This is a genomic window from Aeromicrobium tamlense (assembly GCF_013408555.1).
GTDB lineage: Bacteria > Actinomycetota > Actinomycetes > Propionibacteriales > Nocardioidaceae > Aeromicrobium > Aeromicrobium tamlense.
Map to the genome: position 1 here is coordinate 3,092,507 of NZ_JACBZN010000001.1, position 54,701 is coordinate 3,147,207.

Annotated in this window: 60 protein-coding genes and 1 tRNA gene (2 of these 61 running past the window's edge); 31 read left to right on the forward strand and 30 right to left on the reverse strand. The window is 71.5% G+C overall.

The genetic code is table 11. The features are described from left to right. On the forward strand, positions 1-652 hold the 3' portion of the coding sequence (locus BJ975_RS15095; protein ID WP_179427398.1) for a glycosyltransferase family 2 protein. It extends 80 nt beyond the left edge of the window; only the last 652 of its 732 coding nucleotides appear in the window; the start codon falls outside the window, past its left edge; its stop codon occupies positions 650-652. On the opposite strand, the gene BJ975_RS15100 is transcribed toward BJ975_RS15095, so the two are convergent. The 7 genes from BJ975_RS15100 to idi are packed head-to-tail and all read right to left on the reverse strand — an operon-like array spanning position 645 to position 6,302. Further along, positions 645-1,520: a prenyltransferase gene (locus BJ975_RS15100; RefSeq protein WP_179427400.1), complete on the reverse strand. Its 876-nt coding sequence runs from the start codon at positions 1,518-1,520 to the stop codon at positions 645-647. The two genes, BJ975_RS15095 and BJ975_RS15100, sit on opposite strands and share 8 nt — an antisense overlap. Beyond that, positions 1,517-1,840, reverse strand: a complete 324-nt coding sequence (locus tag BJ975_RS15105; RefSeq protein WP_179427402.1) for a lycopene cyclase domain-containing protein — start codon at positions 1,838-1,840, stop codon at positions 1,517-1,519. The genes BJ975_RS15100 and BJ975_RS15105 overlap by 4 nt, the downstream gene beginning before the upstream one ends. Further along, a complete protein-coding gene (locus tag BJ975_RS15110; protein ID WP_179427404.1) occupies positions 1,837-2,163 on the reverse strand; it encodes a lycopene cyclase domain-containing protein in 327 nt (108 codons plus the stop codon). Before BJ975_RS15110 ends, BJ975_RS15105 begins: the two co-directional genes overlap by 4 nt. Next, positions 2,160-3,755 (reverse strand): phytoene desaturase family protein, encoded by a 1,596-nt coding sequence (crtI, locus tag BJ975_RS15115; protein WP_179427406.1) that lies wholly within the window; start codon positions 3,753-3,755, stop codon positions 2,160-2,162. Before crtI ends, BJ975_RS15110 begins: the two co-directional genes overlap by 4 nt. Beyond that, positions 3,755-4,657, reverse strand: coding sequence for a phytoene/squalene synthase family protein (locus BJ975_RS15120; protein ID WP_179427408.1), 903 nt, complete (start codon positions 4,655-4,657; stop codon positions 3,755-3,757). The genes crtI and BJ975_RS15120 overlap by 1 nt, the downstream gene beginning before the upstream one ends. Further along, positions 4,654-5,706 carry a polyprenyl synthetase family protein gene (locus tag BJ975_RS15125; RefSeq protein WP_179427410.1) on the reverse strand — a complete coding sequence of 351 codons (1,053 nt, stop codon included), beginning with the start codon at positions 5,704-5,706 and terminating at the stop codon, positions 4,654-4,656. Before BJ975_RS15125 ends, BJ975_RS15120 begins: the two co-directional genes overlap by 4 nt. After that, positions 5,703-6,302 (reverse strand): isopentenyl-diphosphate Delta-isomerase, encoded by a 600-nt coding sequence (idi, locus tag BJ975_RS15130; protein ID WP_317628282.1) that lies wholly within the window; start codon positions 6,300-6,302, stop codon positions 5,703-5,705. Before idi ends, BJ975_RS15125 begins: the two co-directional genes overlap by 4 nt. Before the next feature lie 141 nt (positions 6,303-6,443). Here idi and BJ975_RS15135 point away from each other — a divergent pair, with 141 nt between their 5' ends. Beyond that, positions 6,444-6,971: a MarR family winged helix-turn-helix transcriptional regulator gene (locus tag BJ975_RS15135; RefSeq protein WP_179427412.1), complete on the forward strand. Its 528-nt coding sequence runs from the start codon at positions 6,444-6,446 to the stop codon at positions 6,969-6,971. Positions 6,972-7,110: 139 nt separating this feature from the next. On the opposite strand, the gene BJ975_RS15140 is transcribed toward BJ975_RS15135, so the two are convergent. The 4 genes from BJ975_RS15140 to BJ975_RS15155 all read right to left on the reverse strand — a co-directional run bounded on the left by BJ975_RS15140 (position 7,111) and on the right by BJ975_RS15155 (position 10,214). Then, positions 7,111-8,031: an LLM class F420-dependent oxidoreductase gene (locus BJ975_RS15140; RefSeq protein ID WP_179427414.1), complete on the reverse strand. Its 921-nt coding sequence runs from the start codon at positions 8,029-8,031 to the stop codon at positions 7,111-7,113. Next, a complete protein-coding gene (locus BJ975_RS15145) occupies positions 8,031-8,663 on the reverse strand; it encodes a hypothetical protein (RefSeq protein WP_179427416.1) in 633 nt (210 codons plus the stop codon). Before BJ975_RS15145 ends, BJ975_RS15140 begins: the two co-directional genes overlap by 1 nt. 62 nt (positions 8,664-8,725) lie before the next feature. Next, entirely contained in the window at positions 8,726-9,583 is an 858-nt protein-coding gene (locus tag BJ975_RS15150; RefSeq protein ID WP_179427418.1) for an oxygenase MpaB family protein, read from the reverse strand. Positions 9,584-9,731: 148 nt separating this feature from the next. Beyond that, entirely contained in the window at positions 9,732-10,214 is a 483-nt protein-coding gene (locus BJ975_RS15155; protein WP_179427420.1) for a universal stress protein, read from the reverse strand. 113 nt (positions 10,215-10,327) lie between these two features. Here BJ975_RS15155 and BJ975_RS15160 point away from each other — a divergent pair, with 113 nt between their 5' ends. Together BJ975_RS15160 and BJ975_RS15165 are read left to right on the forward strand one after the other, a co-directional pair. Beyond that, complete coding sequence (locus BJ975_RS15160; RefSeq protein WP_179427422.1) at positions 10,328-11,479, forward strand: GAF domain-containing sensor histidine kinase; 1,152 nt, start codon at positions 10,328-10,330, stop codon at positions 11,477-11,479. Between the two features lie 9 nt (positions 11,480-11,488). Further along, the gene (locus BJ975_RS15165) at positions 11,489-12,112 is read left to right on the forward strand and encodes a response regulator transcription factor (RefSeq protein WP_317628250.1); all 624 of its coding nucleotides are present in this window, start codon (positions 11,489-11,491) and stop codon (positions 12,110-12,112) included. Positions 12,113-12,139: 27 nt separating this feature from the next. Here BJ975_RS15165 and BJ975_RS16870 read toward each other — a convergent pair whose 3' ends face one another. The 3 genes from BJ975_RS16870 to BJ975_RS15180 all read right to left on the reverse strand — a co-directional run bounded on the left by BJ975_RS16870 (position 12,140) and on the right by BJ975_RS15180 (position 17,549). Further along, positions 12,140-14,818 carry an ABC transporter ATP-binding protein/permease gene (locus tag BJ975_RS16870; RefSeq protein WP_179427424.1) on the reverse strand — a complete coding sequence of 893 codons (2,679 nt, stop codon included), beginning with the start codon at positions 14,816-14,818 and terminating at the stop codon, positions 12,140-12,142. Further along, positions 14,818-15,900 carry an ABC transporter permease gene (locus tag BJ975_RS15175; RefSeq protein WP_269304390.1) on the reverse strand — a complete coding sequence of 361 codons (1,083 nt, stop codon included), beginning with the start codon at positions 15,898-15,900 and terminating at the stop codon, positions 14,818-14,820. Before BJ975_RS15175 ends, BJ975_RS16870 begins: the two co-directional genes overlap by 1 nt. A gap of 74 nt (positions 15,901-15,974) precedes the next feature. Further along, on the reverse strand, positions 15,975-17,549 hold the full coding sequence (locus tag BJ975_RS15180; RefSeq protein WP_179427426.1) for an ABC transporter substrate-binding protein: 1,575 nt from the start codon (positions 17,547-17,549) through the stop codon (positions 15,975-15,977). Between the two features lie 165 nt (positions 17,550-17,714). On the opposite strand from BJ975_RS15180, the gene glyA reads away from it, so the two are divergent. From glyA to BJ975_RS15195, 3 genes are read left to right on the forward strand one after another with little or no spacing between them, the layout of a single operon-like run. Further along, on the forward strand, positions 17,715-18,992 hold the full coding sequence (glyA, locus tag BJ975_RS15185) for a serine hydroxymethyltransferase (protein ID WP_179427428.1): 1,278 nt from the start codon (positions 17,715-17,717) through the stop codon (positions 18,990-18,992). Then, the gene (locus BJ975_RS15190) at positions 18,989-19,726 is read left to right on the forward strand and encodes an SURF1 family protein (RefSeq protein WP_179427430.1); all 738 of its coding nucleotides are present in this window, start codon (positions 18,989-18,991) and stop codon (positions 19,724-19,726) included. The genes glyA and BJ975_RS15190 overlap by 4 nt, the downstream gene beginning before the upstream one ends. A gap of 9 nt (positions 19,727-19,735) precedes the next feature. Further along, entirely contained in the window at positions 19,736-20,077 is a 342-nt protein-coding gene (locus BJ975_RS15195) for a DUF3817 domain-containing protein (protein ID WP_179427432.1), read from the forward strand. Position 20,078: 1 nt separating this feature from the next. Here the strand turns inward: BJ975_RS15195 and BJ975_RS15200 are convergent, their stop codons facing one another. Then, positions 20,079-20,282: a helix-turn-helix transcriptional regulator gene (locus tag BJ975_RS15200; protein ID WP_179427434.1), complete on the reverse strand. Its 204-nt coding sequence runs from the start codon at positions 20,280-20,282 to the stop codon at positions 20,079-20,081. Next, entirely contained in the window at positions 20,282-20,743 is a 462-nt protein-coding gene (locus BJ975_RS15205; RefSeq protein ID WP_179427436.1) for a hypothetical protein, read from the reverse strand. Before BJ975_RS15205 ends, BJ975_RS15200 begins: the two co-directional genes overlap by 1 nt. A 225-nt stretch (positions 20,744-20,968) precedes the next feature. Between BJ975_RS15205 and BJ975_RS15210 the strand changes: the two genes are divergently transcribed. Then, entirely contained in the window at positions 20,969-21,946 is a 978-nt protein-coding gene (locus BJ975_RS15210) for a type IV toxin-antitoxin system AbiEi family antitoxin domain-containing protein (protein WP_179427438.1), read from the forward strand. 84 nt (positions 21,947-22,030) lie between these two features. Here the strand turns inward: BJ975_RS15210 and BJ975_RS15215 are convergent, their stop codons facing one another. Further along, the gene (locus BJ975_RS15215) at positions 22,031-22,804 is read right to left on the reverse strand and encodes an enoyl-CoA hydratase/isomerase family protein (protein WP_179427440.1); all 774 of its coding nucleotides are present in this window, start codon (positions 22,802-22,804) and stop codon (positions 22,031-22,033) included. Positions 22,805-22,977: 173 nt separating this feature from the next. On the opposite strand from BJ975_RS15215, the gene BJ975_RS15220 reads away from it, so the two are divergent. Then, positions 22,978-23,508, forward strand: coding sequence for a peptidylprolyl isomerase (locus tag BJ975_RS15220; protein WP_269304375.1), 531 nt, complete (start codon positions 22,978-22,980; stop codon positions 23,506-23,508). Next, entirely contained in the window at positions 23,505-24,377 is an 873-nt protein-coding gene (locus BJ975_RS17180; protein WP_218845966.1) for a rhomboid family intramembrane serine protease, read from the forward strand. The genes BJ975_RS15220 and BJ975_RS17180 overlap by 4 nt, the downstream gene beginning before the upstream one ends. A gap of 66 nt (positions 24,378-24,443) precedes the next feature. Here the strand turns inward: BJ975_RS17180 and BJ975_RS17030 are convergent, their stop codons facing one another. Then, positions 24,444-24,692 (reverse strand): cell division protein CrgA, encoded by a 249-nt coding sequence (locus BJ975_RS17030; RefSeq protein ID WP_269304371.1) that lies wholly within the window; start codon positions 24,690-24,692, stop codon positions 24,444-24,446. A 64-nt stretch (positions 24,693-24,756) separates the two neighbouring features. Here BJ975_RS17030 and BJ975_RS17300 point away from each other — a divergent pair, with 64 nt between their 5' ends. Then, positions 24,757-25,500 carry a DUF881 domain-containing protein gene (locus BJ975_RS17300; RefSeq protein WP_396336565.1) on the forward strand — a complete coding sequence of 248 codons (744 nt, stop codon included), beginning with the start codon at positions 24,757-24,759 and terminating at the stop codon, positions 25,498-25,500. A gap of 6 nt (positions 25,501-25,506) precedes the next feature. Here BJ975_RS17300 and pknB read toward each other — a convergent pair whose 3' ends face one another. The 6 genes from pknB to BJ975_RS15265 are packed head-to-tail and all read right to left on the reverse strand — an operon-like array spanning position 25,507 to position 32,638. Further along, the gene (gene pknB, locus BJ975_RS15240) at positions 25,507-27,249 is read right to left on the reverse strand and encodes a Stk1 family PASTA domain-containing Ser/Thr kinase (protein ID WP_179427446.1); all 1,743 of its coding nucleotides are present in this window, start codon (positions 27,247-27,249) and stop codon (positions 25,507-25,509) included. Positions 27,250-27,280: 31 nt separating this feature from the next. Then, the gene (locus tag BJ975_RS15245) at positions 27,281-28,747 is read right to left on the reverse strand and encodes a peptidoglycan D,D-transpeptidase FtsI family protein (protein WP_179427448.1); all 1,467 of its coding nucleotides are present in this window, start codon (positions 28,745-28,747) and stop codon (positions 27,281-27,283) included. Further along, the gene (locus BJ975_RS15250; protein WP_179427450.1) at positions 28,744-30,129 is read right to left on the reverse strand and encodes an FtsW/RodA/SpoVE family cell cycle protein; all 1,386 of its coding nucleotides are present in this window, start codon (positions 30,127-30,129) and stop codon (positions 28,744-28,746) included. Before BJ975_RS15250 ends, BJ975_RS15245 begins: the two co-directional genes overlap by 4 nt. Further along, positions 30,126-31,445, reverse strand: coding sequence for a PP2C family protein-serine/threonine phosphatase (locus tag BJ975_RS15255; protein WP_179427452.1), 1,320 nt, complete (start codon positions 31,443-31,445; stop codon positions 30,126-30,128). The genes BJ975_RS15250 and BJ975_RS15255 overlap by 4 nt, the downstream gene beginning before the upstream one ends. Next, positions 31,446-31,931 (reverse strand): FHA domain-containing protein FhaB/FipA, encoded by a 486-nt coding sequence (locus BJ975_RS15260; RefSeq protein ID WP_179427454.1) that lies wholly within the window; start codon positions 31,929-31,931, stop codon positions 31,446-31,448. Continuing rightward, on the reverse strand, positions 31,928-32,638 hold the full coding sequence (locus BJ975_RS15265) for an FhaA domain-containing protein (protein ID WP_179427456.1): 711 nt from the start codon (positions 32,636-32,638) through the stop codon (positions 31,928-31,930). The genes BJ975_RS15260 and BJ975_RS15265 overlap by 4 nt, the downstream gene beginning before the upstream one ends. A gap of 195 nt (positions 32,639-32,833) precedes the next feature. On the opposite strand from BJ975_RS15265, the gene BJ975_RS15270 reads away from it, so the two are divergent. Next, positions 32,834-32,916: transfer RNA gene (locus BJ975_RS15270), tRNA-Leu, on the forward strand. Between the two features lie 156 nt (positions 32,917-33,072). Here the strand turns inward: BJ975_RS15270 and BJ975_RS15275 are convergent. Further along, complete coding sequence (locus tag BJ975_RS15275; RefSeq protein WP_179427458.1) at positions 33,073-33,375, reverse strand: DUF4235 domain-containing protein; 303 nt, start codon at positions 33,373-33,375, stop codon at positions 33,073-33,075. Continuing rightward, positions 33,375-33,665 (reverse strand): WhiB family transcriptional regulator, encoded by a 291-nt coding sequence (locus BJ975_RS15280; RefSeq protein WP_179424212.1) that lies wholly within the window; start codon positions 33,663-33,665, stop codon positions 33,375-33,377. Before BJ975_RS15280 ends, BJ975_RS15275 begins: the two co-directional genes overlap by 1 nt. 127 nt (positions 33,666-33,792) lie before the next feature. Between BJ975_RS15280 and BJ975_RS15285 the strand changes: the two genes are divergently transcribed. From BJ975_RS15285 to BJ975_RS15300, 4 genes are read left to right on the forward strand one after another with little or no spacing between them, the layout of a single operon-like run. Then, complete coding sequence (locus BJ975_RS15285) at positions 33,793-34,674, forward strand: MerR family transcriptional regulator (RefSeq protein WP_179427460.1); 882 nt, start codon at positions 33,793-33,795, stop codon at positions 34,672-34,674. 5 nt (positions 34,675-34,679) lie between these two features. After that, complete coding sequence (locus BJ975_RS15290) at positions 34,680-35,486, forward strand: crotonase/enoyl-CoA hydratase family protein (protein ID WP_179427462.1); 807 nt, start codon at positions 34,680-34,682, stop codon at positions 35,484-35,486. Positions 35,487-35,536: 50 nt separating this feature from the next. After that, on the forward strand, positions 35,537-36,304 hold the full coding sequence (locus BJ975_RS15295) for a class I SAM-dependent methyltransferase (RefSeq protein ID WP_179427464.1): 768 nt from the start codon (positions 35,537-35,539) through the stop codon (positions 36,302-36,304). 1 nt (position 36,305) lies between these two features. Then, positions 36,306-36,905, forward strand: a complete 600-nt coding sequence (locus BJ975_RS15300; protein WP_317628247.1) for an IMPACT family protein — start codon at positions 36,306-36,308, stop codon at positions 36,903-36,905. An 82-nt stretch (positions 36,906-36,987) separates the two neighbouring features. Here BJ975_RS15300 and BJ975_RS15305 read toward each other — a convergent pair whose 3' ends face one another. Then, complete coding sequence (locus BJ975_RS15305) at positions 36,988-37,509, reverse strand: TetR/AcrR family transcriptional regulator (RefSeq protein ID WP_179427466.1); 522 nt, start codon at positions 37,507-37,509, stop codon at positions 36,988-36,990. 128 nt (positions 37,510-37,637) lie between these two features. On the opposite strand from BJ975_RS15305, the gene BJ975_RS15310 reads away from it, so the two are divergent. From BJ975_RS15310 to BJ975_RS15325, 4 genes are all read left to right on the forward strand, one after another. Then, complete coding sequence (locus BJ975_RS15310) at positions 37,638-39,143, forward strand: MFS transporter (protein ID WP_179427468.1); 1,506 nt, start codon at positions 37,638-37,640, stop codon at positions 39,141-39,143. A gap of 19 nt (positions 39,144-39,162) precedes the next feature. Then, positions 39,163-39,969: a hypothetical protein gene (locus tag BJ975_RS15315; RefSeq protein WP_179427470.1), complete on the forward strand. Its 807-nt coding sequence runs from the start codon at positions 39,163-39,165 to the stop codon at positions 39,967-39,969. A gap of 16 nt (positions 39,970-39,985) precedes the next feature. Beyond that, positions 39,986-40,471, forward strand: a complete 486-nt coding sequence (locus BJ975_RS15320; protein WP_179427472.1) for an NUDIX domain-containing protein — start codon at positions 39,986-39,988, stop codon at positions 40,469-40,471. A gap of 83 nt (positions 40,472-40,554) precedes the next feature. Then, positions 40,555-41,466 (forward strand): EamA family transporter, encoded by a 912-nt coding sequence (locus BJ975_RS15325; protein ID WP_179427474.1) that lies wholly within the window; start codon positions 40,555-40,557, stop codon positions 41,464-41,466. Here the strand turns inward: BJ975_RS15325 and BJ975_RS15330 are convergent. After that, positions 41,396-41,950 (reverse strand): TetR/AcrR family transcriptional regulator, encoded by a 555-nt coding sequence (locus BJ975_RS15330; protein ID WP_317628246.1) that lies wholly within the window; start codon positions 41,948-41,950, stop codon positions 41,396-41,398. The genes BJ975_RS15325 and BJ975_RS15330 overlap by 71 nt on opposite strands. Before the next feature lie 52 nt (positions 41,951-42,002). On the opposite strand from BJ975_RS15330, the gene BJ975_RS15335 reads away from it, so the two are divergent. From BJ975_RS15335 to BJ975_RS15345, 3 genes are read left to right on the forward strand one after another with little or no spacing between them, the layout of a single operon-like run. Then, on the forward strand, positions 42,003-43,535 hold the full coding sequence (locus tag BJ975_RS15335) for a carboxyl transferase domain-containing protein (RefSeq protein ID WP_179428376.1): 1,533 nt from the start codon (positions 42,003-42,005) through the stop codon (positions 43,533-43,535). 5 nt (positions 43,536-43,540) lie between these two features. Beyond that, positions 43,541-45,331 (forward strand): ATP-binding protein, encoded by a 1,791-nt coding sequence (locus BJ975_RS15340; RefSeq protein WP_179427478.1) that lies wholly within the window; start codon positions 43,541-43,543, stop codon positions 45,329-45,331. Next, complete coding sequence (locus BJ975_RS15345) at positions 45,331-46,254, forward strand: hydroxymethylglutaryl-CoA lyase (protein ID WP_179427480.1); 924 nt, start codon at positions 45,331-45,333, stop codon at positions 46,252-46,254. Before BJ975_RS15340 ends, BJ975_RS15345 begins: the two co-directional genes overlap by 1 nt. An 87-nt stretch (positions 46,255-46,341) precedes the next feature. Here BJ975_RS15345 and BJ975_RS15350 read toward each other — a convergent pair whose 3' ends face one another. Further along, entirely contained in the window at positions 46,342-47,019 is a 678-nt protein-coding gene (locus BJ975_RS15350; RefSeq protein ID WP_179427482.1) for an EcsC family protein, read from the reverse strand. Between the two features lie 78 nt (positions 47,020-47,097). Between BJ975_RS15350 and BJ975_RS15355 the strand changes: the two genes are divergently transcribed. The 4 genes from BJ975_RS15355 to BJ975_RS15370 all read left to right on the forward strand — a co-directional run bounded on the left by BJ975_RS15355 (position 47,098) and on the right by BJ975_RS15370 (position 50,256). Then, entirely contained in the window at positions 47,098-48,063 is a 966-nt protein-coding gene (locus BJ975_RS15355; RefSeq protein ID WP_179427484.1) for a phosphotransferase, read from the forward strand. After that, on the forward strand, positions 48,060-48,716 hold the full coding sequence (gene aat / locus BJ975_RS15360) for a leucyl/phenylalanyl-tRNA--protein transferase (RefSeq protein WP_179427486.1): 657 nt from the start codon (positions 48,060-48,062) through the stop codon (positions 48,714-48,716). Before BJ975_RS15355 ends, aat begins: the two co-directional genes overlap by 4 nt. A 97-nt stretch (positions 48,717-48,813) precedes the next feature. Continuing rightward, a complete protein-coding gene (locus BJ975_RS15365) occupies positions 48,814-49,101 on the forward strand; it encodes an HU family DNA-binding protein (RefSeq protein WP_179427488.1) in 288 nt (95 codons plus the stop codon). Positions 49,102-49,179: 78 nt separating this feature from the next. After that, positions 49,180-50,256 (forward strand): CPBP family intramembrane glutamic endopeptidase, encoded by a 1,077-nt coding sequence (locus BJ975_RS15370; RefSeq protein ID WP_179427489.1) that lies wholly within the window; start codon positions 49,180-49,182, stop codon positions 50,254-50,256. 4 nt (positions 50,257-50,260) lie between these two features. Here BJ975_RS15370 and BJ975_RS15375 read toward each other — a convergent pair whose 3' ends face one another. Beyond that, positions 50,261-50,578, reverse strand: a complete 318-nt coding sequence (locus tag BJ975_RS15375) for a rhodanese-like domain-containing protein (protein WP_179427491.1) — start codon at positions 50,576-50,578, stop codon at positions 50,261-50,263. A 138-nt stretch (positions 50,579-50,716) separates the two neighbouring features. Between BJ975_RS15375 and BJ975_RS15380 the strand changes: the two genes are divergently transcribed. The 4 genes from BJ975_RS15380 to BJ975_RS15395 form a co-directional block, all read left to right on the forward strand. Next, positions 50,717-51,109: an ATP-binding protein gene (locus BJ975_RS15380; protein WP_179427493.1), complete on the forward strand. Its 393-nt coding sequence runs from the start codon at positions 50,717-50,719 to the stop codon at positions 51,107-51,109. Positions 51,110-51,147: 38 nt separating this feature from the next. After that, the gene (locus BJ975_RS15385) at positions 51,148-51,987 is read left to right on the forward strand and encodes a DUF5926 family protein (protein ID WP_179427495.1); all 840 of its coding nucleotides are present in this window, start codon (positions 51,148-51,150) and stop codon (positions 51,985-51,987) included. Positions 51,988-52,061: 74 nt separating this feature from the next. After that, the gene (locus BJ975_RS15390; protein ID WP_179427497.1) at positions 52,062-52,775 is read left to right on the forward strand and encodes an HAD family hydrolase; all 714 of its coding nucleotides are present in this window, start codon (positions 52,062-52,064) and stop codon (positions 52,773-52,775) included. Then, positions 52,772-54,701, forward strand: the 5' portion of a protein-coding gene (locus BJ975_RS15395; RefSeq protein WP_179427499.1) for a glycoside hydrolase family 65 protein. It continues 575 nt past the right edge of the window; 1,930 of the gene's 2,505 nt are visible here — the first part of the coding sequence; the start codon lies at positions 52,772-52,774; the stop codon falls past the right edge of the window. The genes BJ975_RS15390 and BJ975_RS15395 overlap by 4 nt, the downstream gene beginning before the upstream one ends.

Sequence of the window (54,701 nt, forward strand, 5' to 3'; positions counted from 1 at the left end):
GGCCCAGACCGTCACACCGCTCGAGGTCGTCGTGGTCGACAACGCGAGCGCCGACGACTCGGCTGCCGTCGCCGAGGCCGCGGGAGCCCGCGTGGTCCCCGAGCCGCGCCTGGGGATCCCGCCCGCCGCGGCCACCGGCTACGACGCCGCCCGCGGCGAGGTGATCGCGCGGCTCGACGCCGACTCGCGGCCCGGCCCGGACTGGGTCGCGCAGGTCACTCGCGCGATGGCCGATCCCCGCGTCGACGCGGTCACCGGCGCCGGCTACTTCCACGACCTCCCGCCCGTCCTGCGGCAGATCGCCACGGTGGTCTACCTCGGCGCCTATTACGTGCTGACCTACCTCGCGCTCGCTCACCACCCGTTGTGGGGATCGAGCATGGCCGTCCGCCGCACCACGTGGGAGCGGGTGCGCGACCGGGTGCACCGGTTCGACGACGTCCACGACGACATGGACCTCGCCTTCGTGCTGGGACCGGAGTCCGTCATCCGCTACGACCGTTCGCTGCGGCTGGCGGTGTCGGGCCGCTCGGTGCGCGGCCGCGCCCAGCTGGCGCGCCGGATGGACCGCGCCGTCACCACCCTGCGGCTCAACTGGGCCGAGCGACCGCCGTGGGTGCGGTGGCAGGACCGCTTCCGCGCCGTCAGGTGAGGGTGATCCAGATCAGCAGCTGCGTGACGAGGAAGCCGGTCAGGAAGTTCAGCCACAGGAAGCGCCGCCACGCGACGTTGGCCTCCTCGCAGGTGGCGTCGGTGATCGAGCGGTACGGCCAGATGTTCGCCACGTACGGCAGCACCAGCAGCGCGGCCAGCGTGCCGGGCCACGGCAGCAGCAGCAGGCAGACGCCACCGAGCAGGTAGGCGCCGAGCGCGAACCACGTGGTGTTGCGGGCGCCCAGCGCCGTGCCGATCGAGCCGATGCCCGCGGCGCGGTCGGCCATGACGTCCTGCACCGCGCCGAACGCGTGCGAGCCGATGCCCCACGCGAAGAACCCGAGGAGCGCGGCCACGACGGGCACGGTGACCTCGACGTCACTGCCGCGGGCCGCGGCCAGGGCGAGGCCGAAGACCGCAGGGCTCACGAAGTGCGTGCTCGAGGTGATCGAGTCCAGGAACGGCCGCTCCTTGAACCGCAGCACCGGCGCCGAGTACGCGATGACCGCGAAGATGCTGATCGCCAGCACGAGGTTCGAGACCGCCGAGCCCATCGCGGCGAGGACGACCACGAACGGCACGTTCGTGACCACGGACGACCAGATCGTCAGCCGGTGCACGCGCTGGTCGAGCACGATCCCCTCGACCCCGCCTTTGCGCGGGTTGCGCAGGTCCGACTCGTAGTCGAAGACGTCGTTGATTCCGTACATCATCAGGTTGTAGGGGATGAGGAACCAGATGCAGCCGATCCAGAACGCCGCGTCGAGCCCGCCGTCGGCGAGCAGGTACGCCGCGCCGAACGGGAACGCCGTGTTGATCCAGGACAGCGGGCGCGACGAGGCCAGGACCTGCCCGGCGCGACTCACGACCGGTCCTCGGCCGGCTCGCGCGCAGGCGCCAGGAGCAGCAGCAGCGAGGAGACGAGGATCGTGGCGGCGATCGGCCACGCGAAGTCCTCGATCGGGGCCAGCCCGACGTGGATCCCGGTGAGCGACTCCTCGTCGAAGCGGAACAGGTCGGCGGCGATCATGATGCTGTCGAAGACCGCGGTCAGCACGACCAGCGCGAGCGCCGTGAGCCCGGTGGCGGCCCACCAGCGCCGGTCGGGTCGGCGCCTCACCACGGCGACGGCCAGCACCGGCACGGTGACGGCGGTGAACACGGCGGCCAGTCCGAGGTACGTCATCGCGCGGCTCCCTCGCGGTCGAGGACTCGCGTGAACAGGCCGTGCAGCACGCCCGTGACGTAGCAGAGGAACGCGATGAAGAAGAGCTCCTCGAGCGGCAGCTCGCGCGCGACCTCGATGCCCGTCATCGCCGGCGACTCGCCGCGGCCGTAGACCTCGAGCTGGATGGCCACGAGGTCCCACACCAGGAAGAACACGAACCCGATGGCCAGGACGACCAGCGCTCGGCGCGGCCACCGGAACAGGAACAGCCGCCAGCGGTGATCGACCAGGCCCATGCAGAAGCCCGCCCCGACGACCGAGGCGAGGTAGAGCCAGCTCACGCGTCCACCGTAGTGCCGGTGGGCTCCCCGATCGGGCCGGCCGACCGGTCGCCACGCAGGCGCTTCAGCACGAGCTCGGCGCTGATGAGGCACATCGGCAGGCCGATGCCCGGGATCGTGCTGGATCCGGCGTACAGGAGGCCGTCCACGTGACGCGACGCGTTGCGGGCGCGGAGGAAGGCGCTCTGTCGCAGCGTGTGCGCGGGCCCGAGCGCGCCGCCCGACCACGCGTTGAGGTCGGCGGCGAAGTCGCCGGGGCCGACGGTCCGGCGCACCTTGATGCGCGAGGCCAGGTCGGGAACGCCAGCCCAAGCGGAGATCTGTGCGATGGCGGCGTCCGCGGTCTTCTCGATCACGGGGTCGCCCGTGCCGTCGATGCCGCCGCGCCCGAGTCCGACGTCGGCCGGGACGGGCACGAGGACGAACACGTTCTCGTCACCCGGGGGCGCGACCGTGGGGTCGGTGGCCGACGGCTTGCAGACGTAGGAGGACGCCGGGTCGGGCACGCGGCCGGGCCGCCCGAGGACGTCGTCGAAGTTCGAGGCCCAGTCCTGCGTGAAGAACATGGTGTGGTGGGCCAACTGCGGCAGCTCGCCCTCCACTCCGAGGTACGCGAGCACGGCTCCGGGGCCGGGGTCGCGGCGGCGCCACCAGGACTCGGGGTAGGTGCGCAGGTGCTCGGGCAGCAGCCGCGTCTCGAGGTGGTGCAGATCGGCCGCGCCGACGACGACGTCGGCGCCGATCCACTCGATGCGCTCCGCGGTGCGGAACGTGACGCCCTCGACGCGCGCCCGCGCACCCGGCACGAAGGGCAGTCGATCGGTCGCCACGGTGTCGATGCCGATGACGGTGGCGCCGGTGTGGATCCGCACCCCGCGCGCCCGCGCGAGGGCGGCGATCGCGTCGATCAGCGTGGAGAAGCCGCCCTGGGGGTAGAGCACCCCGCCGGCAAGGTCCATGCCGCTCATCAGGTGGTACATGCTCGGCGCCCGCGACGGGGACGAGCCGAGGAAGACCGCGGGATAGCCCAGGATCTGGCGCAGCCTGACGTCGTCGAACCGCGAGGCGACGTGGGACTCGAGCGACCGGCCCAGCAGGCCCGCCAGCTGGGGCGCGCGGCGCAGCACGTCGGCGTGCGCGAGGTTCGCCGGCCGGTCGAAGCTCGTGTAGAGGAAGTGGTCCACCGCCATGGCGAGCGCGTCGTCGGCCGAGTCGAGGTACTGCTCGAGACGCTGGCCTGCCCCGGGCTCGATCGCGTCGAACAGGGCCACGTTCCGGGCGCGCGTGGTGAGCACGTCGACCGGATCGGCGTGGCCCTCGAAGAAGACGCGGTACGCCGGGTCGAGCCGGACGAGGTCGAGCTGCTCCGCGGCCGAGGTGCCGAGCAGGCGGAAGAAGTGGTCGAAGACCTCGGGCATGAGGTACCAGGAGGGGCCGGTGTCGAACCGGAACCCGTCCTGCTCCCACGTTCCGGCGCGCCCACCGACCTCGTCGCGCTGCTCCAGCAGGTCGACCGACCAGCCGTCGGCGGCGAGCAGTGCGGCGGTGGCGAGCCCCGAGATCCCGCCGCCGATGACCGTGACGCGCCCCATCAGACGCCCACCGTGACGGCGCGCGCGACGACCCGGGCCTTGGCCGGCCCGGGCACGCGGATGCGCTCGGACCGGATCCGCTCGGGCGAGGCGTGGCGCAGCCGGCGCGAGAGCTCGGCGAACAGTGCGTGCGCGGCGGCCACCGCCCGGCGGCTGCCGGCAGGCAGCTGGGGGATCACGGCCGCGGCGGCCGCGAGGTCGGCGTCGATGTCGTCCAGCAGGCGGTCGCGCATGGCCACGTCGAAGTGCTCCGGGTCGAGGCCGGGCACGTAGCTGCGGCCGAGGTTGTCGCGATCGTCGCCGAGGTCGCGCAGGAAGTTCACCTTCTGGAAGGCGGCGCCGAGCCGTCGCGCGCCCGGGGCCAGCGCCTCGTACGCGCCGTTGACGTCGGGCTGGTCGAGCAGGAAGGCCTTGAGGCACATGAGCCCGACGACCTCGGCCGAGCCGTAGACGTAGGTCGCGAAGCTGGCCTCGTCGTGCTCGGTCCGGAACAGGTCGGTGCGCATCGAGTCGAAGAACGGGTCCACGAGGTCGGTGCCGATCCCGCAGGCGCGGGCGGTACGCGCGAAGGCGTGCACGACGAGGTTCGCGCTGTGCCCCGTGCGCATCGCCTCGTGGACCTCGGCCTGGAGCGAGTCGAGCAATCGCAACTGCTGGTCGTGGTCGCCCTCGGGGCGCGGTGCGTCGACGATCTCGTCGGCCACCCGCACGAGCGCGTAGATGTTGCAGACGCGCGTGCGCACGGGCTCGGCGAGCAGCCGCGACGCCAGCGAGAACGAGGTGGAGTACCGCTTGATGACCAGCGCGGCGGCGTCCTCGGCCACCTCGTCGTACAGCGCGTAGGCCTCGGTGGCGGCGGTGGAGCCGGACTTCCCGTGGTCGTCCGGGTGCAGGACGCTCATGCCGCCCCGACCTGGGCGGCCCGCGTCAGCGCCGTGGGCGTCATCCGCCACGCCTGCTCGACCAGCGGGTCGAGCAGCGAGCACTCGAGGCCGAGCGAGCGCGCGTGCTCGCGGGCGACGGTGAGGTGCCCCTCGGCGAGGTCCTCGATGTGGTGGCGCGAGCCGCACTCCTGGAGCGCCTCGCGCACGGCGGACGCCGCGGCCTCCGTGAGCTCGGGGTCCCCCAGGTGAGGGGCGATGCGGGCCCAGGCGTCGGTCTGCGAGGCATGCACCATGAGTGGCGTGCGCTTGCCCTCGCGTAGGTCGCCGAGCGGGTCCTTGCCGGTCTCGGCGGGGTCGCCGAAGATCGCCATCACGTCGTCGTGCAGCTGGAACGCGATGCCGAGGCACCGACCGATCTCGCCCAGCGCGCGGACCGCGGCGTCGTCGGCGCCGGCCAGCACGGCTCCGGCCTGCAGCGGCAGCACGAACGAGTAGACCGCGGTCTTGTGCTCCGTGACCGCGATGGCCTCCTCGGCGCCCGGCATCTCGGGGCTGAGGGCGAGCCGCACGTCGGCCAGCTCGCCCGCTGCCGACGCGTGCAGCGTGGCGTCGAGGAGGTCGAGCAGGCGGTGCGTGGCGGCAGCGTCCGCGCCGCACGTGGCCACGGCGCGGATCGCGGCGGCGAGCGCGAGGTCGCCGGCGAGGATCGCACCGGCGCGGGAGTAGGTGTCGCGGTCGTCGGGCGCGGTGCCCAGCTCGGCCGCGTCGCTGCGGAACAGCCCCGGCACGCTCGAGCGTCCTCGGCGGGTGTCGTCGTTGTCGATCACGTCGTCGTGGATGACGAAGGCCGTGTGCAGCAGTTCGGTGGCGGCGGCCACGGCATCGACCACCGGCTCGGGCTGTTCGCCGTCGAACGCGGCATGGACGGTGGTGACGAGCCACGGCCGGAAGCGCTTGCCGCCCGAGCTGCCGAGGTCGAGGGCGTCGAGCAGCGCCGCGTGGTCGCGGGCGAGGCCGGGCACCCGGGCGGAGTGCAGCAGCGAGTCGAGCTCGGACTGGAGGGTCATGGGCGGGTCTCCGTCTCGTCCGGTGCCAGCACGTGCCACGCGTCGGCCTCCTCCATCGCCGCGGCCTGCTCCACGAGCCACGGGCTGAGCGCCCACGGCGCCACCCGCACGGTCTCGCGCAGGTCGGACACGTCGACCCAGCGGTGCTCCTCGACCTCGTCGGGGTGCGGCTCGACGTCATCGCTGGTGCGGGCCACGAACACGGGGCAGACCTCGTTCTCCACCACGCCGGAGGCGTCGACCGCACGGTACGCGAAGTCGGGCAGGACGGGACGGATCGCCTCGGGCTCGAGCCCCAGCTCGCCGCGCCCGTGCCGGCTCACCGCGTCGACGAGGTCCTCGCCGGGTCGCGGGTGGCCGCAGAAGGAGTTGGTCCAGACGCCGGGCCACGACCGCTTGCCCAGGGCGCGGCGGGTGAGCAGCACGCGGCCCTTTCCGTCCACCAGATAGCAGGAGAACGCGAGGTGCAAGGGGGTGTCGGTTCCGTGCACGCCGTGGCGCGGAGCGGTGCCGATGGGCCGGTGGTCGTCGTCCAGCAGGACGACCAGATCGTCGGGGTCGTCGTGGGGGAGGCGGTCGGGCAGGTCCGCGCGCACGGCAGCGGCCGAGGCAGCGGCATCCACTGCACCGGGCGAGAGATCGAGCACGGGTTCCACGGTTCCTCCTGGGGACACTTGAAACCGTATTGCTAAGCAGTCTAGATATCAACTTGTAGAAATAAGGGATAGAGTCGTGCCGTGCCCCTGACTCCACGTACCCCAGTGGCGCCCGCCTACACCGACGACGAGCGCGGCCTGCTGCGTGCGGTTCGCGAGCTCGTCCGCGCGGATCGCGAGATGCGGAACCGCCTCAGCGACTCGATGCGCGTCAACCCCACCGACCTCCGCTCGCTGCGCCACGTCATCCGGACCGTCGAGCAGGCCGAGGCCGGGGTCGTGCAGGGGGCGCTCCCGGGAGTCACGCCGCGCCGCCTGGCGGACCATCTCGGCATCAGCACCGCCGCGGTCACCACGCTCGTCGATCGACTGGTCGCCTCGGGGCACCTCGAGCGGACGCCGCACCCCACCGACCGCCGCTCGGTGCTGCTCGTGCCCACCGAGCAGGCCCGCCGCGAGATGTCGGCGCACCTGGCCGACATGCACGACCGGATGAAAGCGATCGCGGCGAAGGTGCCGCACGACGCGCGGCCGGCGATCATCGACTTCCTGCAGGCCCTGACGTGGGAGATGGAGCGCGGGACGCTGGAGGTCGGACCGCCGTCCTGAGGATGAGTTGTCCCCACGTGGGGACAATGCTGTGGGTAAATCACACCGGTGTCATTCGCCCTGCGCAAAGGCCAGAACGACGAGGCACCCGGCCGCCGCAGCGGTCCGGGTGCCTCGTCGTCTCGGAGCTCTCGAGCGATCACACGTGGGGCATGATCTCCTCGGCCACGAGCGCCAGGTGGTCCAGATCGGACAGGTCGAGCACCTGCAGGTAGATCCGCTCGGTGCCGGCCTCGGCGAACGCGCCGATCCGGTCGACGATCTCGGCGGGGGTGCCGGCCAGGCCGTTCTCCCGCAGCTCGTCGACCTCGCGGCCGATCGCCGCGGCGCGGCGAGCGATCTCGGCCTCGTCCGCGCCCGCGCGCACCACGAGCGCGTTGGACCAGGCCAGCGTCGACGGGTCGCGCTCGGCCTTCTCACAGGCCTCGCGGACCCGCGAGAACAGCGTGCGGGTCTCCTCCACCGAGACGAACGGCACGTTGAACTCGTCCGCGAACCGGGCGGCGAGCGCCGGAGTGCGGCGCTTGCCCTTGCCGCCGACGATCACCGGGATCCGCTCCTGCGCCGGCTTGGGGAGGGCCGGCGAGTCGCTGATCGTGTAGTGCTCACCGTCGAACGAGTACGAGCCGGTGGTGTCCGCCCACAGACCCGTGATGACCTCGAGCTGCTCCTCCAGGCGGTCGAAGCGCTCCGGGGTGTCGGGGAACCCGATCCCGTACGCGCGGTGCTCGGCGTCGAACCAGCCCGCGCCGAGGCCGAACTCCACGCGGCCCCGGCTCATCTGGTCGACGCCGGCCACCGTCACCGCGAGCGGTCCGGGCAGCCGGAACGTCGCGCTCGTGACCAGCGTGCCGAGCCGGATCGTGGACGTCTCGCGGGCGAGGCCCGCCAGCGTGGTCCACGCGTCGGTCGGTCCGGGCAGGCCGTCGCCGCCCATCGCGAGGTAGTGGTCCGAGCGGAAGAAGGCGTCGAAGCCGAGCCGCTCGGCCTCCTGCGCGACCGCGAGGAGGTCGTCGTACGAGGCGCCCTGCTGGGGCTCGGTGAAGATCCTCAGCCGCATCAGGCGCGCGAGTCCGGGTCGTCGGTGCCGAGCGGGTTCGGCGACGCGAGGTCGTCGGAGCCGGCCTCGTCGATGTCGAACGGCGCCTTCTCGTCGGCCTTGCTCGCGTCGGCGCGCAGGCCCTCCGAGCTGGTGCTGTAGGCGAGCGACGTGGCGTCGGCCTGGGGCGCCGCGGAGTCCTCCGAGCCGGTGTCGGAGGACGACGTGGTGCCGGAGGGCGTGCTCGTGGTCGGCGTGGCGGAGCCGAAGGTGGCGGCGGCGACGGTGGCCGGGCCCGGGGCGGGCGTCGGCGTGGCCTGGCTCGGCGACGAGTCGTCGTCCTTCGAGAAGTCGGCGGCGGTCTTGACCTTCTCGGTTGCGGTGTCGGACGCATCCTTGGCCTTGCCGGCCACGTCCTTGGCCTTCTCCGCGACGGTGCCCGAGACGTCCTTCGCGGTCTCGGCGACGCGGTGGCCGGCCTCGGACGCGGCGGCCTTGGCGGTGTCCTGGGCCTTGTGGGCGGTCGTCTGCACCGGCTCGGTGTGCCACACCTTCTCGGCCTGGCGCTTGATCTGCTCGTAGCGGCCGCGGCCGGCGCGGGTTCCGAGGACGTATCCGACGGCAGCGGCCGTCAGCAGCGCAAGCTTCTTCACGAGGAATCACTCCTAGGTGTCGGGTGGGGACTCGTCCATTGTGTCGTGCTTCGGTCCGATCCTCATGTCGTGGAACGCGCGGGCGGGGCCATCGCCCAGCCGATCGCGCGGGTGACGGCGACGCCGCCGGCACGCACCGCGGTCGCCTCGGTCACCGGCAGCCACGGGAGTCCCAGGGGCCGCCGGGCGAAGCGCGGCAGCAGTCCCACCGCGGCCGCGGCGAGCATCCCGTACGGGGCGCGAACCGTCCACGGAACGGGCGGGTGGATCAGCATGAAGCGGGCGGCCGCGCGGGCGGCGGGCGTGCTCTCGAGCTCGGGTCGGTAGGCCCGGAGCGTCTCACGCAGCTGCTCGACGTCCTCGGGCACGTCGGTGGCGCCGAGCAGGCGTGCGGTGACCGCGGCCTGGGCCACGTAGCGGTCGCGCTCGGCCGGGGTCAGCGGCATGGAGCCGTAGCGGTCGTGCGCCCGCAGGAAGGAGTCGATCTCGGCGACGTGCACCCAGCGCAGCAGGTGCGGGTCGGACGCGGCGTAGGGCCGGCCGTCGGGCGCGGTGCCGGTGACGCGCTCGTGGATGCCCCGCACGGCGGCGATCGTGCGGTCGGCGTGCTCGATCGTGCCGAAGGTGGTCATCGCGATGAAGCCGCTCGTGCGCTGGAGCCGTCCCCACGGGTCGCCGCGGAAGCCCGAGTGCTGGTCGACGCCGGCCATTGCGAGGGGGTGCAGCGACTGGAGCAGCAGTGCGCGGATCCCACCGACGAACATCGAGGCGTCACCGTGGACGCGCCACACGGGGTCGCCCGGCGCGAACCGCCGGGGGCCGGGCGTGCCGTGGATGCGGTCGCGACGGCCCTCGCCCTCGGGTCCGGCCACGCGGGCGAAGATCGCCGCACCAGCCTGGCCACGGACGCGCTCGATCATGACGCCAACGTAGCCCCGGCGGCGTGGGGTCGCCGCCGGGACTGCGGGTGGGAGGGCCTCCGGGGATCGAGGCCTCCGGGTCGGCCGGCGCCCGAGAAGAGGAGCGCGGGCCGGGAGGGCGGCCGGTGGTGCGGCCGGCCGCCGTGACTCAGTGCTCGACGAGCTCGTCTGCCGACTCCACGTCGACGGTCTCCGCCGTGGAGGTGGTCGGCACGGCGACGACGACGCACTGCGCGTGGGTGAGGCAGTAGTGGCTCACCGAGCCGAACAGGACCCGGCTGATGCCGGTGTGCACGCGGGTCCCGACGACGAGCATGGCCGCGTCGCGGGAGGCGTCGACGAGGGTCGGCCCGGGGGCACCCTGCACGACGTCGATGCGGCGGGGACGGCCCTGCGCGTCCTCCGCGCCGATCGTGTCGGCCACCCAGCGGGCGGCGTTCGACCGGGCATCGGTCTCGTAGGCCAGCCACGGCACCTCGGCGCCGGCCATCGCAACGGCCGCGTCGATCTGCCAGACGTGCACGATCTTGAGGTCGGCGCCGCGCAGCTCCGCCTCACGGGCGGCCCAGCTCAGGGCGGCCGTTCCGGCGGGGGTCTCGTCGACACCGACGACGATGGTGTTGGTGCTCATGGACTCGTTCCTTTCTGACACCTCCATCGTGCCGCGCGCGCCGGCGCCGGGGCAGGGCCGAAGGTCACGAGTTCTCGGGACCTCGGGCCCGTCGGCCTCGGTACGGTGAGCGCGTGGACGAACAGGACCGGAAGCGCTGGGAGCACATCGTCGAGGCGGCCGTCGCGGTCACGTCCGACCTCGATCTCGACAGCCTGCTGGCCCGCATCATCGAGCTGGCCCGCGACCTGACGGGCGCCCGCTACGGCGCCCTCGGTGTCCTCGGGAGCGACCCGGAGGAGGGCCTCGTCGAGTTCCTGACGCAGGGCATCGACGACGAGACAGCCGCCGAGATCGGCGCCCTGCCGCGCGGCGCCGGAGTGCTCGGGGTGGTCCTGCGCGACGGCGTGCCGCTGCGGCTCGACGACGTCGCCTCGCACCCGGACTCGGTCGGCTTCCCGCCCCACCACCCGCCGATGGGCGCCTTCCTCGGCGTCCCGATCCGGATCGACGGCCGCGTGTTCGGCGACCTCTACCTGACCGAGAAGGCGGGCGGCTTCAGCGAGGACGACGAGCGGCTGGTCACCGGCCTGGCCGCCGTCGCGGGCACCGCCATCGCGAACGCGCGACTGTTCGACGAGCTCGCCGGCACGCGTGCCGAGCTGGCGCGGATGGCCGTGGTGGAGGACCGCAACCGCATTGCGCGCGACCTGCACGACCTCGTCATCGGGCGCCTGTTCGCGGTGGGCCTGTCGCTCGACCGGATCGCCCGTCACGTGGACGAGCCCTGGGCCGGCCGGGCCTCGCAGGCCGTGGACGACGTCGACCGCGCCATCGCCGACCTGCGCGGCGCGATCTTCGCCCTCGGCTCGGACGCCGCCACCGACGAGGCGCGGCTGGTCCGGCTGCTCAAGGCCACCGCGGCGCCGCTGGGCTTCGCGCCGTCGATCGACATCGAGGGCGACCTCGGCCTGCTCGACATCGGCCGGCGCAGTGACGTGCACGCCGTGATGAACGAGGCGCTGGCCAACGTCATCAGGCACGCGAGCGCGACCTCGGTGCGGCTGCACCTCGTCGTCGCGCCCGAGGGCGTCGTCGCGACGATCACCGACGACGGCATCGGGATGGGAGACCAGCAGCCCGCGAGCGGTCTGGCCAACCTGCGAGAGCGCGCCGAGCGGTCGGGCGGATCCCTGCTGATCGAGCCAGGTCCGGGCGGTCGCGGCACGCGGGTGACGTGGCGGGTCCCGCTCGAGAGCACCGAGCCCGCAGTCGACCTTCCGTAGGCTGACCCCGTGAGCGAACCCATCCGCGTCTTCCTGCTGGACGACCACGAGGTCGTGCGGCGCGGCGTCGGCGACCTGCTCGAGGACTCGGGCGCCATCACGGTGGTCGGTCAGGCCGGCACCGTCGGCGAGGCCGCCACGCAGATCGAGAGCCTCCAGCCCGACGTCGCCGTCCTCGACGCGCGCCTGCCCGACGGCTCGGGCATCGAGCTGTGCCGCCGCGTGCGGATCATGGCGCCGCGCACCTCGGTGCTGATCCTGACCTCGTACGAGGACGACGAGGCGCTCTTCGACGCGATCATGGCGGGCGCCTCGGGATTCCTGCTCAAGCAGGTGCGCGGCAACGACCTGGTCGACGCGGTGCAGCGGGTCGCCGCCGGACAGTCGCTGCTCGACCCCGCCATGACCCGCGCGGTGCTCGACCGGCTGCGCCGCCAGGACGAGCCCGACCCGCTCGCCGAGCTCACCGCGCAGGAGCGCAAGGTCTTCGACGAGCTGCGCCTCGGCCGCTCCAACCGCGAGATCGCCGAGACCCTCTTCCTCTCGGAGAAGACGGTGAAGAACTACGTCTCCACCGTCCTGTCCAAGCTCGGCCTCGAGCGCCGCGCCCAGGTCGCCGCCTGGGATCGCTGAGACGGAAGACCCCTCTCGGTCCGGTCGTCAGGCCCCGGTGAGGAGGTCGCCGCGCTCGGCGCGACGACGGCGCTGCTCCACCGGGTCAGGCACGGGCACGGCCGCGATGAGGCTGCGCGTGTAGTCCTCGGTCGGCCGGCGCAGCACCTGGTCGCGGGGGCCGAGCTCCACCAGTCGCCCGCGCTGCATGACCGCCACCCGGTTCGCGAGCCGGTCCACCACGGCGAGATCGTGCGTGATGAACAGGCACGCGAACTGCAGGCGCTGCTGCAGGTCGAGGAACAGCTCCAGCACGCGCGCCTGCACCGAGACGTCGAGCGCCGAGGTCGGCTCGTCCGCGATGAGCAGATCGGGCTCGAGCGCCAGGGCGCGGGCCAGGCTGATGCGCTGGCGCTGACCACCCGAGAGCTCGTGCGGGTAGCGCTCGGCGAAGTCGCGCGGCAGCTCCACCGAGTCGAGCAGGCCCTGGACCTTCTCCCTCACCTGCGCATCGGAGAGGTCGGTGTGCACCCGCAGCGGCTCGGCGATGCAGTCGAGGATCGACATCCGCGGGTTCAGCGACGAGGCCGGGTCCTGGAACACGAACCCGAACCGCTTGCGGAACGGCCGCAGCTCGGCGTCGCTCAGCCCCGAGATCTGCTCGCCGCCCACGCGCACGATGCCCGAAGTCGGCTGCTGCAGGCCCACGGCGGTGCGGCCCAGCGTGGACTTGCCCGATCCGGACTCGCCCACGAGACCGAGCACCTCTCCGCGGTGCACCTGCAGGCTCACGTGGTCGACGGCGCGGAAGGTGGGCTCGCCCCAGCCGCCCGGGAACTCCACCACGATGTCCTCGAGGTCGAGCACGACGGGCGCGTTCTCCAGCGGCGCCGGGCCCGTCTCGCCCTCGACGACCTTCGGCCGGCCGAGGTGAGGGACCGACTCCAGCAGCGCCCGCGTGTACGGGTGCTCCGGCGCGGAGAACAGCCGGTCGACCGGTGCCTGCTCGACGATCTTGCCGCGGTACATGACCACGACGCGGTCGGCGATGTCGGCGACGACGCCCATGTTGTGCGTGATCAGCACGATCGCGGTGCCCAGCCGGTTCCGCAGGTCGAGCAGCAGCTCGAGGATCGCGGCCTGCACCGTCACGTCGAGGGCCGTGGTGGGCTCGTCGGCGACGATCACGTCGGGCTCGCAGGCGATCGCGATCGCGATGACCACGCGCTGCTTCTGCCCGCCGGACAGTTGGTGCGGGTAGTAGTCGACGCGCCGCTCGGGGTCGGGGAGGCCGACCAGCTCGAGCAGCTCGATCGCACGCTTCTTCGCCTCCGACTTGCTGGTCTCGCGGTGGGCGCGGATCGCCTCGATGATCTGCCAGCCCACGGTGCGCACGGGGTCGAGCGCGGTCGAGGGCTCCTGGAACACCATGGAGATCTCGTCGCCGCGGATCGGCCGCAGCGCCTGCGGGCTCATGCCGATGAGCTCGCGCTCGCCGTCGCCACCCGTGCGCAGGACCGCCGAGCCATCGACCTTGGCCGTGCCGGGCAGCAGACCCATGACGGCACGCGAGGTGACCGACTTGCCCGAGCCGGACTCGCCGACCACGGCGACGACCTCGCCCGGCTCGACGTCGAAGCCGACGCCGTCCACCGCGACCACGCGTCCCGCGTCCGTGCCGAAGCTGATCCGGAGGTCGGACAGCGACAGGACCGCCGTCCGGTGGGGCGGCTCCGCGCCGGCGGAGGTCCCGGCCAGGTCGTCGCCCAGCTCGGGCGCGGCCGAGACGTCCTCGGCCAGCTCGACCTCGAGCTCGCCCTCGGCCTTGTCGGCGGCGCGCGTGCGCAGCAGCGGGTTGGTGATGTCGTTGAGGCTCTCGCCGAGCAGCGTCACGCCGAGGACGACCAGCACGATCGCCAGGCCCGGGTAGAGGCCCGTCCACCAGATGTCGTTGGTCGCGTCGGGCATCGCCTTGTTGAGGTCGTAGCCCCACTCGGCCGCGGCCGACGGCTCGATGCCGAAGCCCAGGAAGCCCAGGGCCGCGAGGGTCAGGATGGCCTCCGACGCGTTCAGGGTGGCGATGACCGGCAGCGTCTGCGCGACGTTGGACAGGATGTGGCGGAACAGGACCCGCGGGGTGCGCACGCCCACGACCTTCGCGGCGTCGACGTACGGCTCGGTCTTCACCGAGACGGTCGCGTTGCGGATCACGCGGTAGTACTGCGGGATGAAGATGACGGTGATCGAGATCGCCGCCGACGCGATGCCGCCGAGCGCGCCGCTCGAGCCGCCCGAGACCACGATCGACACGACGATCGCCAGCAGCAGCGACGGGAACGAGTACAGCGCGTCCATGATCAGCACGAGCGTCTTGTCGAGCCAGCCGCCCAGGTAGCCCGAGACGAGGCCGAGCGGCACGCCGATCACGCTCGAGACGATCACGGCCAGGACGATGACCTCCATCGCCGTGCGGGCGCCGTAGACCACGCGCGACAGCACGTCGGCGCCGCCGACGGTGGTGCCGAACAGGTGGTCGGCGCTCGGTGGCTGCTGCGTGCCGAACAGGACGCCGTCGTCGCCGCGCACCTGGTTGAAGTCGTAGGGCGCGATCCACGGCGCGAAGATCGCGAGCACGAGGAAGAACAGGATCAGCCCGACGCCGAGCAGCAGCATGAACCGCTGCAGGCCGTGGGACTGCTGGATGACGGAGCGACCGGGGTAGCGCATCAGAACCTCACTCGGGGGTCGACGAGCGCCACGATGGCGTCGATGAGGAAGCTCGCGATGCACACGATGAACGCGATCGCGGTGACGATGCCCTGCACCGCGAGGAAGTCGCGCCGGATCAGGTACTGCGCCAGCTCGTAGCCGATGCCCTTCCACTCGAACGTGGTCTCGGTCAGCACCGCGCCACCCAGCAGGATCGCGATCTGCATGCCCATCACCGTCACGACGGGGACGAGCGCGTTGCGGAAGGCGTGCTTGCGCTCGACCTGCCGCTCCGAGACACCGCGCGCGCGGGCCGCGGTGACGTAGTCCGCGCGCAGCGTCTGCAGCAGGTTCACCCGCACGAGGCGCAGGAAGATGCCGCCGGTGAGCAGGCCCAGGGCGATCGCCGGCAGCACGGCGTGCTGCAGGACGTCCCAGATGTACTCGGGCTCGCCCCACAGGATGGCGTCGATGATCATGATGTTCGTCTGCGGCTCGACCTTGGCGAGCGTCAGCTCGGTGGCCGTCGAGGCCCGGCCCGAGGTGGGCCAGCCGAACGGCGCGACGGCGAGCTTGAGCAGCAGGCCGACGAAGAAGACGGGCGCGGCGTAGGCGACGATCGCGAAGAGCCGCAGCAGCACGTCGGGCCCGCGGTCGCGGTGCCGCGCGGCGATGCGACCCAGCGGGATGCCGACGCTGAACGCCACGAGCAGCGCCCAGAACGTGAGCTCCAGGGTGGCCGCGCCGTTGACGATGAGGATGTCGGTGACCTCGCGGTTGTCCGTGAGGGTCGTGCCGAAGTCGCCGCGCAGGATGTTGCCGAGGTACTCGACGTACTGCACGAGGATCGGCCGGTCGAGGCCCGCCTCGGCCTTGCGCTCGGCGATCTGCTCGGGAGTGAGCCGGCCGCCCTGCGCCGCGGTGATCGGGTCGCCGATCACGCGCATCAGGAAGAACACGACGGTGACGAGCACCCACAGCATGGGGACGATGAGCGCCAGCCGGATCAACAGGTACCGCGCGAGCGGGCTGAGGCCGCCGCGGCGACCGGGGGGTTCGGCCGACGGTGTGTCGGCGGCGACGAGGACGTCTGTGGTCACGCTGCACTCCTCCTACGTGGAAGCGGGGCCCCGGCACGCGCTGGGCGTGCCGGGACCCCGGTTCCGGGTGTCCGTTACTTCGACAGTGCCGTGAACCGGAACTTGAACGACGGGTCGAGCGTGTCGCTCACGCCCTTCACGTCCTTGCCGGCGACGGCCACCTGGGCGCCCGTGAGCAGCGGCAGGATCGGGACCTGGTCGGCCACCATCTCCTGCGCCTTCGCGAGCGTCGCGTCACGCGAGGCCTCGTCGGCGTCCACGCGCTCGGCGTCGAGCAGCTTGGTCATCGCGTCGTCCTCGTAGTGCGACTGGAGGAAGTTGTTCGGCGCGAAGAACGGCGTCAGGTAGTTGTCGGGATCCGGGAAGTCCGGGAACCAGCCCAGCTGGAACGCCGGGTAGGCGTCCTTCACGCGCTCCTCGGAGTAGGTGTTCCACTCCGTCGACTGCAGGTTGACCGTGAACAGTCCGCCTTCCTCCAGCTGGCGCTTGACCGCCTGGTACTCCTGGTCGGAGCTGCCGCCGTAGTGGTCGGGGTTCCACTGGAGGTTGAGCTCGACGGGCGTCGAGACGCCGGCGTCGTCGAGGGTCTTCTTCGCGGCGGCCTGGTCGGGCGCGTCGCCGTACTTGTCCTTGAACGCCTCGGTGGCGCCCTTCTGGCCCTCGGGGACGGCCGAGTAGGCCGGCGTGTAGGTGCCCTTGTAGACCTCCGAGGCGATCTCCTCGCGGTTCACGAGGTAGGCCGCGGCCTGGCGGACGGCCTGCTTCTGGGCGTCGTCGTCGCCGGGCATCGTCTTGAGGTTGAACACGATGTAGCGGAGCTCGCCGCCGGGTCCGGTGTGGACCGTGACGTCGTCGGACTTCTTGAGGCTGTCGATGTCGGTCGGCGTCAGCGAGCGGTACGCGACGTCGATGTCGCCCTTCTCCACGTCGAGCTTGAGGTTGTTCGAGTCGGCGTAGTAGCGCATCGTCACGTCGGACTTGGCCTCGCCGTACGTGCCGTCGTAGTCCGGGTTGACCGTGAACTCGGCCAGCTCGTTCTTCTTGTACTCGCCGATCGTGTACGGACCGGAGAATGCGTTGGCCTCGACCGCGGCGTCGTCGTCCAGCAGGCCGTCGGCGGGGTACGTGTCCTCGTCGACGATCGGGCCGGCCGAGGTCACGAGCACCTGGGCGAAGGTCTGGTCGTTGGGTGCCTTGAGGGTGAACGCGACGGTCTTGTCGTCACGCGCCTCCACCGACTCCATCGCGCCGAGCAGCGAGGCCGGGCCGTTGGGGTCGTTGATGTCCACGATCCGCTTGAACGAGAAGGCCACGTCGGACGCGGTCAGCTCGTTGCCGTTGGCGAACTTGAGTCCGTCCTTCATGGTGCACACGTAGACCGTCGGCTTCTCGAAGTCGCACTTCTCGGCCGCGTCGGGGGTCAGCTCGGTGCTGCCCGCGGGGAAGTTGAGCAGGTACTGGTAGACCTGCGTCTGCACCGCCATGGAGCCGTTGTCGTACGAGCCGGCCGGATCGATCGAGACCACCTTGTCGGTCGTGCCCACGATCAGGGCCGCATCGCTGTCGTCGTCGTTCTGTCCCGCTCCGCAGGCCGCCAGCACGGAGCCGGCCAGTGCCGCGGTCGCCAGGACGGTGACGCGTCGCCGCATCGAGTTCATCTGTGTTCCTCCCCGGAGTTGTGTCCACCATCCGGACACTCGCTGCGACGCTACTCCCGTCGCGGAGTCGGGGCCATCCGCAGGACGGTTGCGTTTTGGTTACGCTCCCGGGGGCGCGCGGATCTGGGCTCGCGGCGCGGGCGATATCCTCGGACCATGAGCCACGACCAGCATCTCGCCGATTTCGATCCCGACATCGCCGCGCTCCTCGACGCCGAGCTGGTCCGCCAGCAGACGACGCTCGAGATGATCGCTTCGGAGAACTTCGCTCCCGTCGCCGCCCTCGAGGCGCAGGGCAGCGTGCTCACGAACAAGTACGCCGAGGGCTACCCCGGCAAGCGCTACTACGGCGGCTGCGAGTTCGTCGACCAGGTCGAGCAGCTGGCCATCGACCGGCTCAAGCAGCTCTTCGACGCGGACTACGCCAACGTGCAGCCCCACTCGGGCGCCTCGGCCAACGCCGCCGCCCTGCACGCCATCGCCACCGCGGGCGACACGATCCTGGGCCTCGACCTGGCCAACGGCGGTCACCTCACGCACGGCATGAAGCTGAACTTCTCCGGGCGCCTCTACAACCCGATCCCCTACCACGTGATCCCCGAGACCGGCCTGGTCGACATGGACGAGGTGCGCGCGCTCGCGATCGAGCACCGCCCCCGCGTGATCATCGCCGGCTGGTCGGCGTACCCCCGTCAGCTCGACTTCGCCGCGTTCCGCGCGATCGCCGACGAGGTCGACGCGATCCTGTGGGTCGACATGGCGCACTTCGCCGGCCTCGTGGCCACGGGCCTGCACCCCAGCCCGCTGCCCCACGCGCACATCGTCACCACCACCACGCACAAGACCCTCGGCGGCCCGCGTGGCGGCGCGATCCTCACGAACGACGAGACGATCGCCAAGAAGATGCGCTCGGCCGTGTTCCCCGGCCAGCAGGGCGGCCCGCTCGAGCACGTCATCGCCGCGAAGGCCGTGGCCTTCAAGATGGCGCTGCAGCCCGAGTTCGCCGAGCGTCAGCAGCGCACGATCGAGGGTGCGCGCATCCTCGCCGAGCGTCTGCTCGCCGACGACGCGGTGGCCGCGGGCATCCAGGTCCTCAGCGGCGGCACCGACGTGCACCTCGTGCTCGTCGACCTGCGCAACTCCGAGCTCGACGGCCAGCAGGCCGAGGACCGCCTCCACGAGGTCGGCATCACGGTCAACCGCAACGCGGTCCCGAACGACCCGCGTCCCCCGATGGTGACCTCGGGCCTGCGCATCGGCACGCCGGCCCTGGCCACGCGTGGCTTCGGCGCCGACGAGTTCCGCGAGGTCGCCGAGATCATCGCCGCGGCGCTCCAGCCGGGCGAGGTCGACATCGAGGGTCTGCGCAAGCGCACCCACGTGCTCGCCGAGCGCTTCCCGCTCTACCCCGGCCTCAAGCCGTTCACGTCGTGAACGACCGGCCGGGGGTGGGTGCGTGGTTCCGCCCGGCCGTCCTCGGCCTGCACCTGTTCGCCATCGCGGCGATCGGGTTCTGCCTGTTCATGGGCACGTGGCAGCTCGGTGCGTACGACCAGCGGCAGGAGGACGAGCGCGCCGAGCAGGGTGAGACCGCCGCGGCGGTCCCCCTCGAGTCGGTGTGGGCACCCGGAGACGTCTTCACCACCGACCAGGACCAGCGCCCGGTCACGGTGACCGGCACGTTCCGTCCCGCGGCCGAGCAGCTCTGGGTCACCGACCGTGAACAGGGCGGTGCCACCGGCGTGTGGCTGCTGGCGCCCGTCACGGTGGGAGACGCCCAGCTGATGGTCGTGCGCGGCTGGGCTCCCGAGGCCCCCGCGACGTTCCCCGACGTCCCGGTCGGCGAGGTCTCGTTCGAGGCCGTGCTGCAGCCGGGCGAGGAGTCCGCCTCCGGCTGGGACCCCGCCGCGCGCACGATCGGATCGGTCCGCATCCCCACGCTGCTCAATGAGCTCGGCTACGCGGACCTGTGGTCGGGCTTCGCGATCTCCACCGACCCGGCCGTGGCCGGCGGCCTCGACGTGGCCGAGGTCCCGGAGGCCGACGTGTCGTGGACCGCCGGCGGCCGCAACCTCGGATACGGCCTGCAATGGTGGGTCTTCGCGGCCTTCGCGCTGTTCATGTGGTGGCGCATGGCGCGTGAGATGGTGCTTGGCCGAGATCGATAGGCTGGGGCGGTGAACGACCGACTTCTGCGCGCCTACCAGGTCATGGCGACCATCGTGGGACTCAACCTCCTCATCGTGATGGCCGGCTTCATCGGCAAGATCGCCACCGACGAGGGCTCGTGGTGGAACCGCCACCAGGACACCTTCCTGGTGATCGACCAGCTGCACGGCTTCCTCTTCATGGTGCTGATCGTCCTGGTCGCCCGCCTGACCCTGCGCGAGAAGTGGTCGTGGGGCTACATGCTCAGCGTCATCGTCCTGGCGTGCATCCCGCTCGTGTCGTTCTGGTCCGAGCGCCGCACGACCCACCGCGTGCACGCCTCCCGGGCCTCCGCGCCCGCCACCGCCTGAGTCAGTCCTCGGCCGGGTCGGGCTCGAACAGGTCCTCGATCCGACAGTCGAACGCCGCCGCGAGCCGGAACGCCAGCGGCAGCGACGGGTCGTAGCGACCCTTCTCGATCGAGATCACGGTCTGCCGCGACACGCCCAGCTCGTCGGCGAGCCGGCGCTGCGACCAGCCGCGCTCCTCGCGGAGCCGCGGGACGTGGTTGCGCATCAGCCGTCCCGACGCTTCAGCCACAGCATCCGCACGACGACGTCGCCCATCGCGAACGCCGTCAGCGCGATCAGTCCGATCCGCAGCGACACGTCGAGGTCGACGATGACCCCGGCGACGAGCGTGAGCCCGAGGACCAGCAGCAGGTCGGTGAACGCGCCGCTCTGCGCGCGCTGGAGCCACTGGGCCTCGATCGTGTCGTCGGGCCGGTCCACCGCGTCGCGCAGGCTCGTCCGGTCGACGAGGACGACCCACGTCAGCGCGAAGATCCACGGCAGCGCGACGACCGCGAAGACGACGATCTCCTCGCGCCGGGTCCCGTCGAGCGCCGCCAGCGCCCACGCCGCGACCCCGCCCGACACCACCAGTGCGACGGCCACGCAGACCCCGAGCAGCACCCCCGGCCCCCCACCGAACCGCGCCCGCCCCCAGTACCCCCGCGTCTCCACCTGTTCGCTCATGCCCCCACCGTAGGGTCAAGGTCGCTTGACAGTCAAGCACCCTTGACGTCGGGTGAATGACGGTTTCCCCGGTTAAGCGGGGAAACCGTCACTTAGCGAGGTTCGCAAACCTCACTAAGTGACAGGAAACCTCGCGAAGTCGGGGCTCGTGGACGACGTGCCGCGTTGTCCACAGGGTCCGAAGTCAGGACCGTTCTCGTGGCTGGGATCCGCGAGAGTTCACGAATGGAGCCCTTCTTCGAGACCTTGGCCGATCGCCGAGGTGGTTACATCCTGCGTCCCGATCTGCTCGACCTGGGCGTGTCCGACCGCCAGATCAAGGACGCGCTCCGGCAGGAGCTCATCGTGCGAATTCGCCCGGGGACGTACGCGCCGCGCGGACACGCCGACCTCTCGCCGGAGGAGAGGCACCGGCTGCTGGCCTTCGCGGTGCAGGACAAGCTGCCCTCGGGAGTCGTGCTCAGCCACCAGTCCGCCTCGGTGATCCACAGCGGCGTCTCGTACGGCCTCGACCTGAGCCAGGTCCATGTGACGCGTCTGGGTCGGACGACCGCCCGTGCCGAGGCGAAGGTGACCCATCACGGGGGAACCCTGCCGGACGAGGACATCGTCGAGGTCGACGGGCACCTCCTCGTGGTCCCTGGGCGCGCCGCGCTCGAGACGGCGGTGGTCGCCGGCACGGAGGCCGGCCTCATCCAGACGTCCCTCGCGCTACGGCATGGTGTGACGCCGGAAGAGCTGCACGAGCGCCTCGGCGCGATGGCGCGATGGCCCGGCGTCGCCAAAGTTCGTCTGTCCGTCATCTGGGCCACCCCGGAGTGCGAGACCGTTGGGGAGCTCCGCTCCCTCTACATGTTTCGTATGGGCGGTGTCCCCGTTCCCCGGATGCAGGTGGAGTACTTCGACGCGAACGGAGTCTCGCTCGGTCGGGTGGACTTCGACTGGGAGGACTTCTGGCACTGCGGCGAGTTCGACGGCCTACTCAAGTACGGCCGTCTGAACCCGTACGGCGGCGGCAACCTCGGTCAGGTGATCGTCGACGAGAAGCGCCGCGAGGACCGCATTCGCGAGACGGGCCGTGGGATGAGCCGGTGGGTGTGGTCCGACCTGCACTCGCCTCGGGCTACCTGCCAGCGGATCCTGGCAGCCCTCGAGCAGTCGCGTCGCCTTCACGGCCGTCGCTCGCCCACCGTCCTCGCCTGACTTCACGAGGTTTCCTGTCACTTCACGAGGTTCGCGAACCTCCGTCAGTGGCAGTTTCCCCGCTTAACCGGGGAAACTGTCACGTCACCGCCCGACGAACGTGGCGTTCCCGGGGCCGTCGGCGAGGAAGGAGGCCATGCCGTGCTGGAGGTCCTCGGTGTCGAAGAGCTCGGCGGCGATCTCGGTGGTGCGGGCGATGGAGCCCGGGACGCCGGAGGCCTCGAACTCGCGCAGGATCTGCTTCGCGGCGCCGAACGCGCGGGTCGGGCCGGAGGCCAGGTCGGCGGCGAAGGCCGCGACGCCGGCGTCGAGCTCGTCGGGAGCGAAGACCCGGTTGACCACGTTCCAGCGCTCGAGCGTGGCGGCGTCGAACGGCGCGCCCGTGAACACGAACTCCTTGGCGCGCGCGACACCCGCGCGGCCGGCGAGCCGCTGCGTTCCGCCCATGGTCGGCGTCAGCCCGATGACCCGCTCGACGAGGCCGAACTTCGCCTTCTCCGAGGCCAGCAGCACGTCGCACGCCAGCGCGACCTCGAACGCCCACGTCAGCGTCAGGCCGTGCGCGACGAAGATCGTGGGAACGTCCAGCGCCGCGAACCGCTCGGGCAGCTCGATCATCCGGTCGTAGAGCTCGCGCGTGGCGGCCTTGGTGGTGCGGGCGTGGAACTGCGCCACGTCGACGCCGCCGGACACGAGCTTGCCCCCGGCGCGCACCACCAGCACGCGGGGCGGCTCGGCCTCCACGCGATCCAGGGCCGCGTCGAACTCATCGTGGAACTCCAGCGAGTACAGGTTCACGGGCGGGGCGGAGAAGGTGAGCGTTGTCACACCACCCTCGGAGTGCAGGTTGACGGTCACCGATCGATCCTCGGATCGTAGGAGCCGCCGCGCTCGGCGGTGGCCTTGCGGACGACCACGACGGCCGCCGCGGCAGCGATCAGGAGCAACACCAGTCTCGACATGCCCCCACGCTAGCGGGAGACGTTCGGCGTCTCGTGCAAGGATGGAACCAACCCCTGAAAGGACGTGAAGTGCCCACCATCGCCACGCTCCACACCAACCGTGGAGACATCAAGATCGAGCTGTTCGACCACCAGGCACCCAAGACGGTGGCGAACTTCGTCGGCTTGGCCGAGGGCACCAAGGAATGGGTCGATCCCGCCACCGGCTCGGTGTCGACGAAGCCCTTCTACGACGGCCTCACGTTCCACCGGGTGATCTCCAACTTCATGCTGCAGGGCGGCGACCCGCTCGGCGACGGCCGCGGTGGCCCGGGCTACGAGTTCGACGACGAGTTCCACCCCGAGCTCCAGTTCGACCGTCCCTACCTGCTCGCCATGGCCAACGCGGGCACCAAGCCCAACGGCGCCGGCACGAACGGCTCGCAGTTCTTCATCACGGTCGCGAAGACCGACTGGCTCAACCGGAAGCACTCGATCTTCGGTGAGGTCAAGGACGCCGACAGCCGCGCTGTCGTCGACGCGATCGCCGCGGTCGAGACCGATCGCTTCGATCGTCCGACCCAGCCCGTCGTGATCGAGTCCGTCACCATCGAGAAGTGACCGACCAGAACGCCGGCCAGACCTGCTACCGCCATCCGGGTCGGCCTGCGTTCATCCAGTGCCAGCGCTGCTCGCGCTACATCTGTCCTGAGGACATGCGCGAGGCCAGCGTCGGCTTCCAGTGCCCCGAGTGCGTGAAGCAGGGGCAGGCGTCGGTGCGTCAGCCGCGCACGCTGGCCGGAGGCGCGATCTCCACCAACGCCGGCGCGGTCACGATGGTGATCATCGCTCTCAACGTCGCGGCCCAGCTGATCGTCATGGTCACCGGCGGCACGAGCGGCCGCTTCTTCCAGGACGGCGCGATGCTGGGCCTGGGCGTCTACGACGGCGAGGTCCACGGCGTCGCCCACGGCGAGTACTGGCGTCTCGTGACCGCGGCCTTCCTGCACGGCGGACTGCTGCACCTCGCGTTCAACATGTACGCGCTGTACCTGTTCGGCCCGTTCGTCGAGCAGACCCTCGGGCGCGTCCGGTTCATTCTCACGTACCTGACGCTCGCCGTGGGCTCGTCGGTGCTGGTCTACCTGCTCACCGACTTCCGCACCCTGACGATCGGCGCCTCCGGTGCCGTCTTCGGCCTGTTCGGACTGGCGCTGGTCTTCCTCGTGCGCACGCGCCAGAACATCACCGGCATGCTCGTCCTGCTGGCGATCAACGGCCTGATCAGCCTGCAGTCGGGCATCAGCTGGCAGGGCCACCTCGGCGGCTTCCTCACCGGCCTCGTGCTCGGCCTGGTGTTCGCCTATGCGCCGCGTGAGCGCCGCACGCTCGTGCAGGTCGCGACGTTCGTGGTGCTCTGGGCGGCCTTCGTCGCCGCCGTGTTCTGGCGCACGAGCGACCTCGCCGGGCGCTTCATGATCCTCAGCTGAAGCACCCGCGTCCACACCTTGTCCACAGCTGTGTGCACAGCCTGTGGGGAATCACAGGGGTGTGATTCACTCCCACTTCATCGCGAAGCCGAACGCGGCGAGGATGAAGCCCATGCCGATCATGAGGTTCCAGCCACCGAGGTCGCTGTACCAGGGGATCGTCACGTCGGTGTTGGAGATCGTGTAGAAGACGACGATCCAGGCCAGGCCGATGACCGCGCACGCGACCATCAGGGGAGCCGCCCAGCGGTTGCCGATGCGCACCGGCTTGGGGCCGTTGTCGTCGACGGACTTGCGCTTGAACCTGTTGAACACGAGCATCTCCCGGTCGGGCGGCTGGGACGGCCGCTGTGTGTCGTACCCCGCTAGCCTAGTCGTCGTGCCGGAAACTCCACGCGAGGAGGGGAAGATCAAGGTCGTCAGCAGGTGGAGCCTGCTCGGCCTCGTCCTCGCCTGCGTGTGCGGCATCGTCCTGGTGGCGGCCGCGGTGACCTCCGACGGCTCCGACCTGAGGCCCGCCGGCGGCGACCTGAACTCGGTGGTGCGCGACCGCGCCCACGAGGTGGAGAACCGTCGCGGCGAGGCCGCGCGGCTGCAGCGCGAGGTCGACGAGCTCACCGGCCGCGCCGACGACGCGGACCTGCGCCGCGAGGCGCGTCGCGTCACGCGGCTCTCCGACCCGGCCGGCCTGACGCCCGTCGAGGGGCCGGGTCTGCGCATCGCCCTGGAGGACGCTCCGCGCTCGGTGGAGGTCCCCGGACTCGATCCCAACCTGCTCGTCGTTCACCAGCAGGACATCCAGGCGTTCGTGAACGCCCTGTGGGCCGGCGGTGCCGAGGCGATCACGCTGCAGGGGCAGCGGCTGATCTCCACCACGGGCATCAAGTGCGTCGGCAACACCGTGGTGCTCGACGGCGTGCCCTACTCGCCGCCCTACGTGATCGAGGCGATCGGCGACCGTAGCCGCCTGCGCGGCGCGATGACCGAGTCGCCCGAGGTCACCACCTACACGCAGTACGCGCAGAAGTACGGCCTCGGCCTCGACCAGCGCGAGGTGGACGTCGTGAAGGCGCCCGCCTACGGCGGCAGCGTGTCGATGAGCCACGCCACCGTCGTGGACTGAGTCCCCTCAGGGGGTGGGCAGCGTGGTCGGCGGACCGTTCGGGTCGGGCGTCGGCTCGGTCTCGGGCTCCGGCGGACGCGACACCGTGAGGGTGATCGTCGTGCCCGGCGCGACCATCGAGCCCGGCTCGCGGCTCTGCGCGGTGACGGTGCCGTCGGGCGCCGTGCCGTTCGGGTCGTCCTGCACCGACACCTTCAGGCCGGCGTCCTCGAGCGTCTTCGTGGCCGCGTCGACGGACTGACCGACGACGTTGGGCACGTCGACCTGACCGCGGGACACGATGAGCGTGACCGTGCTGCCGCGCTCGACCTGGGTGCCCGGGGGCGGGTTGCTGTTCAGGACGCGGCCCTTGGGCTGGTCGCTGTCGGTGTTCTGGCGTTCGACCTTGAGGCCGTACCGGTCGCCCTCGAGCAGGTCCTTGGCCTCGTCGTACGAGTAGCTCGTGAGGTTCGGGATGTCGACGAGCTCGGGCCCGGCGCTGACGACCAGGTCGACCGTCGTGCCCTCGTCGACGGTGGTGCCGGCCTCGGGGTCGGTGGACATGACCTGGCCCTCGGGAATGTCGGCACTGGTCTGCTCGCTGGTGTCGCCGACGACGAGGTTCTTGGACTCGAGCCGGTTGGTGGCGGTCTCGACGTCGAGGCCTTCCACGCGCGGCACGTCCACCTGCGGCGTGTTCACCTCGGGGTCCTTGTCGTTGAGCATCAGCGCGATGCCCACCGCGGCCGCGATCGCCAGCAGAACGAGCGCGAGCGCCCACCACTTGCCGGCGCCCTTCTTCTTCTCCTCCTCCTCGGAGGCGGGCGGCAGCACGGGCGCGGCGACGGCGGGCGCGACCTGGGTGGCCCCGGCGGCGCCGACGGCCGTGACGGCCTGCGTGGGCGCGTCGACCGAGCCGCCGGCCAGCACACGCTCGATGTCCTTGCGCATGTCGCCGGCGCTGGAGTAGCGGTCGTCGACGCGCTTGGCGAGCGCCTTCGCGACGACGTGGTCGACCTCGACCGAGACGTCGGGGTTCAGCTGCGACGGGGGACGGGCCTCCTCGCGCACGTGCTGGTAGGCCACCGAGACGGGGCTGTCGCCCACGAACGGCGGACGGCCGGTGAGCAGCTCGTAGAGCACGCAGCCGGTGGAGTAGATGTCGCTGCGGGCATCGACGGTCTCGCCGCGCGCCTGCTCGGGCGAGAGGTACTGCGCGGTGCCGATGACGGCCGCGGTCTGGGTCATGGCGCTGGAGGTGTCGGCGATCGCGCGGGCGATGCCGAAGTCCATCACCTTGACCTTGCCCTCGGGCGTCAGCATGACGTTGGCGGGCTTGATGTCGCGGTGGATGATGCCGGCGCGGTGGCTGTAGTCCAGGGCGGCCAGGATGTCGGCGGTGATCGACAGGGCGCGCTCGGGCAGGATCTTGCGGCCGTCGCGCAGGACGTCGCGCAGCGTGCGGCCCTCGACGAGCTCCATCACGATGTACGGCACGTGGGCGCCGGACGCGTCGGTGGCCTCGCCGGTGTCGTAGACGGCGACGATCGAGGGGTGGTTCAGCGAGGCCGCGGACTGCGCCTCGCGGCGGAAGCGCTCCTGGAACGTCTCGTCGGCGGCCAGGTCGGCGCGCAGCAGCTTGATGGCGACCGGGCGGCCCAGGCGCATGTCGTGTCCGGCCCTGACATCGGCCATGCCTCCACGGCCGACCAGCTCGCCGACCTGGTAGCGGTCGCCGAGCGGGCTCATGTACGCGTCAGTCTCGGTCATGGTGTCCAGTCTCCCAAAGGGTGGATGGTGGTCATCGCAGCACCGCCTCCATCACGGAGCGGGCGATCGGGCCGCCGAGGCGGCCTCCGCCGATGTCGCTGGTGTTCTGTGCGGACTCGACCAGCACCGCCACGGCGACCTGCGGGTCGTCCGCCGGGGCGAAGCTGATGAACCAGGCGTAGGGCGGGCGGTCGGGCGCCGACTCGGCGGTGCCGGTCTTGCCGCCGACCTTCACGCCGGGGATGGCCGCGGGCGAGCCGGTGCCGTCGTCGACGACCGCGACCATCATGTCGTTGAGCTCGCGGGCGTCGCTCGCGGACATCGCCCGCTCCAGCTCCTGCGGCTCGGGCTGCTCGAGAATCGACAGGTTCGGCGCGCGGACGGTGCGCACGACGCGCGGCTTCATCAGCACGCCGTCGTTGGCCACCGTGCCGGCGACCATGGCCATCTGCAGCGGCGTGGCGGCGACCTCGTACTGGCCGATGCCGGACTGGGCCAGCTGCGGCGCCTCGAGCTCGGCGTCGGGGTCGGCGGTGAAGCGGCTGGCGGCCGAGGAGAGGTCGTCCAGCGGGCGCGAGCCGAAGCCGAACTTCGTGGCCTGCTCGGCGAGCTTGTCCTGGCCGACCTTGCCGGCCATCCAGCCGAACGAGACGTTGCACGAGACCTCGAGCGCCCGCTCGAACGTGATCGGGTTGCCGCCGCAGTCGCTGCCGCCCTGGTTGGTCAGCTTGTAGTCGATGCCGGGGAAGCCGAGGGTGGCGCCGCCGCGGACGTCGTCGTCGGCCTTCAGCCCGAGGTCCTCGATGCCCGCGGCCGCCGTGACGGCCTTGAAGGTCGAGCCCGGGGGCAGCGTGGTCTGCGTGCCGCGGTTGATGAGCGGCTGGTTCTCGTCGTTCTCCAGGCGCCGCATCGCCGTGGTGACCTTGTCGAGGTCGTGGCTGGCGAGCGCGTTGGGGTTGTACGTGGGCTGGCTGACCATCGCGAGGATGTCGCCGTTCTGCGGGTTGAGCGCCACGACGGCGCCGCGCGTCTTCTCGCCGAGATCGGCCAGGCCGTCGAACGCGGCCTTCTGGGCGGCCGGGTCGAGGGTGAGCTCGACGCTGCCGCCCTGCGGCTGGTCGTTGGAGATGACGTCGATGACGCGGTTGACGAACAGGCGGTCGTCGCTGCCGGACAGGATGTCGTTGTACGACTGCTCGATGCCCTCGCGGCCGTAGATGTAGGAGAAGTAGCCGGTGACCGGCGCGTACAGCTTCGGGTCGGTGTACTTGCGCTGGAACTGCCACTTGTCCTTCACCGGCACGGACTGCGCGATGGGCTCGCCGTCGACGATGATCGCGCCGCGCTCGCGGCTGAACTGCTCGTCGATGACGCGGCGGTTGCCCTCCTTGGCGTTCAGGTCGTCGGCCTGGACGAACTGCACGACGTTGGCGTTGAGCAGCAGGGCCAGGAACATCAGGAGGCACACGATGGCCATGGCGCGCACGGGCTTGTTCACGAGAGCTTCACCACCTGCGTCTGGTCGTCCCCGCTGATCGTGGAGACCTCGGGGGCGGGACGACGGGTCTGGTCGCTGATGCGCAGCAGCAGCGCGACGATGATCCAGTTCATGATGATCGACGAGCCGCCGGCGGCCAGGAACGGCGCCGTCAGGCCGGTCAGCGGGATGAGGCGCATGACGCCGCCGGCGACGACGAACACCTGCAGCGCGAACGAGACCGACAGGCCCACCGCGAGCAGCTTGCCGAACGCGTCACGGCAGGTCAGCGCGATGCGCAGACCGCGCTCGACGATGAGGCCGTAGGCCACGAGCACCGCCATGAGGCCGGTGAGGCCGAGCTCCTCGCCGATGGAGGACAGGATGAAGTCGGAGAAGCCGAAGGGCGTCATCTCGGGGCTGCCCTGGCCCCAGCCGCGACCCAGCAGGCCGCCGTGCGCGAGGCCGTAGAGCGCCGTGATGATCTGGTAGTTCTTGTCCGGGTCGGCCCACGGGTCGAGCCAGGCGTCGAAGCGGTCGCGCACGTGCCCGAAGGCCGCGTAGCCGAACCAGGCGCCCGCCGCGAACAGCAGGCCGCCGACGACGAGCCAGCCCGGCCGCTCGGTGGCGACGTAGAGCATCACGACGAAGAGGCCGAAGAACAGCAGCGACGAGCCGAGGTCGCGCTGGAAGACGAGGATGCCGACGCTGACGAGCCAGCCCAGCAGGATGGGGCCGAGATCGCGGCCGCGCGGCAGGTCGACGCCGAGCACCCGGCGGCCGGCCAGGGCGAGCGCGTCGCGCTTGGCCACGAGGTAGCCGGCGAAGAAGATCGCCAGCGCGATCTTGGCGGCCTCGGCGGGCTGGAAGCTGAACGGGCCGAGCTGGATCCAGATCTGCGCGCCGCGCTTCGCGTTGCCGATGACGGGCAGGATCGGCAGCACCAGCAGCACGATCGCGCCGAGGCCGAACGTGTAGGTGTACTGCTGCAGGCGGCGGTGGTCGCGAATGAGCGCGAGCACCGCGACGAACATGAGGACGCCCAGGATCGTCCAGCGCAACTGGCCCTGCGCGAACGGGCCGAAGCCCGATCCGTTGGCCTCGAGGCCGAGGTCGATCCGGTAGATCATCGTCAGGCCGATGCCGTTGAGCGCCACGACGACCGGCAACAGCACGGGATCGGCGTAGCCGGCGAAGCGGCGCACGGCGACGTGGGCACCGAGCGCGACGACGGCGTAGACCGCGCCGACCGTGTAGATGCCCGCGGGAACGGTGCCGTCGATGCCCAGGCCGACGGCGGCGTAGGACCCGATGCCGATTGCGATCGCCAGCAGCAGCAGTCCGAGCTCGGCGGTGCGGCGCTTGCGAGGGATCCAGGCGGGGGTGGCGCCCGGGGAGCTCATGGTGCCTCCGTCGGCGCGGACGTGGCCGGGGTGCGACGCGGCGAGGCCGTGGCGGTGGGGGTCGGCGTCGGCGTGGGGGTCGGTTCGGTGACCTGGATGCTGAGGTTGGTGACGATGCGCTTGGCCTCGGCGTGATCGGCGGCGGCGATGCCCGCGGCGACGCGGTCGCGCTGGTACGGCGGCAGCGTGTCGATCTGGATGCGGGTGACCTCGTCGACCGTCTTGAGGGTCAGTCCGGGGATGTCGACGTCGACGCCGCGGTAGATCGCGACCTGGTCGCCCGACGGCGCGACGAAGTACTGGCGCTGCGACCAGTCGTAGGCGTAGGCGCCGGCCCCGCCGACGAGGCCCAGGATGACGAGGATCGCGAGCAGCCACGTGAGGCCGCGGCGGCGGGGCGCGGCACGCGGCGCGTAGCGGAGCTCCTCGGGGTCGGGCTCGACGGCGTCGTCGGCTCCGGCCGGGAGCGTGGCCGGAGCGGTGGCGGCCCGGACCGAGCCCGTGCGCGGGCGGGGCTGCGAGGTGGCGGCGCCCACGATCTGGGGCTGGCCGTCGGCGCAGACGAGGCTCTCGTCGACCGGCTCCTCGCCGTCGACGAACTCGGCCAGCACGACGGTGACGTTGTCGTAGCCGCCGCCCTCGAGCGCGAGCCGGACCAGCTCGGTGGCGGCCGCGTCGATCGTCTCGAGCTTCATCGTCCGCTCGATCGTCTCGTCGTCGACCATGTCGGTGAGGCCGTCGCTGCACAGCAGGTAGCGGTCGCCGGCGGCGGGCTGGAGCCACGTGAAGTCGGGCTCGAAGTCGTCGCGTCCCAGGATGGCCTTGAGCAGCAGCGAGCGGTGCGGGTGGACGCGCGCCTCCTCGGGCGTGATGCGTCCCTCGTCGACGAGGCTCTGCACGAAGGTGTGGTCGATGCTCAGCTGGCTGAGACGTCCCTGGCGCAGGCGGTAGGCGCGCGAGTCGCCGATGTGGGCGACGGCCAGCTTCTCGCCGTCCCACAGCATCGCCTCGAGCGTGGTGCCCATGCCCTCGACCGCGGGGTCGTCGGCGATCAGCTGGGCGAGCCGATGGTTCGCGGTGGCCACCGCGGTGCGCAGGGCCTCGAGCGCGTCGCCGTCGTCCTCGGGGTCGAGGTCGCGGTCGAGATCGCGGATCTCGGCGAGCGTGGCCGAGGAGGCGAGGTCGCCGGCCGCGGCGCCGCCCATGCCGTCGGCGATGACCAGCAGGCGCGGGCTGGCGTAGCCCGAGTCCTGGTTGTTCGAACGTCGCAGACCGACGTCGGTCAGCGCCACGTAGCGGTAGGTCAGCGGCGCCATCTACTTGCGCAACTCCACGATCGTCTTGCCCAGTCGCACGGACGTGCCGAGCGCGACCGGCACCGGGGAGGTGACGCGCTGGCTGCCGATGTAGGTGCCGTTCGTGGAGCCGAGGTCCTCGACGAACCACTGCTCGCCGTTGGTGGCGAAGCGGGCGTGACGGGTGGACACGTAGTCGTCGTCGAGGCGGATCGCGGCGTCGGTGCCGCGGCCGAGCAGGATCGGCTCGGTGCCCAGCGGCACGCTCTGGCCGGCGTTGGGACCGTCGACGACCTGCAGCATGCTGGGCGCACCCCGCAGCTTGCGGTTGCGACGGGCCTTCTCGGGCTTCGCCTGCTTCTGGGCCTTCTGCCCCTTGGGCGCCTTCGCCGCCTGGACCTTCGTGCCGAAGATGTCGGTGCGGATGACCGAGACGGCCGACAGCACGAACAGCCACAGCACGGCCAGGAAGCCGAGCTTGATCAGGGTCAGGGTCAGCTCGCTCACACGACCTCCTCGCTGATCTGCACGGAGATCGTCGTGTTGCCGAGACGGATGGAGGAGCCGTTGCGCAGGAACGCGGCGTCGACCCGGCGACCGTCGACGATGACGCCGTTGGTGGACCCGAGGTCGCGGATCTCCACGCCCGTGCCCAGGAACGAGATCTCGGCGTGGTTGCGGCTGATGCCCGGGTCGTCGATCTTGAGGTCCACCGAGGAGCCGCGGCCGATCGTGATGCCGGGCGGGTTCACGGGGTGACGCAGGCCGCCGATGTCGAGCACGACCTTGGCGCGGCGGACGGCGGTGTCGGTGATCGGCTCGCCGCGCACCGGCGTGACCGACGCGTTCGAGGCGCTGACGATCGTGAAGCGACCGGTGTGCAGGGCCTCGTCGAGGGCGAACTCGATGTGCAGCGGGCCGGCGGCGGTGTAGTGCTGCTCGGCGAGGTGCTCCTTGAGCAGCGTGGCCAGCTCGGTGGCCAGCGTGGCGCCGTAGGGGGCCAGGCGGTCGTGGTCGGCCGGCGAGAGCTCCACGGTGAAGTCGTTGGGCACGAGCGTGCGCTCGCGGCTGAGGACCGACGCGTTCTGGTCGACCTCGCGCTGCAGGGCCGCCGCGATCTCGACGGGCTGCACCGCGCTGCGGAAGGCACGAGCGAACGCCCCGGTGACGGCACCCTCGAGGCGCTTCTCGAAGCGCTGCAGGACTCCGGCCACAGGTGCTCACCTCCTCGGGCATGCCACATCGACGACGGTCGGTCCTGTCGATCGTATCGACACGGGGCCAGAACGGCGTCCTCCGTGGCTGCGACCCGCCGCACACGGACGCGATCGCGGGAGGGGGACCCGCGGAGTTCGCGTCCCCGACGCTGCCTGTTAGACTCTGACGTCGGTCCGGTTCACCGGATCAACGCGCGAGTGGCGGAATGGTAGACGCGCTGGCTTCAGGTGCCAGTGTCCGCAAGGGCGTGGGGGTTCAAATCCCCCCTCGCGCACAGCAGAAGGGCCGGATCCTTAGGGATCCGGCCCTTTCTCGTGCTCGGGGACCGATCACCGCGGACACGACGATGGCCGCGGGGTGGAGTCCCGCGGCCATCGTCGGTGTGCGTCGACCGGCAGGAGGAGGATCCGGTCGTCGCGGGGTCGTGCGCTCAGTCGCCGGGCCACTCGCCCGTCGCCTTGGCGAACGCGCGGGCGCCCTGTCGCTGGACGAGCGCGCGAACACCGGAGAAGATCGCGCCCTGGATGACGGCGGCGAGCAAGATCTCCTTGAGCGGGAACTCGGACTGCGTCGGGTTGGGCGGATCGCCCTCGCTGTTCGGGCTGGCCCGCTTCCAGACCTGCTTGAACACCGCCGACGCGATGAGTCCCGCGAGGATCGACGAGATGAGCCCGACCGGCTGGTAGAGGATCTTCGCCGACGTGCTGGACCTCGCGGGCTTGGACGCGGCCATCAGCCGACGGCCACCTGACGGCCCGCGAGGATCTCGGTGCGCTCGGACTCGGTGAGACCGCCCCAGACGCCGTACGGCTCCTGGACCGCGAGCGCGTGCTCACGGCACCGGTCGATGACCGGGCACGTGGCGCAGACGGCCTTGGCGTTCTCCTCACGGCGGTGCCGCTTCATCCCGCGCTCTGCTTCGGGCGAGAAGAAGACGGAGGAGTCGGCACCCATGCAGGCGCCCTCCCACTGCCATTCGTAGGACTCGATGATGGGCGACGGAAGTCGCTTGATGTTGACCATGTTTCCTGCCCCTTCCCCAAGGGTGAGGACTGACGCGAGCTGGTGTGCACAACTCGGTGAGTAGTCCGACCGTACTACTCAACCTATTCACTAGGCAAGCGACTTGAATAGGTTTTATGATTTCCCCATGCACCGCCGCTGGACCGTGGGGACTCTCTCCGAGATGTTGGGCATTGCCGCGCCCACTCTTCGTACGTGGGAGCGCCGCTACGGAGTGGGTCCCACCTTCCGCACCGCCGGCGGTCACCGCCGCTACACGATCGTCGACGCGGACCGCGTCGCCACCATGGCACGCTTCATCGAATCGGGGATTCCGGCGCATGACGCGGCCGAGCGGGTCAAGCGCCTGTCGCCCCACGAGCTCGCCGCGATCGTCGGCGCCGGACCGGCCGGCCTGCGGGCCTCGGCCCACGAGCAGGCGGTCTTCGACATCATCGAGGGCGCCAAGGAGCTCGACGCCGCGCGGGTCCAGGAGGCCGCCGAGAAGGCGATCGACCGCTTCGGGATCGAGGAAGCCTGGGACGCCGCCATCGCGCCGGCCATGATCGAGATCGGCCTGCACTGGGAGGACGGACGGATCGGGGTCGCGGCGGAGCACCTCGTCACCGCGTGCGTGCTCAGTGCCCTGCGCGCCGCCGCGCACCAGTACCCGACGAAGGGCCCGGCGCGTGTGGTGCTGGCCAGCGTCGAGGACGAGCAGCACAAGCTGCCCGTCGTCGCGCTCGGCGCGGCCCTGGCCCGTCACGGTCACGCCTGGACCGAGCTCGGCGCGCGGCTGCCCATGGAGTCGCTGGAGCAGTTCGTCGAGAGCAGCGAGCCCGACGTCGTCTTCCTGTGGTCCTCGGTCATCGTCCCGGGCGAGGAGGAGCTGGAGCGGTTCGCCGCCCTGGGCAAGCGCACGCACCTCTTCCTCGGCGGCACGGGCTGGCCGCACGGCGTCGCCACGTCGCACTCGCTGACCGAGACGGTGCAGCAGTTGCGGCGCGCTCTCGGCGACCCCCTACCCTGAGCCCCATGAGCGAACAGCACGTCGTCACCGAGATCGAGGGGCCCATCGCCCGCGTCTGGCTCAACCGCCCGGACAAGCTGAACGGCATCACGTTCGGCGTGCTGGACGGCCTGCTCGAGGCGGCCGACCGCATCGAGGCCGACCCGAACGTGCGCGCCGTGCTGCTCGAGGGCCGCGGCCCGTCCTTCTGCGCGGGCCTGGACTTCGGGCAGGTCATGACCGACAAGAAGCGCGTCGCCAAGTACTTCCTGCCCAACCCCCTCAAGGGCACGAACAAGTTCCAGCAGCCGCTGTGGGCCTGGCGTGAGCTCTCGGTGCCGGTCATCGCCGTCACGCGCGGCCACGTCTTCGGCGGCGGCATCCAGCTGGCGCTCGCCGCCGACTTCCGCTTCACCACGCCCGACTGCCAGTGGTCGATCCTCGAGGCCAAGTGGGGCCTGGTCCCCGACATGAGTGGCACGGTCGCCCTGGCCGAGCTGGTCAACGCCGACCTCGCCAAGCGTCTCGTGATGACCGGTGAGGTCTTCTCCGGCGAGCAGGCCGTCGAGTACGGCATCGCCTCGGGCGTGGCCGAGGACCCGACCAAGCCCGCGCTCGAGCTGGTCGACCAGCTGCTGACGCGCTCCCCCGACTCCGTCGCGGCCTCCAAGAGGCTCCTCAACGAGACGCGTCGCGCCACCCCGCGCCGCGCGTTCGCCCTCGAGCGCAAGTTGCAGAAGGCCATGTTCAAGGCGCCCAACACGGCCGCTGCGCGCAAGGCGGGCATGGAGAAGACCGAGCCCGAGTTCGGCCCGCGCACCTTCGGTCGCTGAAGCCGTCGCGCGATTCGGGACGTGGGGTCCGGATTGCTAGGGTTTGCCCGGTGAGCGAGGACAACAAGCCCAGCAAGAAGGTCGCCGACCAGTACGACCGGGGGTACGACTACACCCAGTACTGGAACAACCGCGACTACGAGAACGCCGCCGAGCAGGTCGCGATCCGTCGTCTGCTCCAGGGCCGCCGATTCGCCAAGGCCGCCGACGTGGGCGGTGGCTTCGGCCGCCTCGCCCTGCTGCTGCGCGAGTACGCCGACCGCGTGACGCTCGCCGAGCCCAGCCAGACCCAGCTCGACGCCGCCGAGAAGTTCCTCGAGGGCACCGACGTCATCAAGGCGCGCCAGCAGGCCGACGCGCTGCAGTTCGAGGACGGCGAGCTCGACCTCATCACGATGGTGCGCGTCATGCACCACATCCCCGAGCCCACCGACGAGTTCGCCGAGATCGCGCGCGTCCTCGCGCCGGGCGGCACCGCGATCATCGAGGTCGCGAACTACGGACACTTCAAGAACCGTCGTGCGTTCAAGAAGGCCGGCAAGGCGCTCCCGAAGGAGCCCGTCAGCATCCGCACGGTCGCGGCCGACCAGCCCGACGCGATCGCGTTCGTGAACCACAACATCGACACCGTCGTGAGCCAGCTGGCCGCCGCCGGCCTCGTGCTGGAGCGCAAGCTCTCGGTCTCGAACCTGCGCAGCCAGAAGCTCAAGCGGATCGTGCCCACCAAGGCCCTCGTCGCGGTCGAGCGCGTGCTGCAGAAGCCGCTCGCGGCCAGCGACTTCGGTCCCTCGATCTTCCTGGAACTGCGCAAGCGCTGAGGTGTCGTACCGCACGATCGACCGGCCCGTCGGCGGCTTCGCCGAGGCCGAGATCGTCGTGCTGCGGTCGCGGTTCCTGGCGCGGGCGGGCCGGGTCGAGGACGAGGCGTCGGCGCGGGCGCTGATCGCCGAGGTGCGGTCGACGCACCACGACGCCCGGCACCACTGCACCGCGTTCGTCATCGGTCCCGACGGTGCGCTGCGGCGCAGCAACGACGACGGCGAGCCCTCCGGGACCGCCGGCCGGCCGATGCTCGAGGTCCTCGCCGGGCGTGAGGTCAGCGACGTCGTCGCCGTCGTCACGCGGTGGTTCGGCGGCACGCTGCTCGGCACCGGCGGTCTCGCCCGGGCGTACGCCGACGCCACGGCCGCCGCGCTCGACGTCGCCGGCACGCGCCAGCGCGTCCTGTGGCAGCGGGCGCGCGTGACCGTCCCGGTCACCGAGGTCGGCGCGATGGAGAGCCGGCTGCGCCGCGACACCGACGTCCTCGCCGTCGCCTACGGCGCGGCCGAGGTCTCCTACGAGGTCGCCACCGCCGACCTCGCCGTCCTCGACCGGCTGCCCTTCGAGACCCTCGAGCCCGTCTGGCGCGATTCGTAGGGGAGGTTTCCCCGGTTAACCGGGGAAACTGTCACTTCACGAGGTTTGCGAACCACGTGAAGTGACAGGAAACCTCGTTCAGTCACTGGCCGAGGCGGCCCAGGACCTCGCGCACGTGGCCGAGGGCGTCGGGGCTGCCCAGGCCGGTGGTGTCGTCGAAGTAGAGCCCGTCGCCGATCAGCTGGATCGTGCGCGCGAGCGCCTCGTCGGCGAGGTGGTCGTTGAGCACGCCGAACCAGGCGTCGCGGATGTCGGCGAGGGCCGTGCGGGCGCCGTGGTCGTGCTCCTGGGCGATGCGCGAGGCCGCGATGAGGGCGCGGTCGAAGTCGCTGCCGGTGTCCACCGAGGTCTCGAGGTAGAACGCGACCGGACCCTGAGGGGCGGAGCGCATCTGCTCGACGTCGCGCGCCGCCTGCTCCCGCAGCCGCTCGACCATCCCATCGACGAGGGCCTCGCGGCTGTGGAAGTGGTAGAGCAGACCACCCTTGGAGACGCCGGCCTCGGCCGCGACGGCGTCGAGCGTGGCCGCCCGGCTGCCCGCGCCGACCAGCAGTCGCTCGAAGGCGTCGAGGACGCGGTCACGGGTGCTGCGTTCCTCGGCCATGCGGCCCAGCCTAGTGATCGTCGAGCCGGCGAGGGCGAAACACGACGATCTCGTGACCCCGATCACCGGAAAGCGTTGTGATCAGAGTCATTTTGGAACTGTACCGTCTGGACGGTACAGTGGCGTTCATGACGACGTACACGCCCGCCACGCACCGTGCCGGCCGACGCGAGTGGTTCGCGTTGGCCGTGCTGATGCTGCCCGTGCTGCTCGTCTCCGTCGACAACACGGTGCTCTCCTTCGCACTGCCCGAGATCAGCCGCGAGCTGCGCCCCAGCGGCAACCAGCTCATGTGGATCGTGGACGTCTACGCCCTCATGCTGGCCGGCCTGCTCATCGCGATGGGCAGCCTCGGCGACCGCGTGGGCCGGCGCCGCCTGCTCGTCGTGGGCGCCGTCGGCTTCGGCGTGGCCTCGGCGATCGCCGCGTTCAGCACGACCCCCGAGATGCTGATCGCCGGCCGCGCGCTGCTCGGCTTCTTCGGCGCGACGCTCATGCCGTCGACGCTGTCGTTGATCCGCAACATCTTCGAGGACGCGCGCGACCGCCGCACCGCCATCGCCGCGTGGGCCGCGATGTTCTCCGGCGGAGCCGTCCTGGGTCCCGTCGTCGGCGGCTACCTGCTCGAGCACTTCTGGTGGGGCTCGGTCTTCCTGCTGAACGTCCCGCTGATCATCGTGTTCGTGCCGCTGGCGCTCGCCGTGATCCCCGAGTCGCGCGACCCGCAGCCGGGCCCGTTCGACCCGATCTCGGTGCTGCTGTCGCTGCTGGCGATGGTGCCGCTGGTCTACGCGATCAAGCACGGCGCCAGCGCAGGTCTCGACGACGTCACCCTCGCGGCGCTCGCCCTCGGCCTGTCCTCGGGCTGGCTGTTCGTCCGCCGCCAGCAGCGCAGCGCGAACCCGATGCTCGACCTCTCCTTGTTCCGGAACCCGGTCTTCAGCGGCGCCCTGGCCGCGAACGCGCTGAGCCTCATGGCGCTCGCGGGCTTCCTGTACTTCGGCGCGCAGCTGCTGCAGCTCGTGCTGGGCCTGTCGCCGCTGGAGTCGGCGCTCGTCCTGGTGCCGGGCTCGGTGGCCACGATGGTGGCCGGCTTCGCCGCCGTGCGCCTCGTCGAGCGGGTGCCGGTGCGCACGCTGGTGCCGCTGAGCTTCATGCTCTCGTCGAGCGGCTACGCGATCGCCGCGTTCACCGGTCACCCGACGGTCCTGTCGGTCGCCGTGGCGTTCACGGTGCTCGGCATCGGCATCGGCCTGGCCGAGACCATCACGAACGACCTCATCCTGTCGAGCGTCCCCCCGCAGAAGGCCGGTGCCGCGTCGGCGATCTCCGAGACCGCCTACGAGATCGGCGCCGTGCTGGGCACGGCCGTGCTCGGCAGCGTGCTGACCGCGACCTTCCGCTCGCACCTCACGGTGCCCGCGGTGGCGAAGTTCGGCGAGCAGGAGAACGCGTTCGAGACCCTCGGCAGCACCCTGCAGTTCGCGGAGCAGTTCGGCGCGCCGGTCGAGGGCTGGATCCACGCGTCGGCCGCCTCGGCGTTCGACCTCGGCGTGCAGTTCACCGCCGGCGCCGCGATCTTCGTCGCGCTGGCCGCGGCGCTGGTCTCGCGACGCACCCTGCAGCACGGCTGAGCGGACCTACACTCGGCCCATGCGGGGTCGGATCGCGCTCGTCGCAGCTCTTCTGGTGGCTGCCGGGTGCTCCGGCGCGCCCGAGCCGAGCGATCCGCCGGACGGCTTCACCGCCCAGGTGATGCAGTACCGCGGCAAGCGGCTGACCCGCGACATCGCGGTGGCGATCCGCAACGACACGCGGCGCGACCTCACGATCTCGGCGATGCGGCTGGAGTCGAATCGCTGGCCCGAGGCCGTCGAGTGGGACGGCGAGGAGGAGATCGGACCCGGATTCGGCACGGGCATCGACGTCGATCCGCCCGCCGGCACCTGCCCCGAGGGGAAGGAGCTGGAGGCGGTCGCGGACTTCACCTACCGGTACGGCGACGAGGAGCGGCGCTCGAAGGTGCCCGTCGCTGATCCGTACGGCGTGCTGCGCGACCTCGTCGACGGCGACTGCGGCGAGCAGGCGTTCGCCGAGGCCACGACCGTCACCGTCGGCACGCCCGAGGTCATCGGCGACACGTGGTCGGCGCCGCTGGACCTCGAGCCGCGCGGGCCGAACGAGGTCGTCCTCCTGGGCCTCGCGCCGACCCTGCGGTTCGCGTTCGGGCCCGCCACGCCCACCGAGGTGGAGCTGCCGCTCGACCTGCCCCAGCGGCTGCGGCTCGAGGTCGTCATGGGGCGCTGCGATCCCCACGTCGTGGCCGAGGACAAGGTCGGCTCGCGCTTCGGCGTGCGCGTGAGGACCGCCGAGATCGAGCACGCCTACTTCACGCTGGACCTGGCCGACGACGTGCGCGCCTCCCTCGAGGACTTCTACCGCGAGCGGTGTCGGCCGTGAGTGACACACTGGCGCGATGACCGAGCACTACCCGCTGGACGACCACGCCGACTCCCGCTCGCTGCTCGTCGCCGCCGCCTACGTGGTGCTGCGCCGCGGCGACGAGGTCTTCGTGCAGCGGCGGCACGGCACGGGCTACCGCGACGGCTACTGGGCCGTGATCGCCGGCCACGTCGACCCGGGCGAGTCCGTGCACGAGGCCGCCGTCCGCGAGGCCGAGGAGGAGGCCGGCGTCTCGATCGCGCCCGACGATCTCCACCCGCTCACCGCGATCCACCGCTTCGAGCGCGGGGGCCCCCAGGTGGAGCAGCGGATCGACCTCTTCTTCGAGGTCACGCAGTGGGGCGGCGACGCCGAGCTGCGCGAGGCCGACAAGGCCTCCGACATGGGCTGGTACCCGCTGTCGGCGCTGCCCGAGCCGTTCGTCCCGCACGAGCGCGACGTGCTCGACCTCCTCGCGACGGGCACCCCGGTGCCCGCGGTGATCTCGCTGCCCCTGTGACCCACCGCCCCGTGGCGCGATCTTGACGCAACCTGGCGGGCCCTTCCGCTGTGCGGCGCGTGGCGCCCTGCGAGCATGGTCCGGTGACCCGACGCGACAGTCTTCTCGCGGTGCTCGTCGCGGTGCTGTGGGGCTGCAACTTCGTGGCCATCCACGTCGGCCTGCAGGGCGTGCCGCCGTTCCTCTTCCTCGCGATCCGGTTCACCCTCGTCGCGTTCCCGCTCGTGTTCTTCGTGGCCCGGCCGCAGGCACCGCTGCGCTCGGTCCTCGGCATCGGCCTGTTCATGAGCCTGGGCCAGTTCGGCCTGCTCTACCTGGCGATGGCGATCGGGATGCCCGCCGGCCTGGCGGCCCTGGTGTTGCAGGCCCAGGTCATCTTCACGATCCTCATCGCCGCCGCAGTCCTGGGCGAGCGCGCCTCGCGTCGCCAGGCGATCGGCGCCACCATCGGCACCGCCGGTCTCGCGATCGTCGCGTGGGGCTTCCACCAGGACGCGCCGCTCGTGCCGCTGCTCGTCACCGTCGGCGCGGCGCTCTCGTGGGCGATCGGCAACGTCATCGCCCGGGCGGCCAAGGTGCCCTCGGGCCTGTCGCTCGTGGTCTGGTCGGCGCTCGTCGTGCCGCTGCCCTGCCTGGCGATGTCGCTGCTGTTCGAGGGTCCCGCCGAGATCGGAGACGCGCTGGGGAACTTCGGCCTCGCCGCCTGGGGCAGCACGCTCTACACGGTCGTGCTGGCGTCGCTGGTCGGCTACACGATCTTCAACCGCCTCATGGCGTCCTACCCCGCGGCCAGCGTGGTGCCCTACATCCTGCTGGTGCCGCCGGTGGGGGTCGCCGCGGCGTGGGCTGCGTTGGGCGAGGTGCCCAGCACGCTCGAGTGGGTGGGCGGCGTCGTGATGATGGTGGGCGTCGCGGTCGCGACGGTCACGCTCCGGAGGCGAGAAGCGCGTCCCGCGCCATCGTCGCCAGCAGTCGTGCCATCGAGTCCGAGCTGATCCGCGCCGAGTGCGGCGTGGAGTTGATCAGGCCGAACACCGCCTGGGTGGCGGCTCGGGCCGTGCCTCGGTCGAGGTCGGGCCGCAGCTCGCGCAGCGTCTCGACCCACGCGTCGATGTAGGCCAGCTGCAGCTCGCGCACGGCGGCCTGCGCCCGCTCGGGCAGGTTCGACCACTCGCGGTCCTGGATCACGATGAGCGCCGGGTGCGTCAGGGCGAACTCGACGTGCCAGGCGACGAGGGCGTCGAGCGCGGCGGAGGCGTCGGGGGCCTCGGCCCGGCGGCGGCGCCCCTCCGACAGCAAGCGCTCGCTGATCGAGGTCAGCGACTGCGCCAGCAGGTCCTCCTTGCCGGCGAAGTGCTTGTAGAGGGCGGGGCCGGAGATGCCGCACGCCTCACCGATGTCGTTGACCGAGACGCCGTGGTAGCCGCGCTCGGCGAACAGTCCGGCCGCGGTCTCGAGGATCTGCTCGCGCCGGCTCACGGAAGGAGCATAGCAGCGCAGGTTAATGAGTGTTAACCTTCGAGCCGTGAACATGCGAGAGCTCGTCGCCGAGCTGCGGGAGCGCACCGCGACCGCACGCCTGGGCGGCTCCGAGAAGGCCCGCGACCGCCACGTCGGGCGCGGCAAGCTGCTGCCGCGCGACCGGGTCGACCGGCTGCTCGACCCCGGGTCGCCCTTCCTCGAGGTCGGCGCGCTGGCCGCCTACGGGATGTACGGCGACGACCCGTTCGCCGTGCCGAGCGCGGGCATCATCACCGGCATCGGCCGCGTCTCGGGCCGCGACTGCGTGATCGTGGCGAACGACGCCACCGTCAAGGGCGGCACGTACTACCCGCTCACGGTGAAGAAGCACCTGCGCGCGCAGACGATCGCGGCCGACAACCACCTGCCGTGCCTCTACCTGGTCGACTCCGGCGGCGCGTTCCTGCCGATGCAGGACGAGGTCTTCCCCGACCGCGACCACTTCGGCCGGATCTTCTTCCACCAGGCGCAGATGTCGTCGCGCGGCATCCCCCAGGTCGCGGCCGTCCTCGGCTCGTGCACCGCCGGCGGCGCCTACGTGCCCGCCATGAGCGACGAGACCGTGATCGTCCGCGACCAGGGCACGATCTTCCTGGGCGGCCCGCCGCTGGTGAAGGCCGCGACGGGCGAGGTCGTCACGGCCGAGGAGCTCGGGGGCGGCGAGGTCCACGCCAAGGTCTCGGGCGTGGTCGACCATCTCGCCGACGACGACTACCACGCGCTGCAGCTGGTCCGCTCGATCGTCGACACGTTCGCCCGTCCGCAGCAGCCCACGATCACCCGCCGCGAGGCGCTCCCGCCGCGTGAGGACCCCGACGGCCTCTACGACGTGGTCCCGGTCGACTCGCGCACGCCGTACGACGTCCGCGAGGTCATCAGCCGCATCGTCGACGACTCGCGACTTCACGAGTTCAAGCCGCTCTACGGCGACACGCTGGTCTGCGGCTTCGCGCACATCGACGGCTGGCCCGTGGCGATCATCGCCAACAACGGCATCCTGTTCAGCGAGTCGGCGCTCAAGGGCGCGCACTTCATCGAGCTGGCCAACCAGCGCGGCATCCCGCTGGTGTTCCTGCAGAACATCACCGGCTTCATGGTCGGCAAGGAGTACGAGAACGGCGGCATCGCGAAGGACGGCGCCAAGCTCGTCACGGCCGTCGCCTCGAGCGTCGTCCCGAAGTTCACCGTCGTCATCGGCGGCTCGTTCGGCGCCGGCAACTACGGCATGTGCGGCCGCGCCTACGACCCGCGCTTCCTGTGGATGTGGCCGAACGCGCGCATCTCGGTGATGGGCGGCGAGCAGGCCGCATCGGTGCTCGCCACCGTGCGCGGCGACTTCGAGTCGCCCGAGGCCGAGGAGGCGTTCAAGGCGCCGATCCGCGACCAGTACGAGACGCAGGGCTCGCCCTACTACTCCACCGCGCGGCTGTGGGACGACGGGATCATCGATCCCGGCGACACCCGCCGCGTCATCGCGCTCGGCCTCGCCGCCGCCGCGCACGCCCCCGTTCCCGCGCCGAATTTCGGCGTCTTCCGGATGTGAGAGACATGGCCCTGGACTCCGTGCTCGTCGCCAACCGCGGCGAGATCGCCGCCCGCGTGCTGCGGGCCTGCCGTGAGCTCGGCATCCGCGGGATCGCGGTGCACGTCCCCGGCGACACCGCGCACCTCGCCCTCGCCGACGACGCGGTCGAGGTGCCGGGCTACCTCGACGGCGCCGCGATCGTCGAGGCCGCACGGGGGGCCGGCGCGACCGCCGTGCACCCGGGCTACGGCTTCCTCTCCGAGAACGCGCCGTTCGCGCGGGCCGTGGCCGAGGCTGGTCTGGTGTTCGTCGGTCCGGACGCCGACGTCATCGAACTGATGGGACGCAAGGACCGTGCCCGCGAGGTCGCCGAGCGCGCCGGGGTGCCGGTCATGCCGCGCTACGAGCCCGACGCGGTGCCCGCCGACGCCTATCCCGTGCTGGTCAAGGCCGCGGCCGGCGGCGGCGGCAAGGGCATGCACGTCGTCCGCCGGCCCGAGCAGCTCGCCGACGCGCTCGCCACCGCCGCCCGCGAGGCGCGCGCCGCGTTCGGCGACGACACCCTGCTGATCGAGCGCTTCGTCGAGGGCGGCCGTCACGTGGAGGTCCAGGTCTTCGGCGACCGGCACGGCCACGTGGTGCACCTGCTCGACCGCGACTGCTCCGTGCAGCGCCGCCACCAGAAGGTCGTCGAGGAGGCCCCGGCGCCCGGCCTCGACCCGCGCGTCCGTGAGCGGATCCGCTCCGCCGCCGTGTCCCTGTGCCGCGAGGTCGGCTACGTCAACGCGGGCACGGTGGAGTACCTCGTCCACGGCGACGAGGCGTACTTCCTCGAGATGAACACGCGCCTGCAGGTGGAGCACCCGGTCACCGAGGAGGTCACCGGCACCGATCTCGTCCACTGGCAGCTGGCGGTCGCCGCGGGCGAGCCGCTGCCGCTGGAGCAGGAGGACGTCGTCGAGGTGGGCCACGCGGTCGAGGTGCGCGTCTACGCCGAGGACCCCTACGCCGGCTTCCTCCCGCAGGCCGGCCGGATCCGCGAGGTCTGGTGGCCCGGCGCCCGCATCGAGTCGGTCATCGAGGACTTCGACGGCGCCGACGTGAGCTCCTCGTTCGACCCGATGATCGCGAAGATCATCACGATCGGCGACGACCGCGACGAGGCCGTCGACGCGATGGTCGAGGCGCTGGACGCGACCGCGGTCTTCGGCATCCGCTCGAACGTCGGCTTCCTGCGCCGGATCGTCGACTCGGCCACGTTCCGCGATGCGGCGATGGACACCGGCTGGCTGGACGCCGAGCCCGAGGACCTGCTCGCACCGCCCGAGGTGCCCCGGAGCGCGGCCGCCGCGGCGGCACGTCTGCTCTGGCCCGCGCCCGACGACGGCTGGCGCGTCGCCGGTCCCGCCGCGCCGCTCGTCCTGCCCGTCGTCGACGAGGAGGGCGTCCGCCACGAGGTCAGCGCGTGGCCCGACCACGTCGTCCCGAACACCACCGACGGCGCCCGCGCGTGGGTGGCGATCGAGGGTGAGACGCACGTCTTCGAGCGGCCCGACGGCACGCGTCGGCCACGCACGCTGCACGCCGGCGACGCCGAGGTGACCGCGCCGATGCCCGGCACCGTCATCGCCGTCGAGGTCGAGCCGGGCCAGCGCGTCGAGGCCGGTCAGCGGCTCGGGGCGGTCGAGGCCATGAAGATGGAGCTGGCGCTCACCGCCGCCCACGCGGGCGTCGTCACCGAGGTGGCCGCCACGGTCGGGCGCCAGGTGAAGATGGGCGACCTGCTGTTCCACGTCGAGGCGCAGGAGGACTGATGGCACTGCCGATGGTCGAGCGCGACCCCAGCCTGCCCGCGCGCGTGACGATCTACGAGGTCGGCCCGCGCGACGGCCTGCAGAACGAGTCCGGGATCGTTCCGGTGGACGCGAAGGTCGCGTTCATCGAGGACCTCGTGTCCGCGGGGCTGCCGGTCGTCGAGGCCACCAGCTTCGTGCACCCGAAGTGGGTGCCCCAGCTCGCCGACGCCGGCGAGGTCGTGGCGCGGCTCCCCGTGGCGGGAAGCGTTCCGCTGCCGGTCCTGGTCCCGAACGAGCGCGGTCTCGACCGCGCCCTGGAGGCCGGCGTGCGGCACATCGCGATCTTCGCCAGCGCCACCGAGACCTTCGCGGCCAAGAACCTCAACAGCTCGGTCGAGGGCCAGTTCGCGCTGTTCGAGCCCGTCGTCCGCCGCGCGCTCGACGCGGGAGTCGACGTTCGCGCGTACGTCTCGATGTGCTTCGGCGACCCGTGGGAGGGCGCCGTCGACCCGGCCCAGGTCGTGGGCGTCGGACGGCGCCTGCTCGACCTCGGCGCGACCCAGCTCTCGATCGGCGACACGATCGGCGTCGGCACCGCCGCGCACGTGGCCCGGCTCGTCGGCGACTTCGCCGACGCGGGCGTGCCGGCCGCCCGGCTCGCGATGCACTTCCACGACACCTACGGGCAGGCGCTCGCGAACGCCCTCGCGGCGCTGCGCTGCGGGATCACCACGTTCGACGCCTCGGCCGGCGGTCTCGGTGGCTGCCCCTACGCCGAGAGCGCGACGGGCAACCTGGCCACCGAGGACCTCGTCTGGATGCTCACCGGCCTCGGCATCGAGCACGGCGTCGACCTGCCGGCGCTCGTCCGTGCCAGCGTGCGGATGGCCGAGGTCCTCGGTCGCGAGAGCCCCTCGGCCGTCGTCCGCGCCCTCGCCTGACCGCCCTGACCCGAGATTTGCTCCATTTTCGACGTTTCAGAGGTGTTGAAAGGTCGAAAATGGAGCAAATCTCGGGACGGGCGGAGGTCAGCGGCGACGGAGGCGGCGGTCCTTGAGCTCGGACTGCGCGTAGCGGCCGACCTGCCAGGTGCCGAAGCCGTCGGCACCGGCGCCGACCGCGCCGCCGAGCAGCGGGATCTTCTTGCCGGCCAGCATGAGCGCGCGGCGGCCGATCGTGCGGCCGACCAGCTCGCCGGTGACCTCCTTGGCGATGCGGTCGTCGAGCACGGGGTCGTGCACCGGGGAGGTCGCGAGCGCCATCGGCGACGAGGGCAGCGTGCGCTTCTTGATCATCTCCTTGACCGTGTCCTCGCCGAGCATCACCGCGAGCACGGCGTTGCGCACGCGCGGATCCTCGATGTCGTAGCCGCGCAGGTGGGCGATGCTCGCGACGAGGTGGCACTGCACGATCGTGACGCCGACGACGTTGGCCGGGACCGTGGCGGGCGCCAGTGCGACGCCGCCGAGGTTCGTGACGAACCCCTGCAGGCCCGCGAGGCTCGTGTGCGAGCGGACGAGCGAGGCGACGGCCTTCTCCACGTCACCGGCGTTCGCGGCGAGCTTGGCCCCGGCCGTCTCCACGACGGGGCGCAGCGGCCCGATGCCATCGATGGCCTTGTCGAGGACCGTGCGGACGTAGCCCGAGGCCACGGAGGGCACCACCCGGGTGCCCGCCTCCTTCGCGATCCGGTCCTTCATTCCCATGCCGCAAGCATAGGAAGACGGCGCGAATGCGCTCGTTCGCCGCACGCGCAACGGCCCCGGGCCCCCTAGGGTGGGCCCATGGCGCAGGAGCCGTTCTCGACGCAGGTGGCGACTCCCCAGTGGCGCGCCCTCGCCGAGGAGTGGACCGCGGAGGCGCTCGCGCGTCACGGCATCGCGGTCACGGGCCCGAGCGAGCAGCCGCGCATCCGCGCTTGGTCGACCCAGCTCACCGTGCCGACCGACGCCGGACTCGTCTGGTTCAAGGCCACGTGCCCGGCGATGGCGTTCGAGCCGGCGCTGCAGCAGGAGATGGCCAGGCTCGTGCCCGGCGCCGTCCAGGAGCCGCTCGCGATCGACGCCGAGCAGGGCTGGATGCTCACCCGCGACCACGGCCCCACGGTCGGCGACCAGCGCACGCCCACCGCGCAGGACTGGCGGCTCGCGGTCGCCGAGGCCGCGCGGGTCCAGCGGGCGCTCGTCGACCACCGCGAGGAGCTGCTCGCCACCGGACTGCCCGACGCGGCCCCGGAGACCGTCGTCGACCGCTTCGACCGCATGCTCGAGATCCACGAGCAGATGCCGGCCGAGGAGGGTCCGCACGTCGCGCCGGGCACGATCGAGGCGCTGCGCTCGCGGCGCTCCGAGCTCGTGGACGCCTGCGCCGAGCTCGCGGAGTCCACCGTGCCCTCCACGTGGCAGCACGGCGACCTGCACCCGTGGAACCTCTACGGCACCGACGGCCACGTCGCCCTGTTCGACCTCGGCGACGGCATGTGGGCCCACGCGGTCGAGCTGCTCTGCGTCCCCTACGGCGTGGTCACGTCGTCCGACGACGTGGCCTGGGCCGACGTCGTCCCCGCGTGGCGCGAGGTCTGGGAGGTCGAGCCCGAGGAGTTCGACCGGCTGTGGCGCGCCACCGGCTTCACGCACGCGGTGAACCGGGCCGTCACGTGGCACCGGGCCCTGCTGACCGCCACCGCCGCCGAGGTCGCCGAGTGGGGGAGCGCGGTCGAGCACCACCTGGCCTCCATGCTGGACGCATGACGCCGGTCCCCCTGCCGCCCTCGCCCTGGGCGTTCGAGCCCGCGGAGTGGCCCGACGACGACTGCGTCGCCTCCGGCGCCGACCTCGAGCCCTCCACGCTCTTCGAGGCGTACCGCCGCGGCGCGTTCCCGATGCCCGACCGCCGCCGGCTGCTGTGGTGGTCGCCGACGCAGCGCGGCGTGCTCGGCCCGGGCGACCTGAGGGTCTCGCGGTCGCTGCGGCGCTCGATGCGGTCGTTCACGATCACCGTCGACACCGACTTCGAGGCCGTCATCGACGCGTGCGCCGACCCGCGCCGTCCCGGGGCCTGGATCGACGCCTCGATCCGCCGCGCGTACGTGCGGCTCTTCGAGCTCGGCCACGCGCACAGCGTCGAGACCCGCGACGAGGAAGGACGGCTGGTCGGCGGGCTCTACGGAGTCGGGATCGGCGCTCTGTTCGCGGGCGAATCCATGTTCCACCGCCGCACCGACGCGTCGAAGGCCGCGCTGGTCGGGCTGGTCGAGCGGATGTCGGTCCTGCCGGACTGGCTGATCGACACCCAGTGGCAGACCCCGCACCTGGCCACGCTGGGCGTCCGCGAGGTCCCGCGGGCGACCTACCTGGCCGCGATCGAGGCCCTCGTGGACCTCCCCGCACCCGATTGGGACTGAAATCTCGCGACACGCCGGGGGCCCCCGGGAGGCGGACCCCTCCGCGTGCTCCCTAGACTGCACGCGTACCCATTTCATCCATTTCAGGAGCAGAATCGTGGCACTTTCCCGCAACGATCTCGTGGCCGAGCTGGCCAACAAGACCGGCAGCACCAAGAAGGACGTCGACGAGTTCGTCACCGCCTTCGCCGAGCTCGTCATCGACTCGGTCGCCAAGGGCGAGAAGATCTCGATCCCGGGTGTTCTCTCGGTCGAGCTCGTCGAGCGCGCCGCCCGCACGGGTCGCAACCCCGCCACTGGTGAGACCATCGACATCCCCGCCGGCAAGGGCGTGAAGGTCAGCGCCGGCTCGCGCCTCAAGGCTGCCGCCAAGTCCGCGAAGTAATTCCTTGCGCGTTCCGACGCCCCCGCCCCTGTGGACACAGGGCCGGGGGCGTCGCGCGTCGTGTGTGAGGATGCGGCGATGACCACCTCGACGCCGTACCACCGGCTCGCCCGCGAGTCACCCGACTTCGCCCACTGGCGGCTGCCGGTCGCGGCCGTCGCGGGCACCGGTCTCTACCTGGCGCTCACGATCGTCCTGGTCGTCGTCGCCGCCCTGGTCGTGGTGGGCAGCGGCGCCAGCTTCGACGCGTGGCTGGACTCGATCGGCGCCACCGTCGACACCGACGAGCCGGGCGCCCTGCTGTTCCAGCTGCTCTCGATCGTCCTGCTGCTGCCGTGCGTCCTGGTGTCCGTCGCGGTGATCTGGCGCCGCCACGTGGGCTACCTCCACTCGGTGGTGGGTCACGTGCGCTGGCGCTGGCTGGGCTGGTGCGCGGTCCTGGCCTTCGTCGTCGTCGGCACCGCGCTGGGCCTCTCGATCGTCCTGGCCGCCGCGTCGGGCGAGTCCCTCGGCTTCGACGACCCCGGCGGCCGAGCGCTGCTCGTGCTGCTCATCGTGCTGCTGGTCGTCCCGTTCCAGGCCGCCGCCGAGGAGTACGTGTTCCGCGGCGCGCTGATGCAGCTGATCGGGTCGTGGACGCGATTCGCGGCCGTCCCGGTGATCGCCACCAGTCTGCTGTTCGCGGCCGGGCACCTCTACAACATCTGGGGCCTGGTCTCGGTCTTCCTCTTCGGCGTGGTCGCGGCCCTGATCACGATCCGCACCGGTGGCCTCGAGGCCGCGGTCGCGCTGCACGTCGCGAACAACATGGTGCTGCTGACCCTCGACGTCCTCGGCCTGATCGACTCCAGCGGCGAGGGCGCGGGCATGTGGAACGAGGTCGTCCCGTCCACGGTCATGTGCCTGGTCTTCTGGGGGCTCGTCGAGCTCTCGGCGCGGCGCCGCGGACTGCAGCGCCGGCGCCCGCCGCTGCCGGCACCCGCTCCCGCTCCCGCCTACGTCGTCGTGCCCCCGCCGCCGTACGTGCCCGGCCCGTCGGACCACGCGCCGATCCCGGCAGCCCCGGTCCAGCCTGCCGCTCCGGTGCCACCGCAGTCGCTCGTGCCGCCGAACGCGCCGTCCTACCCGGGCGACCCGGGCGTCTGGGGACGCTGAGCCGCTACGACACCACCGGGCGCCCGGCAGCCTCCCACGCGTCCATCCCGCCCTCGAGGTTCACCGCGTGGTGACCCATCGAGGTCAGCCACGCCGTCGCGTGCGCTGATCGCTGCCCGAGGTGGCAGACCACCAGCATCGGGCGTTGCGGATCCAGCCGCTCCACCTGCAGGGGCAGCTGCCCGAGCGGGACGTGGACCGCCCCGTCGATGTGTCCCGCCTCCCATTCGAAGGGCTCGCGGACGTCCAGCACGACCCAGTCCTCGGGCAGCGGGTCGGGCACCTCGGTCACGGACACCTGGGGCAGACCGGAGTCACTCATGGGGCGCGGGACCTCCTGTGGGTCTTGAAACCGGGAGAGTTGAATGGTTAATTGTTACTAGTCATGGCTGCGTGGCGCCCATTCGCGCGCCCCGTGATGCGTGCGGAGCGACCGCCGGCTGCGAGAGAGGAGGGACACATGGTGCAGAGCCGCGACCTCGTGCGACTGCCCTTCGAGTCCTCCACCCCGGGCATCGCCAGGACCAAGCTCGCGGCCTTCCTCACCCGCAACCGCACCGACCTCGCCGCGATCGACAACGCGTTGATCGTGCTGAGCGAGATGATCGCCAACGCCGTCGCGCACGGCACCCCCGACCAGGACGGCACGATGGAGATCGGCTGGGCCATCGAGGAGGGGCACCTCCTGCTCAGCGTCCGCGACTCCGGCCATGGCGTCGACATGGTGCCGCGCCCCTTCGACGAGGACTCCCTCGGCGGCCGCGGCCTCTCGATCATCAGCCGGGTCGCCGACAAGTGGTCGGTCGACCTCAGCGAAGGCACGTGCGTGCGTGCCGAGCTCACGCTGGCCTGAGCGACCGCCGTCGGCAGCCGACGGATACCGTGTCGGCCATGGGCAAGAAGTCGAGGCGTACCAAGCCGGCCAAGCAGCGCATGCCGTTCGTGGCGCGCACCTTCGAAGGACTCCCCGCCGAGGGCGACTGGGTCGCGATGCGCGAGTTCGTCCCGTCGGCCACCGCCGTGGTGGGCCTGCGCGACGGCGGCACCGTCCGCGTCTGCTCGCTGCTCCCCGGTGCCGGCGCGGGCCTGGTCCGTCCTGACGGCGAGATCTGGGTGGCCCTGCAGGTACTGCACAACCACGGCGACATCAGCCGCGACCTCGCGCACGTCATCGAGGTGGCGCGGGACACCGAGCCCGGCACCCCGATCCGGATGACGCCTCCCGGTGTCGGCGACCGCCTGCAGGACCTCATCGCGCCCGACGCGTCGTTCGAGCTCGAGCTGCACGACGGCTTCGACTGGTGGCTCGTCGAGGAGGACCGCGGCTCGTCCGCCGCCGCGTCCGCGCTCGAGGAGGCCAACGCCACCGTCGCGCCCACCACGCGCCTCACCGCGACCGACTCGGCCTACGTCACCGACATGGGCGACCACGCGTTCCTGCGCTGGATCATGCTCGACGAGGAGGGCCCGCTGCTCGACGCGTTCGCGCGGCTGCGCGCCGCGGGCACCGACGCGATCACGGAGGGCACCACGCTCATCGGCATCTTCCGCGCGCACGGCCTGCTGGTCCCGGTCTGGGAGCTGGAGGGCGTCGGGGCCGAGGAGCTCGACGCGGCCCTCCCGGCGTTCGTCGCCTCGCTCGACGAGGCGAAGGCGCAGACGGCCGAGCTGTCCGCGGCAGAGCGCACCGCACGCCGCGACCTGGTCAGCCGACAGGTCACCATCCGCTGACACGGCAGCCACGATCGACGTGCCGTCGGTCACGGGGTTCGTGGTCACCGGCACCGAGCCCCTAGGCTGATTGCGTGGACTGGAACGACTACGACGCCGCGTTGTTCGACCTCGACGGAGTGATCACGCCCACCGCCGAGGTCCACGAGATGGCCTGGGGCCGGATGTTCACGGACTTCCTGGCCGGTCACCCCGACGCCGACCCCTACACCGACGCCGACTACTTCGCGTACGTCGACGGCAAGCCACGGTACGAGGGCGTCCGGTCGTTCCTGGAGTCCCGCGGCATCGACCTGCCGTACGGCGACCCGTCGGACGATCCCGCCGCCGAGACCGTCTGCGCGCTCGGCAACCGCAAGAACGACTACTTCTCCGAGGTGCTGCGCACCGAGGGCGTCGAGGCCTACCCCGGCTCGGTGCGGCTGCTCGACGCGCTGGAGGATCGTGGCGTCAAGGCCGCGCTGGTCTCCAGCTCGCGCAACGCGAAGCTCGTGCTCGAGGCCGCGGGCCTCACCGAGCGCTTCGAGGTGATCATCGACGGCGAGGTCGCCGCGAGCGAGCAGATCGCCGGCAAGCCGGAGCCCGACACCTACGCCGCCGCGGCCGAGCGCCTCGGCGTGCCCACGCAGCGCTCCGTCGTGCTGGAGGACGCCGTCTCGGGTGTCCAGGCCGGCGCGGCGGGCGACTTCGGCCTCGTCGTCGGCGTCGACCGCGGTGCGGGCGCCGACGTCCTGCGCGAGAACGGCGCCGACGTGGTGGTCTCGGACCTCGCGGAGCTGCTGGCATGAGCTCGCACGAGGCGCCGCTGGCGGAGGACTTCCTGGACCGCGACCGCTGGCCCGCCGATCCGTGGCGGCTGGTGGAGACGCACCCCGACCAGACCGACCTCGGCGTCACCGAGACGCTGTTCGCAGTGGGCAACGGCTACCTGGGCATGCGCGGCAACGTCACCGAGGGCCGCGACTCGCACACCCACGGCACGTTCATCAACGGCTTCCACGAGACGTGGCGGATCCACCACGCCGAGGAGGCCTACGGCTTCGCCCGCGTCGGCCAGACGATCGTCAACGCCCCCGACGCGAAGGTCATCCGCCTCTACGTCGACGACGAGCCGCTGCTGCTGAGCGTGGCCGACCTGCTCGAGTACGAGCGCTCGATCGACTTCCGCGACGGCGTCCTGCGCCGCGAGATCCTGTGGCGCACTCCTTCGAACAAGCTCGTGCGCGTCGTGGCCAACCGCATGGTCTCGTTCGCCGAGCGCCACCTCGCGGTGCTCGAGTTCGAGGTGGAGATGGTCGACGACCACGCGCCGATCGCGATCTCGTCGCAGATCCTCAACCGCCAGGACGGCGAGGACGAGTACCACGTCCGCTCCAAGGCGATGGGCGAGGGACACGACCCCCGTAAGTCCGACGGATTCGACCGCCGCGTGCTCGAGCCCAAGCACCAGTGGGGCGACGCCGACCAGGGCCGCGTCGAGCTGGGCTTCCGGTGCGCCGACAGCGGCATGACCCTGGCCGTGGCGGCCGAGCACATCCTCGAGACCGACAACGAGTACACGACCCGCGTGCAGGTCGAGGACGACCTCGCGAAGGTGACCTACCGGATCAACGCCGAGCCCGGCCAGAAGGTCCGCCTGACGAAGCTGGTCTCGTACCACACGTCGCGCGGCGTCCCGGTGCGCGAGCTCGTCGACCGCTGCCGCCGCACCCTCGACCGCGCCTGCTCCGAGGGCGTCGCCCACCAGCGCGAGGCGCAGGTCGCCTGGCTCGCCGAGTTCTGGGAGCGCTCCGACGTCGAGGTGCCCGGGCACGACAGCATCCAGCAGGCGATTCGCTGGAACCTGTTCCAGGTGGCCCAGGCCAGCGCCCGCGCCGAGGGCGCCGGCATCCCCGCCAAGGGCGTCACGGGGTCGGGCTACAGCGGCCACTACTTCTGGGACACCGAGGTCTACGTCCTGCCGTTCCTGACCTACACGAATCCCGACCATGCCCGGAACGCCCTGCGGTTCCGGCACAGCCTCCTCGAGGCCGGACGCAAGCGCGCTCGTGAGATGTCGCAGTCGGGCGCGCTGTTCCCGTGGCGCACGATCAACGGCGAGGAGGCCTCGGCCTTCTACGCCGCGGGCACCGCGCAGTACCACATCGATGCGGACATCGCGTATGCCGTGACGCAGTACTACCTCGCCACCGACGACGAGGACTTCATGATCCGCCAGGGCATCGACATCCTCGTCGAGACGGCGCGGATGTGGGTGGACCTCGGCTTCTGGCGCGACGAGGAGGTGGGCACGTTCCACATCCACGGCGTCACCGGACCCGACGAGTACACGACCGTCGTCAACGACAACCTCTTCACGAACGTCATGGCCCGGTTCAACCTGAGCGCCGCCGCGCTCGCGGTGAAGCAGTTGGAGAAGCGCGCTCCTGACGCCCACCGCCGGATGGTCACCCGCCTGGCGCTCCAGGAGCACGAGATCACCGACTGGGAGCGCGCCGCCCGCAACATGGCGATCCCCTACGACGAGGCGCTCGGCGTGCACCCGCAGGACCAGCACTTCCTCGAGCGCGAGGTCTGGGACCTCGACCACACGCCGCTGGACAAGCGGCCGCTGCTGCTGAACTACCACCCGCTGGTGATCTACCGCTTCCAGGTGATCAAGCAGGCCGACGTCGTGCTGGCGCTGTACCTGCAGGGCAACCACTTCACGGCGG

Excerpts from the sequence above, each read along its gene's own strand:
- BJ975_RS15105 (WP_179427402.1), bottom strand. The coding sequence starts at position 1,840 with ATGACGTACCTCGGACTGGCCGCCGTGTTCACCGCCGTCACCGTGCCG.
- crtI (WP_179427406.1), bottom strand. The coding sequence starts at position 3,755 with ATGGGGCGCGTCACGGTCATCGGCGGCGGGATCTCGGGGCTCGCCACC.
- BJ975_RS15120 (WP_179427408.1), bottom strand. The coding sequence starts at position 4,657 with ATGAGCGTCCTGCACCCGGACGACCACGGGAAGTCCGGCTCCACCGCC.
- BJ975_RS15125 (WP_179427410.1), bottom strand. The coding sequence starts at position 5,706 with ATGACCCTCCAGTCCGAGCTCGACTCGCTGCTGCACTCCGCCCGGGTG.
- BJ975_RS15140 (WP_179427414.1), bottom strand. The coding sequence starts at position 8,031 with ATGCGGCTGAGGATCTTCACCGAGCCCCAGCAGGGCGCCTCGTACGAC.
- BJ975_RS15150 (WP_179427418.1), bottom strand. The coding sequence starts at position 9,583 with ATGATCGAGCGCGTCCGTGGCCAGGCTGGTGCGGCGATCTTCGCCCGC.
- BJ975_RS15155 (WP_179427420.1), bottom strand. The coding sequence starts at position 10,214 with ATGAGCACCAACACCATCGTCGTCGGTGTCGACGAGACCCCCGCCGGA.
- BJ975_RS16870 (WP_179427424.1), bottom strand. The coding sequence starts at position 14,818 with ATGCGCTACCCCGGTCGCTCCGTCATCCAGCAGTCCCACGGCCTGCAG.
- BJ975_RS15180 (WP_179427426.1), bottom strand. The coding sequence starts at position 17,549 with ATGCGGCGACGCGTCACCGTCCTGGCGACCGCGGCACTGGCCGGCTCC.
- glyA (WP_179427428.1), top strand. The coding sequence starts at position 17,715 with ATGAGCCACGACCAGCATCTCGCCGATTTCGATCCCGACATCGCCGCG.
- BJ975_RS15200 (WP_179427434.1), bottom strand. The coding sequence starts at position 20,282 with ATGCGCAACCACGTCCCGCGGCTCCGCGAGGAGCGCGGCTGGTCGCAG.
- BJ975_RS15205 (WP_179427436.1), bottom strand. The coding sequence starts at position 20,743 with ATGAGCGAACAGGTGGAGACGCGGGGGTACTGGGGGCGGGCGCGGTTC.
- BJ975_RS15210 (WP_179427438.1), top strand. The coding sequence starts at position 20,969 with ATGGAGCCCTTCTTCGAGACCTTGGCCGATCGCCGAGGTGGTTACATC.
- pknB (WP_179427446.1), bottom strand. The coding sequence starts at position 27,249 with ATGACCGAGACTGACGCGTACATGAGCCCGCTCGGCGACCGCTACCAG.
- BJ975_RS15250 (WP_179427450.1), bottom strand. The coding sequence starts at position 30,129 with ATGAGCTCCCCGGGCGCCACCCCCGCCTGGATCCCTCGCAAGCGCCGC.
- BJ975_RS15255 (WP_179427452.1), bottom strand. The coding sequence starts at position 31,445 with ATGGCGCCGCTGACCTACCGCTACGTGGCGCTGACCGACGTCGGTCTG.
- BJ975_RS15275 (WP_179427458.1), bottom strand. The coding sequence starts at position 33,375 with ATGGCCGCGTCCAAGCCCGCGAGGTCCAGCACGTCGGCGAAGATCCTC.
- BJ975_RS15280 (WP_179424212.1), bottom strand. The coding sequence starts at position 33,665 with ATGGTCAACATCAAGCGACTTCCGTCGCCCATCATCGAGTCCTACGAA.
- BJ975_RS15285 (WP_179427460.1), top strand. The coding sequence starts at position 33,793 with ATGCACCGCCGCTGGACCGTGGGGACTCTCTCCGAGATGTTGGGCATT.
- BJ975_RS15290 (WP_179427462.1), top strand. The coding sequence starts at position 34,680 with ATGAGCGAACAGCACGTCGTCACCGAGATCGAGGGGCCCATCGCCCGC.
- BJ975_RS15305 (WP_179427466.1), bottom strand. The coding sequence starts at position 37,509 with ATGGCCGAGGAACGCAGCACCCGTGACCGCGTCCTCGACGCCTTCGAG.
- BJ975_RS15310 (WP_179427468.1), top strand. The coding sequence starts at position 37,638 with ATGACGACGTACACGCCCGCCACGCACCGTGCCGGCCGACGCGAGTGG.
- BJ975_RS15315 (WP_179427470.1), top strand. The coding sequence starts at position 39,163 with ATGCGGGGTCGGATCGCGCTCGTCGCAGCTCTTCTGGTGGCTGCCGGG.
- BJ975_RS15320 (WP_179427472.1), top strand. The coding sequence starts at position 39,986 with ATGACCGAGCACTACCCGCTGGACGACCACGCCGACTCCCGCTCGCTG.
- BJ975_RS15335 (WP_179428376.1), top strand. The coding sequence starts at position 42,003 with ATGCGAGAGCTCGTCGCCGAGCTGCGGGAGCGCACCGCGACCGCACGC.
- BJ975_RS15340 (WP_179427478.1), top strand. The coding sequence starts at position 43,541 with ATGGCCCTGGACTCCGTGCTCGTCGCCAACCGCGGCGAGATCGCCGCC.
- BJ975_RS15345 (WP_179427480.1), top strand. The coding sequence starts at position 45,331 with ATGGCACTGCCGATGGTCGAGCGCGACCCCAGCCTGCCCGCGCGCGTG.
- BJ975_RS15350 (WP_179427482.1), bottom strand. The coding sequence starts at position 47,019 with ATGGGAATGAAGGACCGGATCGCGAAGGAGGCGGGCACCCGGGTGGTG.
- BJ975_RS15355 (WP_179427484.1), top strand. The coding sequence starts at position 47,098 with ATGGCGCAGGAGCCGTTCTCGACGCAGGTGGCGACTCCCCAGTGGCGC.
- aat (WP_179427486.1), top strand. The coding sequence starts at position 48,060 with ATGACGCCGGTCCCCCTGCCGCCCTCGCCCTGGGCGTTCGAGCCCGCG.
- BJ975_RS15370 (WP_179427489.1), top strand. The coding sequence starts at position 49,180 with ATGACCACCTCGACGCCGTACCACCGGCTCGCCCGCGAGTCACCCGAC.
- BJ975_RS15375 (WP_179427491.1), bottom strand. The coding sequence starts at position 50,578 with ATGAGTGACTCCGGTCTGCCCCAGGTGTCCGTGACCGAGGTGCCCGAC.
- BJ975_RS15380 (WP_179427493.1), top strand. The coding sequence starts at position 50,717 with ATGGTGCAGAGCCGCGACCTCGTGCGACTGCCCTTCGAGTCCTCCACC.
- BJ975_RS15385 (WP_179427495.1), top strand. The coding sequence starts at position 51,148 with ATGGGCAAGAAGTCGAGGCGTACCAAGCCGGCCAAGCAGCGCATGCCG.